Genomic DNA, 57,671 nt, shown 5'->3' on the forward strand with positions numbered 1-57,671 from the left:
TGTGGCGGTTTTCGCTTTTGGGATTGTGTGCGTTTGGGCTTTTGGCTTTTTTTGCTTTTGGGCTTTTGGGCTTTTGGGCTTTTGGGCTTTTGGGCTTTTGGGCTTTTGGGCTTTTGGGCTTTTGGGCTTTCGGGCTTTCGGGGCTTTCGGGGCTTTCAGGCCCGGAGCTGCCCTCACCCCAACCCCTCTCCCGCAAGCGGGAGAGGGGCTAAAAAAGCAAAAGGCGCCTTTCGGCGCCTTTTGCTTGTCTCTACCCTGCCCTGTTACTGCTGCGGCAGGTCGCCGTTCTTGGCCAGCTGCTTGCGGTTGAACAAGCGCTGCACCACTACGAAGAACAGCGGGATGAAGAACAGGCCGAGCAAGGTGCCCACCACCATGCCGCCCAACACGCCGGTACCGATGGCACGCTGTGCACCCGAACCCGCACCGGAGGCGACCGCCAGCGGCAACACGCCCAGGCCGAAGGCCAGCGAGGTCATGATGATCGGACGCAGACGGTCACGGACTGCATGCATCGTCGCCTCGATCACACCTGCACCCTTCTCAAGGTGTTCCTTGGCGAATTCGACGATCAGGATCGCGTTCTTCGAGGTCAAACCCACGGTAGTCAACATCGCCACCTGGAAGTACACGTCGCGCTCCATGCCGTTGATGGTGTTGGCCAGCACTGCACCGAGAATACCCAGCGGGGCAACCATCAACACCGCGGTCGGCACGCTCCAGCTTTCATACAGTGCAGCCAGACACAGGAACACGATCAGCAGCGACAGCGTGTACAGCAGCGGCGTCTGCGAACCGGCCTCGCGTTCCTGGTAGGAGACGGCAGTCCACTCGATGCTGAAACCGGCCGGCAACTGCTTGGCCAGCTTCTCCACTTCCAGCATCGCGTCACCCGAGGCCACGCCCGGTGCGGCTTCGCCCTGGATTTCCAGTGCGGAGACGCCGTTGTAGCGCTCCAGACGCGGCGAGCCGTAATCCCAACGCTGGCTGGCGAAGGCCGAGAACGGCACCATCTCGCCCGAGGAATTCTTCACCGTCCACAGGTTGAAGTCTTCCGGGTTCATGCGGAAGCCATCATCGGCCTGCACGTAGACGCGCTTGACGCGGCCACGGTCGATGAAGTCATCGATGTAGCTCGAACCCCAGGCGGTGGCCAGCGTGCTGTTGATGGTGTCCAGCGACAGACCATGCGCACCGGCCTTGGCCACGTCGATGTCCAGACGCAGCTGCGGGGTGTCGTCCAGGCCATTCGGGCGGACGTTGGCCAGCAGCTTGCTCTCACCTGCCATGCCCAACAGCTGGTTGCGTGCATTGACCAGCGCATCATGGCCGAGCCCGGAGTTGTCCTTCAGGAAGAAGGTGTAACCCGAGGCGATACCCAGCTCCGGCATGGCCGGCGGCGGGAAGGCGAAGATGAAGGCGTCCTTGATCTGGCCAAGGGCGGCCATCGCGCGGCCGGTTATCGGGCCTACGCCTTGATCGGGGGTACGCTCACTCCAGTCCTTGAGCTTGACGAAGGCCATGCCCGAGTTCTGGCCCATGCCCGAGAAGCTGAAGCCCTGCACCGAGAACACCGATTCAACCGCGTCCTTCTCGTTCTTCAGGAAGTGGTCTTCCAGCTTGTAGATCGACTCCAGGGTACGTTCCTGGGTAGCGCCAACCGGTGCGTTGACCAGCGCCATCAGGATGCCCTGATCTTCGTTGGGCAGGAACGAGCTGGGCAGGCGTACGAACAACAGGCCCATCACCACGGTCAGCGCCAGGAACACCGCCATGAAGCGACCCGGGCGGGCAAGAATGCCGCGCACGCCGCGCTGGTAGGTGCCACTGGTGCGGTCAAAGCCGTTGTTGAACCAGTTGAAGAAACGGCCCGAGATACCCTTGTGGGCAACGTGGTGCTCGCCCTTCTTCAGCGGCTTGAGCATGGTGGCGCACAGTGCCGGGGTCAGCACGATGGCGACCAGCACCGACAAGGCCATCGCCGACACAATCGTCGCCGAGAACTGTCGATAGATGACGCCGGTGGAGCCGCTCATGAAGGCCATCGGCACGAACACCGCCGACAACACCAGGCCGATACCGACCAGTGCGCCGGTGATCTGGCTCATCGACTTGCGGGTGGCTTCCAGCGGCGACAGTCCTTCCTCGGACATGATGCGCTCGACGTTCTCCACCACCACGATGGCGTCATCGACCAATAGACCGATCGCCAGCACCATCGCGAACATGGTCAGCATGTTGATCGAGAAACCCAGCACCGAGAGGATGCCGAAGGTACCCAGCAACACCACCGGCACGGCGATGGTCGGAATCAAGGTGGCGCGGAAGTTCTGCAGGAACAGATACATCACCACGAACACCAGCAAGATGGCTTCCAGCAGGGTCTTGACCACGCCCTTGATCGACACCTTCACGAACGGCGTGGTGTCGTACGGGATCACCGCCTTCATGCCGGCCGGGAAGTTGGCCTGCAGTTCTTCCAGGGTCTTGCTTACTCCCTCGGCGGTTTCCAGCGCATTGGCGCCGGTAGCCAGGGTGATGGCCAGACCGGAGGCAGGCTTGCCGTTGTAACGGGTAACGAAGTCGTAGGTTTCCGCGCCCAGTTCAACGCGGGCAACGTCGCCCAGCTTCAAGGTGGAACCGTCGGATTCGGTACGGACCACGATGTTGCGGAACTGTTCCGGCGTCTGCAGGCGATCCTGTGCATTGATGGTGGCGTTGAGCTGCTGGCCCTTGACCGCCGGCGCACCACCCAACTGGCCGACCGCGACCTGCGCGTTCTGCGCCTTCACCGCGGCGGTGACCTCATCAACCGACACCTTGTAGGTCTGCAGCTTGGTCGGGTCCAGCCAGATGCGCATGGCGTACTTGCCACCGAACACCTGGATCGAACCCACGCCCGGCACGCGGCTCAGCGGGTCGACGACATTGGAACCGACGTAGTCGGAGATGTCGTTCTCATCCATGCTGCCGTCTTCGGAGACGAAGCCCAGCACGTTGAGGAAGCCCGAGCTGGACTTGGCAACGTTGATGCCCTGACGCTGCACTTCCTGCGGCAACAGCGGCATCGCCAGCTGCAGCTTGTTCTGCACCTGCACCTGGGCGATGTCGGAGTTGGTGCCGCTCTCGAAGGTCAGGGTGATGCTGGCCTGGCCGTTGGAGGAGCTGTTGGAGGAGAAGTACATCAGGCCGTCCAGGCCCTTCATGTTCTGCTCGATGATCTGCGTCACCGAGTCCTCGACCACCTTGGCCGAAGCACCCGGGTAGCTGGCGGAAATGGACACCGCAGGCGGCGCGACCTCGGGATACATCGAGATCGGCAGCTTGAGCATTGCCAGCGCGCCAGCAAGCATGATGATGATGGCGATGACCCACGCGAAGATGGGCCTGTCGATAAAGAAGCGTGCCATGTAGTTCTCCGCTTACTGCTTGTCAGCCGGCGCCGTTGCAGGCGCGGCGGCTGGCTTGGCGGCTTCGGCACCCTTCTCGGTGGCCTGCACCGGCATCCCCGGGCCGATCTTCTGCAGGCCTTCGACAATGACCTTGTCGCCCGCCTTCAGACCGTCCTCGACCAGCCACTTGTCACCAATGGTGCGGCTGACCTTGACCGGGCGAACGGCGACCTTGCCTTCGGCATCGACCACCATCGCGGAGGTATCGCCCTTGGGATCACGCGCAATGCCCTGCATCGGCACCAGCAGCGCGTTCGGGCGCACACCACTGCCCAGCACCGCACGCACGAACATGCCCGGCATCAACACCTGGTCCGGGTTGTCCACGCGCACGCGCATCAGGTAGCTGCCGGTGGCCGGGTCGACGCTGACTTCGGAGAACTCCAGCTTGCCCTTGTGACCAAAGGTGCTGCCGTCTTCCAGCACGATATCGACCGGCAGTTCCGAGGCGCCTTCAAGGCGACCGGCGGCCAGTTCGCGGCGCAGCTGCAGCAGCTCGGCCGAGGACTGGGTGACGTCGATATAGATTGGATCGAGCTGGTTGATGGTGGCCAGCGGCTCTGCCTGACCAGCGCTGACCAGCGCGCCCTGGGTGACCGAGGACTTGCCGATCTGGCCGCTGATCGGCGCGGTGATGCGGGCATAGCCCAGCGTCACATTGGCCGCATCCAAGGATGCGCGGGCGGCGAGCACGTCGGCCTCGGCCTGCTTCCAGGCGGCCTGTGCATTCTCGTCGTCCTGCACGCTGATCACCCGCGACTTGACCAGCTCGCTGCTGCGGCGCGCGGCCAGACGGGCGGCATTGGCGCTGGCTTCGGCCCGCGCCAGCTGTGCGCGGGCGCTGTTGGCCTGGGCACGGTAGGCGGCGTCATCCAGCTGATACAGCGGGTCGCCGGCCTTGACCACGCTGCCTTCGGTGAACAGGCGCTTGGCAACGATGCCGCTGACCTGCGGGCGCACTTCGGCGACCTGGTAACCGTTTGCACGGCCGGCCAGTTCGCGGGTCAAGGTGACCGTTTCCGGCTTCAGCGTGACCACGGTGACCTGGCCCGGCCCACCCTGCTGCGGCTGCTCCCCGCCGCCCTTGCAGGCAACGAGCGCGACGGATAGTGCGAGGGAAAGCGCGACGAGACGGTAGCGACTGATAGCAGGCATGGGAGAGGAGCTCAATGAGGAAAAGTGGCGCTCGAGGATCGGGCGGAACATGAGGTATGCCGAGGCATATCCTTCCGTACCGCATACGTTACGGGTACATCGGTGGCAACCGCCACCGCCGCACACATCACGGCCATCCTGCAGAGCAAGCCGTGGAAATATACATACATACACGCATGTTTGTAAACGCGTACAATTCAGGTCGGTTTCATCCAGCATTTGCACAGAGCAATGGCCAGAAAGACCAAAGAAGAGGCAGCAGTCACCCGCGAGAGCATCCTGGATGCCGCGCTGGCCTGTTTCCATGAACACGGCGTCGCCGGCAGCTCGCTGGCGGCGATAGGCGAGCGCGCGGGCGTATCCCGTGGCGCGGTGTACTGGCACTTCAAGAACAAGACCGAAGTGCTGGAGGCGATGATCAACCGCGAGCGCGTGCCTTTCATCAAGCGCCTGCGCCAGACCTACTCGCCGCTGCGCAACACACCGATCCTGGACCTGCGCTCGGCCATGCTGGTGTCCCTGAGCGAACTGGCCAACGATCCACAACTGCGCGACATGATGGAGATCATGCTGCGCAACGACCTGTCCACTGAAAGCCTGGCGATGCAGCAACTGCAGCACGACAGCGTCGAAGAGGAGATGGCGATTTTCCGCCGCGCCCTGGAGCGCGCGCGTGACCTGGGCCAGCTGCGCGATGGCGTCAACACCGCCACCAGCGCGCGCATCCTGCACGCAGGCCTGACCGGCGTGCTGTACAGCGCCATGCTGGAGCCAACCCAGTTCGACCTGGAGCGTGACAGCCGCGAGATGCTCGACGCATCGATGGCGCACTACGTAAAACCCGGCGTATTCGAGCCCGGCGCAGATCCATCACCGCTGCCACCGCCAGACGAAGACTAAGCAAACCCGGTAGTGCCGAGCCATGCTCGGCAGAGGCCTTACTCGCAATGCGCACAGCTAGAGCTAAAGCAAGAGCGATTCCCGCCTGCGCGGGAATGACGGCTTAGGGCAACAGCAACAGCAACAGCAACAGCAACGGCAACGGCAACGGCAACGGCAATGCTCCGGCTTCTGCTTTTTATGTCGTCATTCTCGCGCAGGCGGGAATCGCCCTGGCCTTGGCTCCGGCTCTGACTTTTAAAAAAAAACGGCGACACCAAAGTGCCGCCGCTTCTCATCCACCCAAACCAACAATCACAAGATATAGCGACTCAGATCCGGGTCCTTAACCAACTCACCCAGGTGCTTGTCCACATACGCCGGGTCAATCGCAATACTGTCGCCATCACGGTCCGGCGCTTCATAGCTCAGGGTATCCAGCAAGCGTTCCAATACCGTGTGTAGACGGCGCGCACCAATATTCTCCTGACGTTCGTTGACCTGGAACGCAATCTCCGCCAAACGGTCCACCGCCTCGGCAGTGAAGTTGACCTTGACGCCTTCAGTCGCCAACAACGCCTCGTACTGCTTGGTCAGCGCCGCCTTTGGCTCGGTGAGAATGCGCACGAAATCATTCTTGCTCAGCGCCCCCAGCTCAACACGAATCGGGAAACGACCCTGCAGCTCGGGAATCAGATCACTCGGCTTGGCCAGATGGAACGCACCGGAAGCAATGAACAGGATGTGGTCGGTCTTCACCGTGCCGTACTTGGTCGACACATTGGAACCTTCCACCAGCGGCAGCAGATCGCGCTGCACGCCTTCGCGTGAGACATCGCCGCCGGACGAACCAGCGTCGCTGCGCTTGGCAACCTTGTCGATCTCATCGATGAACACGATGCCATGCTGCTCACAGGCTTCAATCGCAGCGGTGCGGATATCGTCCTCGTTGACCAGCTTGCCAGCCTCTTCCTCGATCAACAGCGGACGCGCAGCCTTGATGCTCAGCGTGCGCTTGTTCGACTTGGCACTGCCCAGATTGGCGAACATCGATTTCAGCTGCTGGCCCATTTCTTCCATGCCCGGCGGGGTCATGATGTCCATGCTGACGTTGGCAGCAACGTCCAGTTCGATCTCGCGCTCATCCAGCTCGCCAGCGCGCAGCATGCGGCGGAACTTGATGCGGGTTTCGTTATCGGCAGCCGAAGGCTCGTTGCGCGCCGCTTCCGGATCAAAACCAATACCAACGCTGCGACGCGGCAGCAGTGCATCCAGGATGCGGTCTTCGGCCTTCTCTTCAGCCTGGGTACGCACACGCACCTTGGCCTGCTCGCGGTATAGCTTGACCGCGGTATCAGCCAAGTCACGGATGATCTGCTCCACGTCCTTACCGACATAGCCGACCTCAGTGAAGCGGGTGGCTTCAACCTTGACGAACGGTGCATTGGCCAGCGTGGCCAGACGGCGCGCGATTTCGGTCTTGCCGACGCCGGTCGGACCGATCATCAGGATGTTCTTGGGCATCACCTCGTTGCGCAGCTCGGTTGGCAGCTGCATGCGGCGCCAGCGGTTGCGCAGCGCGATGGCGACCGCGCGCTTGGCGTCGTGCTGACCAACGATATGACGGTCCAGCTCCTGCACGATTTCGCGCGGCGTCATGGTGGCGGAGGAAACTTCGATCTTGTGGCTCATGGGGTACTCGCGGTTGATGGCCGAAGAGCTCAGAGCTCTTCCACCACGACGTTGGTGTTGGTGTAGATGCAGATGCCGCCGGCGATATTGATCGCCTCGGTGGCCACGCCACGCGCATCCAGATCGGTGTGCTTGAGCAGCGCACGTGCCGCGCTGAGTGCATAGGAGCCGCCCGAGCCAATCGCGATGATGCCGTCTTCCGGCTCGATCACATCGCCGGTGCCGCTGATGATCAGCGAGGTTTCGCGGTCGGCCACAGCCAACAGCGCTTCAAGCTTGCCGTAGCGGCGATCGGTGCGCCAATCCTTGGCCAACTCCACTGCAGCGCGGGTCAGCTGGCCGTGCTTCTCAAGCTTGGCTTCAAACAATTCAAACAGGGTGAAGGCATCAGCGGCAGCACCGGCAAAACCCGCCAGCACCTGGCCATCGCGGCCAAGCCGACGCACCTTGCGCGCGTTGCCCTTCATCACCGTATGGCCCAGGGTGACCTGACCATCGCCAGCAATCGCCACATGTTCGCCGCGACGCACGCAGCAGATGGTGGTGGCATGAAAAACATTCGGGTTCTGACTGGGGTCCATACGGCCTCCGGAATACTGTTCACCGGTAATGGGGCCGGTCAGCGCCGCGATCAAGCCTCCCCCCGCCAGCGACAGCCACCATTCAGAAAAAAACCAACATGTAGTGCCGAGCCATGCTCGGCAGAGGCCTTCCCAGCAATCCCACCGATCACCTTGTAGGAGCGGCGTAAGCCGCGAAGCCGACACCACTGAAGTGACAAACAAGCCCGCAACCTGATTGATTCCCAGCTTCGCGGCTCACGCCGCTCCTACAAAGACTCCAGCGCCGCACGCCCTGGCTTTCCCGGCTCCGGCGCTATCCCCCACGCCAGATACCAATCCTCACCCTGCAACTCCGCCGGGTGCTGCGTGCGCCCGGAACCATTGCCGCAGGCCAACGCATCGGTAGCGCAGTACTTGTCACAACCCCAGCAGATCCGCTCAGGATGTTTTGGATTCAACGGAAAAGGTTTGGCCACCGCAACGCCCTCCACGCCTGGATAGTCACCATGCGCCGCACAAACAACCGCCGCACTGACCAAAATCAAGCAACCCCATGTAGTGCCGAGCCATGCTCGGCAGAGGCCTTCCCGGCAAACCCACCCGTAGTGCCGAGCCATGCTCCGCAGAGGCTTCACCGGTAAGGCTGCAGCAGCACCTGGCGCCGCCCTACCGCACAACGTCACCCCAACGCCCCTCCGGCCCAACCACTCCACCCGCACCATCTGACAGCTGCTAGGCTGCACAGAATCAGCCCAAGGACACAGTCATGAGCAGATCACCCCTCCTGTTGATAGCAGCAATCCCTCTTGCTTGGCTGTCACTCGCAACCCCCGCCAACGCATCCATCCCGTTATTCAACGGCAGCTGCCCGGGTGGCCTGGAAATCCACGCTGACGATGGTGGCCCGGTCTACGTCAACGGCAAGGAAACCACGCTCAAGCGCTTCAACGACAACTATTACGAAGCCCGCGATTCCAGCAGCGGAGTGACCTTGTCCATCTCCCGCTCGGCTGATGGCGGCACGCAGGTTTCCTATACCGGCGCTGGCGGCCGCAATGGCATCTGCAGCCTCAATCCAGCGCCAGCCGAAATCGCACCGATCCGCGACAAAGCGATGCCGCACGAAGTCACCTGCGAGTCGACAGGCAAGGCGCAGACCGAGTGCGATATGGATACCCATGGCGACGTGCGCCTGGTCCGGCAGCTGAGCCATACCGAATGTGTGCAGAACCAGAACTGGGGGCTTTACCACCACTCGGTCTGGGTCAAGGATGGTTGCCGCGCAGTTTTCAGCAACGCGGGCAACGGACGTCCAGCGCAACATGCATCAGCATCCACCGGCAGCGGTATCGGAAGCGAATTGCTGGGTGCATGCAATATACGGGCGAACGCGCAGGGCGCGGTGGTGGTTCGAGTTCCAGTCAACGACGACGTTACCGAGCTGATCATCGACTACCCCGATGGACGCTTCCTGTGCATGGTGCGCAACGACGGTCTGGTTGAATCGTTGACGCGCATGCGGGCGAAGCGCTGATTGGTACGGGTTGTTTGGCGACGGTATCTGTCGACAAAGCTCTCACCCCTCCCCAGCCCTCCCCTTCGCTACGCGAAAGGGAGGGTGCGAAGCAGGTAGTGCCGAGCCATGCTCGGCATCGCATTCATGCCCGATCCGCCCGGCAAGAAAAACAGCCATAACGGGCGAAATGCAGATGCACATAGGCCACAGCACCGTCGTTAAATGCCTGCTGCAACCACTCCGCAACGTTGACCCCATCGCAGACCTCGGCAAATATGATCCGATCTTCACTGCCGTAGGCGCGCAATGACATCAAGCGACGCTGTACCTGCGGCGGCACCTCATCGACCAACAACTCTGCACGCGCCACACCACGCCGAACGAAGATGGGCCCACTGGCCCGATACGGCGAATCGGCCGGTTGATGTTGATACGGCAGCAGCAACAGTTCGTCGCCTATCTGGGCATCTGCAAGACTCACCCGGCATGGAAAACCCGACACAGCCGTCGCGATGACACGCGCGATCTGCCGTGCGGCGAGCTCCGTATCACCAAGTGGAAACAGTTCAGCGAAAGGCTCGGGACTCAACCCGCGCAGTAGAAAGGACGCCATGCTGCATCTCGATAACCGAAGAGCTGCAACATCGCACCGCCAGCAACCCGATGCTCGCCACGTTCGGACGCATCATCTCAGCAGCCCAGCAATCCATCCCGGCAACTACTCCGCTCGCACCAACGCGAACCAGCGATAGACCAGGTAAGTAATAGCAGCGGCCACGGGTAGCAAGCTGATCCATAGCGGCAGCTCGGCCGCGAAGAACATCGCAGCGAAACAGGCGAAGGCCAGCAGCGACAGGAGCATGGCCCATACGTTGAACAATGCTACATCTGCAGCATCTTTCCCAAGGGATTTTCCCGGCAGATTCCTGCCTGAGCGCTGCCTGCGTAATACCCATATATCCGTGACGAAATCCACGACTGCCTCAATCAACCCGCCGAGCAAGCCAGACATCGCGGAACCCTGTTGGTCATGATGAATACGCGGATAGTCGCCGCGGACCCACCACCAGTCAAGCCAGACGCACGGCTTTCCCGATCCAGACCACTGACGGCAGACTTCCGGCAAGGCATGGTTGCGGTTGGTCCTGACTCAAACCGCCCTACCCCACCCGGTCAACCTCGAAATACGGCTTGCCAGCACATCGACGCTTACTGCGGAATCTGTTGCCCAAGTTCCTGTGCCAACCCGATGAGGATCCCTTCCACGCCACGGATGTAGCACAACCGATAGGTGCTCTCGTAGTTGACTACTTCATCAACCACCGACGCACCGAGCTTCCTGAGCCGACCAAGCGTGCCGTCGATATCGTCAACGGCGAACATGACGCGCAGGTAGCCAAGGGAGTTCACGGGCGCTGCGCGATGGTCGGAGGCAATACCAGGAGCGTCGAAGCGCGACAGCTCAATTCGGCTGTGGCCGTCTGGAGTTCGCATCATTGCGATCTCGACGCGCTGATCGCGCAGGCCGGTGACGCGCCCTGCCCACTCGCCTTCGATCGGCATGCGCCCTTCGAGTTCGAGTCCGAGTTCGCTGAAGAAGTCGATGGCTGCGTCCAGGTCTTCAACAGCGATACCTACGTTGTCCATGCGCTTGATCGTCATGAATGCCCTTCGATGCTTGGTGGCTGAGTCAGGCCGCGATATGCAGCGCTTAGCCGGCGGTGTGGCGCGAGCCTACACCGTAGGACGCTACGACCTTGAGAACGGAGTTTGAATACGCGCAGGTGTCTTCAGCTACCTATGCTGAAGCCAACGCTATCAAGGCTACACAGCCGCAGCCAGAACACCACTGAAAAGGACGCAGATCGAGATTTCCTGCTTGATGCCGGATGCGAGACCTCGACTCTGACCCCGGCTTTCTCCCCAAAACCCGAAGATGCTGACAACACCCTGCTCAAGCGCTACGTTGCACTCTGGAACAGGGGGAACGCATGGGACGCAGAGCGAAACAATCCGCAATCGGCGCACTGGCAACAATGCCGTGGCCAGTAGGCTTCCTCGCAGGGATCATCGGCTTCATCCTGGTGCGCTACGGCATCCAGTGGTTCCTATCCCATCAAGGCGGCATGCTGGCGCAAGGCTTTGCCCAACAATCCAGCCCTGTATTCGCGCCGCTGGCATGGATGCTCCTCGTCATCTGCTGGATCGCCGCTCTGGCCTCCTACCTCAATGCCCGCAAACGCCGCCGCTTCCTGGACACGCGCACCACGCTCGAAAGCCTCGCTGCCGGCGGCTGGCGCCAGTTCGAGCAACTGGTAGGCGAAGCATTCCGCCGCCGGGGCTATGCAGTTGAAGAAACCGGGCTGGGTGGCCCCGATGGCGGCATCGACCTCATCCTGCGAAAGGACGGGCAGCGCACGCTGGTGCAATGCAAGCAATGGAAGCGCCAACAAGTGGGCGTCAGCGTGGTGCGGGAGATGGCCGGGCTCCTCGCCCACCACCAAGCGCAGGCAGTGAAGATCGTCTGCATCGGCAGCTATACCTCGGACGCGGAAGCATTCGCCAGAGGAAAGCCCATTGAACTGATCAGTGGAGAGCAGCTGCTGGAGATGATCCAGGCCGCGCAGCAGACGGATGCACCACGGCGTCAGCCAGATCAACGTAGCGAACCGACATGGACGCAGCCGCCAGCCGACACCTCCCCGCAACGCCAAGCCTGCCAACGTTGTGGAAGTGCGCTCGTGCAACGGACCAATAGACGCACCGGCGAGGGCTTCCTTGGATGCAGCAAGTTTCCAAAGTGCAGAGGCAGTAGCTAAGGGCTGCAGCTTCCAGCGTTGCCACGAAGCCACGAGTGGCCATCAACCGATCCGTGGAGCGGCCTGGTCACTGGCCCACAGCCAGAAGGTGCTGCCCCAATCGCTGCCCGCGATTTCAGGGAACACTTCTCCCTGTTTGAAATAGCGGCGCGAGCCTTGCGCAGGCGTATACCACCACCCGCTGACGGGTACCGCCTTTCCGGCAGGCACCCGCTCCGGGCGAAGATCAACGCTCGAGGCGCCGGAGTACGTGCCATCGATCTCCTCAAACTCGCCTTCGATCATCTCTACGAAATACCATTCGCTTGGGCGATCTTCAAAGCATTCCGAGGCCACGAAGGAATTGGCGATATGGGCCTTTTCTGCAGTTATGCATGACCAGTCGTAGGGGGTCATCCCGCGATTCCTATCCAGTATCTCGTACAGCCCCGCACTGTCTCCCCAAAGGCCGGCCCTGCCAATTTTCTGGACAACGCTTCGACCGAACTCGTTGAGGCTACTGGCTCCTATCAACTCGCCGCGGCCTCCCGTCCACGCAAACTGCAAAGCGCCATACGGATCTTCCTTCGGCACGTAAACGCCCGTACGCGGCGGAGGCTGATCCGTGAAAGCGACGATATCCTTGCGTACGCGGAACCGTGGAATCCTGTGAGCGTCCACAAGTCCTTCATTCCAAACTATCCAGAACCAAAAATCATCCAGTCCGCCGAGCCGATCCGTAATCGAACTAATGAGCCCTGCGTAGCTGAAAACCGAGGCGGCCTCTTCCTTGAATGCACTCTCTTGATCTGGAGTAGCCCAGGTCATGTGATGACCGTACTCCTCAAGCATGCGACCACACTGGTTCTCACCCGCAGTCCTATACACCTCACTGGCCCTGAGTGCGATGGCACCCACAACACCCTCTCGGAACTCGATCAATGCAGGAAATGCATGGGTCGAAAAGTGAGCGGCGGTGTCTAGTTGTTGCCAGTTCGCCACTGCCAACCCTAGCGAATCGAAAGGTGTTCGCTCGTCGAGGAAACCGTTAGCCATGGCAATGAGCCTGTCGATCCTTCGCAGCAAGCCCAGTAGGTACTCATTCGAGGTGAAGTGATATAGCAGGGCAGCTTGACGTTTGTGCCACGGATTGAGATCGCTATTGATTGCCATGTTCTACTGTTTTGTTATTTGACCGGGGATATTCGGGAGTCCGAGCTTCGCAATCGATGATTGAGACGAGAAATCTAATGTGCCCCAGCCAGTATCGTAAGGCCCAGTAATACGCGGATTATTCATCGCTTCACGGATGCTGATGTGCTTCAACTGATCACTGGCTGGGAGAGCCTTCCAGGCCGCGTAGGTCATCGTGCTATTCGGTGTCATCACGCCCGTTGAGTGGTTCACATCGTAGAACCGCATGGTATCTGCGTGCGTATTCAACGGCTTTCCGCTTGCGTCAACAGGAAAACTTCCGTCTGCGCGATAAGGAACACTCGCATCGAACTTAATCTGTTCGTATCCACCTTCCAGAAAATGATCTGGAAGCGATCCGTTTTCTTTGACTTGTGCAGACGCGGGGCCTTTCCATACCTTGAGCTTTTCACCCGCTTTTATTTCATAAACAACGAACTGACCATTCGGATTCCAATCAGGCCAAACCGCCAATTTCTTTCGCCAATCAGTTCGTGGTGTAGGTGAACACGCTATGGCTCTGAAGACGTCCTCGGTCATCCAGTCAGATCCCGCACCAGTATTGGATGGGGAGACTACACGATAGAGCTTAAGCGGCCCCACCAGAACTACAGACTTCATCCCTCTGGCAAAGCTTTTTATCTGGGGATCTGAAAGCGTTGGATAACCGTCGTTTACACCATTTTGAACAGTCTGCCTTACCTTAGCGGGCCTCAAAGGAACGTACTGGCTCGGCTTCCCCTTGCTTAACCAAGCCGGCGGCGGACTCGTCCGCTGCATGAGCGTGACAGCATGGGCTTCCGGCAATGTCCCCGTAAAATGCACATTGCGCGCATCGAGTATGCCGCCACGCTGCAGGATGTCTTCGATCTCCAAACGTCGGATGATCGTTTCCATGATCTCGTGAACAGGCCGCAACGCAGCGCCAATGTAGCTATTGATCTCCTCACGCACACGCCCAACGAGCGCAATCGTTGTCTTGGCGCTGGCTCCTATGATCGGAATGTCCTCAACCTTTCCAAGCAGGTTGCGCATCAACAAGATGCCGCGGTCAAAGGCCTTCAGCAAGTTGGCCGAGGTCACCAAGCCGCGAACGATTCGAACCTGACGCGCCAGCTCATGAAATACGCGGTCCCAGCGGAGATGCTTCCAATATTGGGCGACCTCCCTTCTGCGCAACAATGTGATAACCCAGCTCATTGCCTCGTCAACAGCACGGGTGACGTGATTCAGGCCAAATCGACGTACGAACAAGAAAAATATCTTAAGCACGCCCTTGACCAGCGAACCCAGCGTTGGAAACAAGCCAATCAAGGTAAGCACGAGGCCAACCCAGGCCCATGTATTGCTTTTATCTTCGTCGATCTGCTTACAGTTGGCGATTATGTCGCGCACATCGCAAACCTGGTCGACACCAGGAATCATCGATACAACCGTATCAAATACGACTTGGCCGGTACTGCGCTGCTGATTGAAGTCGCCCTGCAGCGCTTCCCAGAGCCAAACAAAGACATTTTTCCCGCCGTCTACAACGTTGTTGTACTGCTCGGTAATGAACCCGAGCGCTTCGCGCAGTTGCTGCACACTTACAGGCGCGGCTTCATTGGGGCGATCTTGCTGCGGATCACCCATGATCCGCTCCTTGCCCGATGTTCCCGATCAGCTCCAGCGCAGGCCAAGTATCTTCTGCACTGGGCTCTCGCGGTTCGTAGACAATCTTCTCAACATCCCGTGCAGGGATCGGCTCATGGTGAGCTTGCCCCTCTTCGTTGAGCTTACCCTTGATCACGGAGCCACCCTTGAAGTGGATCTCATATGGAGTACCTTCCATGGCTTGCAGGGTCTCGGCATCTTGAAGATGAAGACCAATCCAGCGCGCTACCTTCGCCGCACCGTTTGGTAGTGATGGAATGAACGGCTCTGCGCTCTCTCCCCCCATAAAGGGATGATCCCCAGCCTTGACCTTGAACTCCCCCGGGCAATTGAAGGTGATATCGCCACCTTCCAAAGTGATCGCACTGCTCCCTGCCTGCAGCACCACCTTGCTCTGCGCGAGCACATCGATGCGGGCATCGGTGGCAGTGATGGAGATTGCCTGATCGGATAACAGCTCCAACTGCCCGTCGTGCGCCTGCAGGCTTACCGGGCCGTTGGCGGCAATCACGCGCACCGGGCCGCTTTGCGCGAACAGCGAAACCTGTCCGCCGGATACGGTGGCGATGGTCTCGCCGCTAGTGGTGTGCAGGTCTCGTTGCACGGTGAATTGCAGGTTCTGGCCGGCGTATGCGATTGCGCTCGCTGGCGTTGTCCATGCGATGTGATTAGGGGCTTCGGCCAGCAGCATTGGCTTGGCGAAACGCTCAACAGGTTCATCGCCGGAGTTGCGGCCGTCGCTGGGCTTGAACGGCGATGGCCCGTTGACCTCGCCTGCAAATCTTCCGTCGGCGCGCGGGTCGGCCAGTTCGCGCAGCATGCCGGTGCTCTGCCATGCCGATAGTCCGGGCACTTGCTGTTGCTGCAACGTCTGCTGCATCTGCTCCAGGCTGCGCTCGGCGCCTTTGAGTTGGGCGACGACTTCGGCGTTGTCCATCACGGTTGATGCGGCGTGCTGTTGGGTGCTGGCTGACAGCAGCAGACCTTCGCCGGCATGCACATTGCTCCAGCCCTGCGTTGCCAGCTCGAAGCCTTCACCGCGCAGTGCGCCGCGCGTCTTGTTCTGGTGCTGGATCAGATAGCCAAGCTCCAGTCGGCTATCGGCCAGCGAGCTGTGTAGGCGCGTACGCAGCTGGCCAGGAGTGTCATCAATCACCCATTGCTGGGTGCCGCTGCCGTCATGTGCTTCGGTGTGCAGGCCACTGAGAACGCCGGGGTGCTGGGCCTGCGCATCGATACCACCGCCGAACGGCGGTTCTACTTCGCCGTTGTAGAGCTGGCCGCTGATACGTGGCTGGTCGATATCGCCGTGCAGGAATTCCACCAGCACTTCGCTACCGATGCGCGGCAGAAACGCGGTTCCCCAGTTTGGCCCGGCTACCCATTCGACAACCGGCACCCAGCTGCCGCTGGTCTGGTCGCCGGGCGCGTGCCCGGGCTGGCTGCTGCCGGTGTCGTTCAGGCCACCCGGATTGGGCGCACTGCCTCGCTGCCAGTTGAACTGGATGCGCACCTGATGATCGCGATTGGGGCTGAGCGCGGCGCTGGCAACGCCAACCACCCGCGCGGTCTGTGGGCCGTGCAGGCTGGGCTTGTCTTGCGGCAGCGCTCGAATTGCAACCGAAGCATCGGTGGCGAGAAACTGGTTGCGGTAGCTTCCGCTTTCCAGTTCGCTGTGGCCAAGCAGCTCGGCGATGCCGCTTTCCAGATTGTTGACCGCAGTGTGCTGCACCACCAGTAACTGGAACGCCTGCGCCTCATGCTGCGGATGCTGGACAAGGTTAAAGCAACTACCAGCTGCCAGCCGGCGCTCACTGCCGCTACCGCTGTACAGCACCTGCGACACTCGCAATGCATCAAGCCGTGCCTGCGCTTCACTCTGCGCCCAGCTCGTTTCGGCGAAGCGGCCAGCGCGTGGTTGCACATAGGCCTCAAGCGCAGGCAGATCGCTGGTTGCCGCAGTTGTCTGCGCTGAGACGGCTTTGATCTGCTCGCTGTGCCAGCTACCAACCGTGCTGCTGTTGGCCACCAACTGCTGACGCTCGGAGAACGCGCTGATGCCATCAGCAGATTCGGTTGCAGCGATGCGATGAAAGCGCACCGAACCTGTATCAGGAAGCTCCGCCTGCGGCCCAAACACCACCAACGTGTGAGCACCCTCGCCGCCCTGTGCCTGCTCGATGCGCCAAGCCAAGCCTGCCTCGGCAAGCAGGCGTGTGACGAATTCCCAGTCAGTCTCGCGGTACTGCGTGGTGATGGGCCGGCACGGCAGCGTCGCTTCCACATCGAAGCGATAAGCGGCTTGCGGGTAGTCGGCAAATATCCGCTCGCAGACACTGCGCACATCCATGTCCTGGAAGATCACCGCGTTGCGGCGCAGCCGAAGCAAGGCGGTCCAAGGCTCAAGCACCAACTGGTAGCGAGCCAAACCACCATCACTGCCGAGCTGGGCAACTTCCGTGCACAGCCCATGCCACTGCCGCAGCGAGCCGTCGGCCACGCGCAATTGCAGGGTCAACGGCTGCTCCAGCCAGGGATCGATATCCAGGAAGGCGTCGGTAGAAAGGCAGTCGATCTGCAGGCGATGATCGCCGCAGACGCTCTCCTGTCCTTCGAACCGCTCCACCACCAAGCCGTCATGCGGCCCCTGCAGTTGGATCATACGATTACGGTGCGACAAGGCCGCCAATGAGGCGAGCATTGCCGAGTGTCGGATATCCATATCGACTGACTCATGGCTAGGGCGAGATGCACGCGATGTCTCCAGTCATCGCGATGCGCGGCCCGATTAAGCCATAGCGCAGAACTGATATGACCTTGGCACCGCATTTTTGAGACGTTTCTCGTGAAACCTGTCAGTACCGCTGTCAGCCGCTTACCTCGGTCACAGCGAGGAAACAGTGCACGCCTTTGGCACTGACAGCCGCCACTGATGCAGAAAATATTCAAACCTGTTTCCGAGGCCGATAACACCGCGTTTCTTGTTCTCGGCCAAGGTCGCCCGTTGGCTGCTGGCGTGTACAGTGACGATCTGGTCGCAGGTACTCCTCCGCAAAAGGTATCGACATGAAGTCACTCCTCTCGCTGCTGCTATTTCCCTTTGCTGCGAGCACCTGTGGCATTGCCCTGGCGAACGAGCAAGCCACGTGCAGCTGGCCTCTCAACATGCCTTCTGCAAGCCTGCTGCTGGTCGGTGAAGTTCATGGCACCAATGAAGCACCAGCACTGATTGGTGACTTGGCATGCGCCGGCACAAAGTCAGGGAAACCGGTGGCATTGGCACTGGAGGTGCCAATAGAAGAGCAGGCAAGGCTCGATCAGTTCCTCATGAGCGAGGGCTCAGATGCAGATCAGACGGCACTTCTGGCCAGCCGATTCTGGACACGCCAGCCCCAGGATGGGCGATCCAGCGCGGCCATGCTGAAACTGCTGCACCGGCTACGAACACTTCGTGCGGAAGGTGCACGAATCAGCGTGTTGGCCGTAGACGATGGCACGCCAGGATCGAGGGACGCGGACATGGCGATGCGCATCAGGGCAGTACACGATGAGGTACCTGCGGTGATTGTCCTGCTGGGCAACGTCCATGCAAGCCGTGAGAAGGGCCGACCGTCAGTACCCGACTATGAGCCTGCCGGTTACTTGCTGTCTGACCTGAATCCACACAGCGTCTACGTGCGCGGACCTGCTGGGACAGCCTGGGTGTGTGCGCCGGAATGCGGCGTCACCTCGATCCCGGACAATCGGCACGTTGGCGACAAGAGAGGTTACTTGCCGGCAGTTGGAGTGATACCCGGCTATGACGGCCTCTATGCGCCAACTAGCAGCACGGCGTCACCTCCAGCTATCAACTGAAGGCTCGGTTTCGGGCTACTCACGACGTCAGGCTATGGCCCTGCGAGGGAAGCATCGGAATCCGTCTTCAAACAATTCGACTCTGACCCCGGTTTCGTGCTCCAGCCGGCAGCACACCATCAAGGCTGCGAGCGCAACCACGCTGCCGCTGCTGCAACTGCATCCTGATCGCTGGGCACAAGCTTTTCCGGCTGTATACCTTGCAGATACGCAACTCCCGTACGGTCGAGAAATACCGCTGTAGTCAATGCAAGAGCGCCGCCGTCAGGAAGCGCAAACGATTGGTTGGCAGTCGAAAGCCCGGCCGTCGGTTGCCCGAAGAAGCTGGTGTCAGGGCGGCCTTGGAAGGCAACGGCCACCGCCTCGCCGGAGCTTGCCGTCCTGGGACCCACAAGCACGGCGACGCGACTATTGGAAAGATCGACGTCGCAGGCCTTGGAAGGCTGGACGCGCCAAGCCGTCACCACACCATTCCGGTCCCGGAATGCACCAAGATCGGCGGCACCCAATAGTGGCCTCAGCCCCTTGATCATCGGCCACATATTGCCCCCCGTATTATCACGAAGGTCGATGATCCAGCCCTTGCTTGCAGTCTTCGCCAAGCCTGCGATGTGCTCACAGAGTTGCGTACTGAAGGCTTCGCCAGCGCTTGGATCAGAGCCGCGCAGGCCCGGCACCAACAGATAGCCGATGTCCTGCATTGGCCTGGCTTCTACGGCCTGCGTCGCGACTGCACCTGCGCGATAGGTCGAAACCGCACTGGGCGCCTGCACGGAGCTATGCTGGTCTGCAAGCGCAGTCAAAACCGTCTGGATCCTGCTGTACGCCTCCTGTGCAGGAAGCTTCTTCAAATCTGGGGTCAGGAGTGACTTCTGCTGGGACGCCCAATCCACACGGTTTGCGTTCAACGCGTTCGCGCGAATGACGGAAATGGCGTGATCGAGCATGTCATAGGCGGATACGCTGCTCTGGGCCGCACTCTCGGCTTTGAGCGTGAGGTGCTCCACATCTACACGCCCTGCACTGCCAAGTGTCACCCCAAGCTTGAGACTGGTCGCACCGGACGGGATGTAGAGCCGAGCCTCTCTCGGCTGGGAACCCTCATTGAGACGCACAGGCTGGTCACCCGTACTTGTGAAGGCCAAAGGCTCATCGGGGCCGTCCGCACGGACCCAGAGCGCAGCGTTGCCGGTGCCGCCTTTAACCAGAAGCGTGCCGGTGAGAACTACCTCCCGTCCTTGAAAGGCCGCCGCGTCAATCGTGGTGATGGCACCGACGAACTGATTTGCACCCGTCGACTCGGCGGACAAGGTAACTGCCGCGCCGCCTGCTTTCAAAATATCGCCTGAGCCGCTGGCAAACGACTGGGTGCTGGTGCCCCGCCAAGCCGTATCCGCTTGGGCACAGCCGCTGAAGAACGCAACAGAAAGCAAAAAGGCCAAGCGATGCATAGTCAACTGCCTTGTTCGACTTGAAGCGCAATCCTAGTTCAGCCGCACTACTTCCACCACAAGGCCTACAAGCAGGTCATGAATACCGGATGTCCAGCAAGCGGTGGGCTGCAAGCCCCTTCATCCGGAATGGTCATCGATCCTGCCCGCGCCTCTCCAGCAGCGGGCAGTTCGGCTTGGCTGCAGTTACTCAACCACCCGCTTGGGCTTCGTTCTGTAGTGCAGCACTATCAGCTTCCAACCGCTGAATAATCGCAGCCACCACGCCACGGGTGGATTCCCAGTTCATGCCGGTAATGAGCCTACCATCAACCTCCACATGCGATGCACCGCGCGCGCCATGGCTGAACTGGGCTTTTCTGCCGCGCAGGCGTTGCTCGATCGAGAACGGAAAGGTCTTGTAGTACGCCGCGCTCATGTCCTCGTAGGCATCTGGATAGCCGGTGACACGCTTTCCGCTGACCAGCGCGGTGCCATTGGACAGGGTCAGGTTCACCAGCCCGGCGCTGCCGTGGCAGACCGCCGAGACGATGCCGCCGCGTTGCTCGTAGATGCGCACCGCCAACCATTGCATGCCAGGGTGCTCGGCAACGCCATACATCGCGGCACTGCCGCCGATATACATCAGCGCGGCGTAGTCACTAGCCGTCACCTCGTCGGGCCGGCGCGTGTTGGCCAGCGCCCACATCATGTCCGCGTCATAGATGCCGGCCTTGTGCTCTGGGTTGCGGGTGTCGATGTAGGCCAGCGGCACGGCGCCGCCTTCGGGGCTGACGAACTGCACGCCGTAGCCAGCCTCACGGAAGCCAGCATAAGCGTGGATCAGTTCCGAAAAGCTGTTGCCCGCGCTCAGGCGAGTACCGGGCATGGTGTCCACGTTGGACACCGCCAGCAACACCTGGCGGCCATGCGCGGGTGCGGTTTCGCGGGTGGCGGTCTTGCTGATGATCAGCCAGCGCCCTTCCAGCTTCTTCAGCAGGAACAGGTCAACGTAGCGTGCCTGATCCTTGCTGATCAGAATCTCCGCCTTGGCGGTGGCGATAGTGCCTTCGACCTCGATGCCGAGCAGGCGACCGACACGGCCATTGAACAGCCCCGGCTCCTTGCCGAACCAACTGGTGTACTCGGCGATGCCCACCTCGCGAATGCCGTCCGTGCCCTGGCTCAGGTAGAGCCGCGCATCGGGATGGAAGGCGCGGCTGAGGCGATCGCGCTGGTTGTAGGAACTGCCGCGCAGATAGTCCTGGATGACCGCGGATATCTCACGCTGATCCGCGACCGGATCGGCATGCGCAAGCCCGCCGAACCACAGCGCCAAGCTGGCCACGGCGAACCATCGGATGAGGCGTGCTGGCAGCGAAATCACGCCGGCGGTGGCCGGCTTGGAACGCGTTACTGACATGAAGGAGGCTCCGCAGGATGGGTGCCCCGAAGTCTGCAGAATTCCTTTACGAATCAATCTACTGAAGCGTGTTTACGGACTCACCAAACACGTTTCAAGAGCCAGCCACCAAGCGCGACTGGGCCTGCCGCCACGCCACAGGAGTCGTCCCTTCCACCTTCTTGAAGCTGCTGTAGAAGGTGGAGGTGGACAGGAAGCCGGATGCCTCCGCCACATCGTCCATCGACGCCGACGCCTGCGCGCGCAGCAACTGCTTGGCCGCTTCGATCCTGACCTGCGCCAGGTAGGGCTTGAAGGCGGTCTTGAGGTTATCGTTGAGCAGCTGCGACAGCCGAGCCGTGGGTATGTTGAGCCGCTTGGCCAGCTTGGCCAGGGTCAGGCCAGCATCCTTGTACAGACCTTCATCGGCCATCAACGCATGCAGGGAGCGCAACGTAGCCTCGGCATCGCTGGGCGCGATCTTGCGGTCGCGGTAGGGCTCAGCGACCGCAGCTGGCTTACGCCGGGCAAGGGCAACGCTGATGCTCAGGTACAACACCAGCGAGAACGACAGCGCGCCGACGATGTACGAGGTCAAGCCGGAGGTGGCATAGGCCAACCAGATCACGCCCACACCCACGATCACCGAGACCACATGGCTGCGGCTCAACGCGCCAGGCACCGCATCGACGCGACCTTGCTTGCCTCCGCGCAGGAACAGCCCCGCTGCCACCAGCAGACATACCAGCCAGATCACCTGGATGGAGGCCCACACCGGCCCAGCCCACAGCCAGACGTTCTCGGTATAGGGCCAAGCGATACCAAAGGCAGTCGCCAGCACCAGCAAGCCCAACGCGATTGCCGCATCGTTCTGGGTCTGGCGGCCATCGGGATCAAGCCAGGCCCGCACGAAACCGATCAGGCAGATGCCGATGAAGAGACAGGCGGTCAAACCGACCTGCAGAACCAGCTTGGAGATGTCGTGCCAGAAGTAGACCAACACGGACTTGCCGGTGCGCAGACTCAGCATCAGCACCAAGGCCGCCAGCCAACGCTGAGTAGGTCTGACGGGATTTCGGCACAACAAGTAGACCGACAACGCCGCACCGTTGAATACGCCCAAGCCGGCGAAGAAGAAGAGCAGGTAAGAGGTCAGCATGACGGCGTGGCTGCCAGATGAGGAACGGTCGGGTCTGGTTGGATTGAGCGCATAAAATTATGTCTGCTTCGGGCTTTGGCGTCATTGGGAAAAGCAGATACTCAAACCGGCCCGCAAACCCGAAGGCTAAGCAGAGCCTTGCTGGAATGGCGGTGTGCGGACACGTCGCAAACGAAAGTGGCACGGGAAGCCTCAAACTCTGGTTTCGCGCTCGTTCTTAATCAGACTAAATCTGAGACCAATCCAAGTCCGATACCGACACCGATCCCACAAGGCACACACGGTGCGCCGCGCTGGGCGGCCCATCCGCTGCTGGTAGCTCCAACGGCGAAAGCGCGGCGAGTTTCGAATCAACGATGAGACACTCAATTAGCAGATTGCTACGACCCAAGGGCTAAATAAACGAAAATGCAGAATTCCTGCAAACCAAAGTATCCACTCCAGGTTGATTTGGAATCCTCCACTCAATCCTTACGAACCAAACGGCGACTGTACTCGTCACGCTGACTAACGCTACTAAAATATAGCTGTGCGTGCGCATTGTCGCGCATCGATAGATTGTAATTTTCGAAGGCATCGCGACCAACCCTCTCAGTCATCAAAGTACGATACCCACTACCAACATCACCAATTTCCATTGCGATTCGGGGAGTCAGAGGCATCCATCCGCGAAACTCCTCCAGCCTAGCTATTTTTGAGGACCGTACCACCGCTGGTGCATCAGAATTAATCAAATCTCCTGGCTTCGCTGCATATCGAAGGCGCACACTAAAACCCCGCTCATGCACATCACAGGCTGTGCACAGAGAATTGATCAGCATGTGCCCCATGATGAATTCACGCCTCTGGCGATGATCCAGCGTCATGGAACCTTCAGGTGTCTCCAATACGAAATCTCCTGGGAACGCATTGCGCGCCTTCGGAACTCGAAAGAGCTGAAGGAAGTAGAAAAACAGCAAATTCAGCGCCCAATCTTCTGATCCTTCCGGCCTCTCCAAGTCGGCGCGGGCTATCTGAGCAATCGTGGCGCCAACATTACTCTCATAGACCCCATAGAAGTCTTCAAAAAAATTGTGCTGCTTATGCGGATAGTTTGCATCCTTAGCCAATTTCACGAGAAGAAGTACAATCCCCGAAGCGTCGCCAGCAAGATTCTTACCCACCAACCGCCGAGAAAAAGCGTAATTCAAAAGATTGACCACTATTGGATCAAATGAAAAATCGTTGTACCCACTTACAGCAGCAAGTGTCCTTCCGGTCGATGAGAAAGCATTTCCCGTCCTGACATCAAGCACGTGAATTGCATTTGAAGAATCACGCCAACGATGAAGATACGAGTAGTTCACATAGTGATGGATTTTCTTTCGACCTTTTTGATGAGACATGAAATTATAATATTTGATAATTTCCCGGAGATGAGTCGAAACCATATTTAATCAGGGCAGACAAGTCAATAGCCCATTCCTCAGAGCCGAACCCAAGACGCGCCGTTCGTAAAATATTATCCAAAACTGAACCACCCCATGAATCGGGGATAGCTCGCCCACTGGCGCCCTCGCAGCAAATCGCTGGATACAACCTGGTCAAGCTACGAATATTTTGCTCTCTTCCTTGTAGACGGAGATGCCACCGTCCTCGGAAATCTTGATTCCGAGCCCGAGACTACTGCCTTTTTTTGCGGCAGCGGTTCGGCCACCACCTTCACTACCGGCCGGCACACTTATGATTGCGCCAGCTGCAACTATGTTGCCTAGGTGATCCAGAACCATTGCGCCATCCAGAGCAAGCAGTTCTTGGCGCAATCGTCGGTCTAGGTTCTGGAACTTCCCATTTACCATGGCGCGAATCGTTCTTGACTTGATGGAAGGATTGTTTCCTGAAAGCAAGTCTGGCTCTGAAACAACTTCACCTACTTCACCTAATGATCCAGACCGAATCACAATGATGCATCCGCCGCTTCTAGCAAAGGAAATATCGAGACAACTCTGATAGATCGCCTCTCTTAAAAATCTATTTTGAGGAGGCTGCATCTGCCGGAGATACATTTCATGAGCGTAGTACTGCCATTCACCACGCCGCTTAGCAAAAATCAACTTCTTGTTTTTGAATATTAACTGTTCTCCGAGGCGATTCAATACCAGCGCAATGCGGCTAGCATCGGTCCAGTCTGCAATCGCACTCAGTCGATACGGGGCATAGGCAAGGCCGAGCTGATGCGCCGAAAGCTGTCCAGACCCAAATATTTCGCAATCCGGAGTCACAACCAGGAGAGTATCGAAACCATTACTTACGACTGCCGAGAAATCTTCCTTAAATACATCAGCGAGACCGACCCCCTCCCCGCTGGTGTTTGGGTCTATCCCTATGGACGAAGCAATCGCCCCTCCCTCATACGTGCGGGCAGACCAAACTACAAACTGACGCAATATGACACTTACCGCAGAAAGACCACCAAGGTGACGGGAAATTGCCCGCACCGGAAGAAAAGTGAATAACTCAGCACGGTATTCTTGACCAACTGCACCATGTATAGCGACGAGCTCTTCAACAAAATTCTTTGTGAGTGCCAGCTCTTCCGGCGTAAATCCAGGTCGGCGATAAAGGACAAGTCTCTCTACACCCGCATCGTCGGCCTTGATGGCTGTCCTTGATGGCTCAAGCGCCGCAACTCGCGGACTGTTGGCCTTACACTTTACAGCCCCCGGCAAAACTTGGGCAGACAGAAGAGGCGCCAAGTACACCTCCAAGGCATCCCGAAGCTCGTCAATGGTCAAATCACTTCCTCCGAAAGAATTAAAATCAGGATTTTTACAAAGCCCCCAACGCAATTTTGTCGTGTATTTACTCTAGCCAGGCTGTCAGCATGACCGTAATTCAGCGGAGCCCTCCGTGAGATCACGCATGTAGCGCCCGAATGGTTGGTCGAGGTATCCCCGAACTGCTAAGCACGAGCATCGGGAGCGGCGTTCTCAACCCACCAAATTTAGCGGAGAACCGAAACCACAGCAGTAGATATCGACGAGGGCATGGCCCGCTTGGATCTGCAGGTGAATGGGCATGTTAAAGTGAGCCTTCGTCCAGTACCCCGTGAGAATTACTCAGATCGTCCGACGGCCGCATGAATTGAAGCAACGCGAATCTTGGCCAAAAGCAGGAGTGGGCACGAAAATCCGCTACCCGAAGCCAGCTTCGATGATGGGAGACTCATCGCGGGGGTGGACCCGCGCCTTGCCCGCGACTTCGCACGTGCAAATATCGCCATTTTGATGGACATTTAATGGGAACCACCGATGAAAGCGGTTTGCCGGCAACCATTTGCATCCTACTGGCAATAGTCTGTGCCGCGGCCGTACAAGACATTTACTGAATTAATCCGCACCGGGAGGCGCTGCCGGATTGTGCGAATTACAGGCCTCCGCCACCGGAACCCATGAGACTTTATCAATAAGGAAAGCTCGATACACGGCTGGAGCCATCAAGCTATAGAAATCCCCGGCCCGCCGCTTGAACACAGCGGCAGCTGCTAGCCCGCATAACAACCCGATAGTTCCGCCGCACCATGTAGAAGCAAAAATCAGCAAAGCAATACCGGACGCAACGGAGATAAAGGCGCAATTGCGATAGAAGCCATACCTGGACAAGTAGACCATGAACGTGGTGCTTAGCTGCTTGGTCTCCACATACTCCTTGCAGATGCCGAATGGGTTGTCGATCTTTCCATTGAAAGACCCCATGTATTTAGATCGAATTTCTTCTCTAAGAACGACCTCCTCTTTGCTGTGTTTTTCCTTTGGCTTTGATATCCAGCCCAAATTGAAATTCAAAATTTTACTGTCAAAGTAATTTGCAAAAGGCTCTATGACTATTCCGAAAAGCGTGAAGACAAGCGGCACAGCAACAAGGGTAATTGATGCCGGGAAAGTAGAGAGCACGCCAAATAGCTCTTTGAACGTAAGATCGCCATACGCCAAAAAAAACGCGGCCAGCACGATTGTGACCAGAAGACCTGTGAGGAAGAATGAGAATATATCCCAAAGAGAGACTCTTATTTTTTCGACCATCTTGGATATCGCCTTAGGTGGCTAATTTTAGGTTTAGGTCCGTCCGCGAAGCGGAGCAGGTCGCGTTGAGCTACTAGACAGCACCGTAACGAACTTTATGCCGACAGTAAATGTCAATTGACACAACTGAGAACGCCGCACAGCCAACCAAGGGAGCCCAGGCAAGTTCGACAGAGCTTCGTTCCGCCGCTAGGCCCAGTGAAAACTCCGACCCTAGCCTGATCGTCCCAAGATTGCCAGTACGCGGAACTAAAATTGCCAATGAAAGGTAAGAGCTAGTTCACGCAGTTCGGAGAGCAGCCAGCGAACGGTTACCTATACGTCGGAAGCAGCCATCCAAAGAAACAAACTCAATCCTTCCGCTTCGCCCTAGGATGCGCAGCATCATAAACCTTCGCCAGATGCTGGAAATCCAGATGCGTATAGATCTGCGTGGTCGCAATATCCGCATGCCCCAGCAGTTCCTGCACGCCGCGCAGGTCGCCTGAGGACTCCAGAATATGGCTGGCGAAACTGTGCCGCAGCATATGCGGGTGCACGTTCTTGAACAGCCCCTGGCGTTGCGCCAGTTGCTTGATGCGGATCTGCACGGCGCGCTGACTTATCGGGCCGCCGCTGCGGCCCGGGAATACCGGTTTCTCGCCGGTGCCGCCGCTTTCCCTGCGCCATTCCTGCAGTGCGTTCATTGCATGCGAGCCGACCGGCACGGTGCGTTCGCGGTTGCCTTTGCCGTGTACCAGCACGATGCCGCTTGCGGTATCGAGGTCGCGCCAGCGCATGGCGCAGAGTTCACTCAGGCGCAGGCCTGAGGAATAGAACAGTTCGAGCAGCGCGCGGTCGCGCAGGCCCAGCGGTGCGTCGGTGGGCAGTTCGACCAGTTGCACGGCTTCGTCGGCGTCCAGCACCTGCGGCAGTTTGCGTGGCGCCTTGGGCGCGCGCAGGCCGGCGGCGGGGCTGTTGTCGATGACGTTGTTCTTCAGCAGCCAGGCGTAGAAGCTGCGGCAGGCCGACAGGCGGCGTTGCAGGCTTTTGGCCGACAGGCCGCGGCGGTGCTCGCTGGCGACGAACTCACGTAGCTGGTCGCCTTGCAGGGTTTGCGGATCCGCGACGTCATGCGCTTCGCACCATTGCGTGAGCGCGGCGAGGTCGCGCTGGTAGGCGTCCAGCGTGTGCGCCGACATGCGGCGCTCGACCTGCAGATAGGACAGGAATGCCTGGACGGCACTCATCGCCGTGTCACTCCACTCAGGCGCTGCGGAAGCGCTGCAAACCCGTCACCAGCGATTCACCCATCATGCGCAGGAACAGCGTGCCCATGCCGGGATAGAAGCGGTTGGGGTCGTAGCTGCCTACCGCGATCAGGCCAACGCCCGGCAGCGGCAACAGTGCGGTGGACGACACTTCGTTGACCCGCTCGCCGTACAGCACGTCGTTCTTTTCCTGCTGCAGGCGGCCGCAGATGGGCTCGCCGTCCTGCAGGCAGTCGTGGAACGGCGCCAGCCTGGCGTCGTCCTTGGCGATGACCTGCAGCCACGGTGCTTCGGCCAGTTCCGGCACGTCGTCGAAGGAAACGATGCGCACCAGGTCGCCGGCGAAATCTTCTTCCAGCGAGGCGGCCATCGCGCGCAGTGTGTCGGCGGCGTTGGTCTGGCGCATCAGCGCCAAGGTCAGCTGATGGGTACGCACGGCCAGGCGCTCGTTGATCTGCGCGTTCGCGCCGAGATCAACCAAGCGCCGCGACAGCTCGCGGTTCTTGTCGCGCAGCACTTCCAACTGGTAGCTGGCGAGCGAGGCGGTGGGGCCATCGTCGCGCGGCACCACCATGGTCAGCGCCAGATCGGGGAACTGCTTGAGGAAGGTCGGATGACGCCGCAGCCAGGCTGCGACTTCATGGGCACCGATTTTCTCGACTGTGTCGTTCATCCCATCCACTCTCCGTCGAATACGAATGCTGCCGGGCCGGACATCACGATCTCGGCATCGTCTGCCGGCCATTGGATACGCAGGTCGCCACCGGGCAAGGAGATCAGTGCATCGCGCTGCAGGCGGCCGCGCTGCATCAGCACTACCGCCGCCGCGCAGGCGCCGCTACCACAGGCCAGGGTTTCGCCAACGCCGCGCTCGTAGACGCGCAGGCGGGCGTGGCCGGCATCCATCACCTGGGCGAAGCCGACATTCACCGATTCCGGGAACGAGGGGTTCTGCTGCAGCAAGGGCCCTACCCGCTCGACCGGTGCGGCGTCGACCGAGCCGACTTCCAGCACAGCGTGCGGATTGCCCATCGATACGGCGCCGAAGCGCACGTTCTCGCCCTGCAGCGAGGTCATGTATTCCTCACGCGCACGCGGGAAGCCGAGCAGCGGAATCTGCGCCGGCTCGAACTCGGGCTTGCCCATGGCAATGGCGTACTCGCCATTGGCCAGGCGCTGCACGGCGTGGGTGCGGGTGGGGCTGTCGATGATGAAATCGTCGCCCTGCACTGCGCCGTCGCGTACCAGCCAGGCCGCCACGCAGCGCGCGCCGTTGCCGCATTGCTGCGAGGTGGAGCCGTCGGAGTTCCAGATGCGGTAGGACGCCACCGCGCCTTCGCTGCGCGGGGCCTCGATCGTCAGGATCTGGTCGCAGCCCACGCCGCGATGGCGGTCGGCCAGCAGCGCTGCCTGCGCCGCATCCGGCGGCGCGCTGCCGTCACGCAGGTCCAACACCACGAAATCATTGCCGGCGCCATGCATCTTGCTGAAGCGCATGCGCCCTGTTGCTGACTTACCCATTTACGCCAGCACCACCGGTTCCGTCTTCAATGGCTTCGTCGGCCTTCTTGTCGGCGGCCGGGTCAGGCTTTTCAGTGGCGGGCTGGTCAGCCGGGGTGACTTCCTGTTCCTCGATCGGCACCGGCTTCTGCGGCATTACCAAGGGGCCCTTGTTGCCGCAGGCACTGAGACCCAGCAGCAGGAAGGCTGCCGGGATGAGAATCAGGAAACGGGACGTCTTGTTCATCCCCGGAGTATAGCCACTGGACCATGAAGTCCGAACCGCGATCTCGCCCTGTTCAGCGTTCGCCGGGGGGCAAGGGGCGCAGCCACAGCCACAGGCAGACGCAGGCCATGATGCTGATCGAGGTAACTTTCACCCAGACCAGCGGCACGCACCACAGGGTGATCAGGGCGCAGGCCAGCATGGTCAGGCTGGCCATCCACTTGCCCTTGCGGCTGACCGCGCCGTGCGCCTGCCAGTCACGGATGGCCGGTCCGAAGCGCGGGTGGTCCAGCAGCCAACGGTGCAGCCGCTCGGAGCCATGCGAGGCGGCCCAGGCCGAAATCAGCACGAACACGGTGGTGGGCAGCCCCGGCACGAAGATGCCGACGATGCCCACGCCCAGGCTCACATAGGCCAGCAGCCACCACGCCCAGCGCAGGCGCGCTGGGCGTGGTTCACGAGGATCACGTGGCGGCGGTGTATCAGGCATCACTACAACCCGGCTGCATCAATCGGCCAGGCCCAACTGCCACAGCACGAAGGCAAAGGACTCCGCCTGTTCCTTGTAACGCTGGAAACGGCCGGACTTGCCGCCGTGGCCGGCCTCCATGTTGGTGCGGAAGACGATGGGTTGGCTGCCGGTGTTGACGTCACGCAGCTTGGCCACCCACTTGGCCGGCTCCCAATACTGCACCTGCGAATCCCACAGGCCTGTACCTACAAACAGCGACGGGTAAGCCTGAGCCTGCACATTGTCGTACGGCGAATACTTGAGCATGTAGTCGTAGTACTGCTTCTGCTCCGGGTTGCCCCACTCGTCGTACTCGTTGGTGGTCAGCGGGATGCTGGCGTCGAGCATGGTGGTGACCACGTCGACGAACGGCACCTGCGCAACCATCACCCGGTAATCGCCTGGGGCCTGGTTGGCCACCGCCCCCATCAGCAGGCCACCGGCGCTGCCGCCCGAGGCCGCTACGCGGTCCTTGGCTGCGTAGCCCTGTGCAACCAGCGCGCGGGTCACGTCGACGAAGTCGTTGAAGGTGTTCTGCTTGTGCAGCAGCTTGCCGTCGTCATACCAGCTGCGTCCCATTTCCTGGCCGCCGCGGATGTGCGCGATGGCGTAGACCACGCCACGATCAAGCAGGCTGACCACGCTCTGGTTGAAGCCCGGGTCCATCGACATACCGTAGCTGCCGTAGGCGTACTGATAGAGGGCGGCAGTGCCGTCCTTCTTGAAGCCCTTCTTGTAGACCAGCGACACCGGAATGCGCGCGCCGTCGCGGGCGGTCACCCAGACGCGCTCGGTTTCATACTTGCTGGCGTCATAGCCGATCACCGGCTGCTGCTTGAGCAGGCGGCGCTCACCAGTCTTGACGTTGAGTTCGTAGGTGGTGGCCGGCGTGGTGAGCGAGGTGTAGGTGTAGCGCAGCCACTCGGTATCGGGCTCTGCGTTGACCGACAGACCCATCGAGTAGGCCGGTTCGTCGGCCTTGACGAACTCGCTGCGGCCATCGGCGAACAGCAGACGCACGCGTTCCAGCGCTTCAGCGCGCTCGGCGATGGCGGTATAGCCATCGAACAGCTCGAAGCCTTCGATCAGCACCTGCGGGTCGTGCTTGACCCAATCCTTCCACTGCTTGCGGTCAGTGGTACCTTCCGGCGCGGTAACCAGCTTGAAGTTGGTGGCGCCATCGGCATTGGTGCGGATCACCCACTGGCCGTTGTAATGGTCAGCGTCGTATTCGACATCACGCTCACGCTTGGCCAGCACGGTGAACTCGCCGGGGTTGGCGGCCGAGGTGTAACGCAGCTCGGAGGACACGGTGCTGTCCACGCCGATGGTGATGAAGCGGTCGTCGCGGGTGCGGCCGATGCCCATGTAGAAGCTGTCGTCCTTCTCCTCGTAGACCAGCACGTCGGCGCTGACCGGGGTACCGAGCACGTGCTTCTTGACGCGCACGGTGAGCAGGGTTTCCGGGTCGTTCTCAACGTAGAACAGGGTGCGGTTGTCATCGACCCAGATCACATTGGCCGAAACGCCTTCGATCACATCGTCCAGCATCTTGCCGGTGGCCAGATCCTTGATGCGGATGGTGTACTGGCGGCGGCCGACGGCGTCTTCGGCGAAGGCCAGCAGCTGGTTGTCGCGGCTGATGTCCATGTCGTCGATGCCGAAGTAACCCTTGCCTTCGGCCAGCACGTTGAGATCCAGCAGCACTTCTTCCGGCGCCTGCATGTCGCCCTTGCGACGCGCGTGAATGGGGTAGTCCTTGCCGGTTTCGTAGCGGGTGTAATACCAGTAGCCGCGCTCGCGGTACGGCACGCTGGCATCGTCCTGCTTGATGCGGCCGACGATCTCGGCGTAGAGCTTGTCCTGCAGCGGCTTGAGCGGCGCCATCAGGGCATCGGTATAGGCGTTCTCGGCGTTGAGGTAGGCCAGCATCGCCGGCTCCTTGCGCTCGTCGTCACGTAGCCAGTAATAGTCGTCTTCGCGCTGCGCACCGAACGGTGCGGTCACCATATGCGGACGCTTTTCAACATCTGGCGGGGTGGGCTGTGACGCGGCGGCGGTATTGATCATCAGGCTTGCAACCAACAGGCAAAGAAGGGGTTTCATCAGGTTCGCTCCGGAACAACGGTGGTGCATCCAGTGCAGCAGGCCACAGTGTGCCATGCCCGGCGCTTGCCCCGCTGCCATCAACGGCGCCTATCATGCAGCGATGAACACGCCCCACACCCCACACGCCCCATACAGCCGCCGCAGTCAGGAGATCGCGCCCTTCCATGTCATGTCGCTGCTGGCCCGCGCCAACGCGCTGGAGCAACAAGGCCACGACGTGATCCACCTGGAGATCGGCGAGCCCGATTTCACCACTGCCGAGCCGGTGGTACGCGCCGGCCAAGCCGCATTGGCCGCTGGCCATACCCGCTATACCGCAGCACGCGGCCTGCCGGCCCTGCGCCAAGCCATTGCTGGCTTCTACGGTCAGCGCTACGGGCTGGATATCGACCCGGAGCGGATTCTGGTTACCCCGGGTGGCTCAGGCGCACTGCTGCTGACCTCCAGCCTGCTGGTGGACCCGGGCATGCACTGGCTGCTGGCCGACCCTGGCTACCCCTGCAACCGGCATTTCCTGCGGCTGGTGGAAGGCGCGGCGCAGCTGGTGCCGGTGGGACCGGAGAGTGGGTATCAACTGACCCCTGAGTCGATTGCAGCCAATTGGAATGCTGGCAGTGTTGGGGCGTTGGTGGCCTCACCTGCCAATCCAACCGGCACCACCTTGGATGCTGGGCAGTTGGCTGGCTTGTCTTCTGCACTGAAGGAACGCGGTGGGCACCTGGTGGTGGATGAGATCTACCACGGGCTGACTTATGGCTTCGATGCGCCGAGCGTATTGGAAGTGGATGACGAGGCGTTCGTGTTGAACAGCTTCTCCAAGTACTTCGGCATGACTGGCTGGCGCCTTGGCTGGCTGGTGGCTCCGCCGCGCGCGGTGCCCGAACTGGAGAAGCTTGCGCAGAACCTGTACATCAGCGCGCCGTCGATGGCGCAGCATGCGGCGTTGGCCTGTTTCGAGCCGGAGACGATTGCGATTTTCGAGCAGCGTCGTGAGCAGTTCCGGCAGCGGCGGGATTATCTGTTGCCTGCGTTGCGGGCGCTGGGGTTCCGGATTGATGTGGAGCCGCAGGGTGCGTTCTACCTGTACTGCGATGTGAGTGGGTTTACCGACGATGCGCAGGCGTTCTGTGCACATTTCCTGGAGACCGAGCATGTGGCGTTTACGCCTGGCCTGGATTTTGGAAACTATCGGGCGAACCAGCATGTGCGAATTGCGTATACGCAGGATGTTGGGCGTTTGCAGGAGGCGGTGGAGCGGATTGGGCGAGGACTGAAGAGTTGGAAGCGCAGAACCGAGGGGTGAGAGGGGCTTCGGCTTCGGCTTCGGCTTCGGCTTTGGCTTTGGCTTTGGCTTTGGCTTCGGCTTTGGCTGTGGCTTCGGCTTCGGCTTCGGCTTCGGCTTGAGCTTGAGCTTGAGCTTTCGCTATTCCCTTCTCCCGCTTGCGGGGGAAGGTGCCCAGAGGGCGGATGGGGGGAGCTTTTGAGCTTCGGAAGCAGCTACCTCAGCTCACCATCGGAACTTCGCTCTGCCCTCACCCCAACCCCTCTCCCGCTTGCGGGAGAGGGGCTTAAGCACAAACGCCACCTTTCGGTGGCGTTTGTTTTGCATCACTTCAAACCAAGCATCACTTCTTGCTCAGCTGTTCCCACAGGAAGCTGTAAGCCAGTGCCTTCATATGCGCGTCCTGCGCATTGTTCGCAGCGCCACCATGACCACCCTCGATGTTCTCGTAGTAGGTCACGTCCTTGCCTGCATCGATCATCTTGGCCGCCATCTTGCGGGCGTGGCCCGGGTGGACGCGGTCATCGCGGGTGGAGGTGGTGAACAGCACCGGCGGGTAGCTCTTGGCCGGGTCGAACAGGTGGTACGGCGAGAAGGTCTTGATGTAATCCCAATCGGCTGTATCCGGGTTGCCGTACTCAGCCATCCACGAAGCACCCGCCAGCAGGTGGCTGTAGCGCTTCATGTCCAGCAGCGGAACCTGGATGACCACCGCACCGAACAGCTCCGGGTACTGGGTCAGCATATTGCCGGTCAGCAGACCGCCGTTGCTGCCGCCCTGCACGCCCAGGTGCTTGGCCGAGGTGATCTTGCGGGTGACCAGATCCTGCGCAACCGCCGCCATGTCCTCATAGGCCTTGTGACGGTTCTGCTTCAGCGCTGCCTGGTGCCAACGCGGGCCGTACTCGCCACCGCCACGGATGTTGGCCACAACGTAGACGCCACCCTTGTCCAACCAGGCACGGCCCATGCCGCCGGAATAACCGGGGGTCAGCGAGATTTCAAAACCACCGTAGCCGTACAGCAGGGTCGGGTTGGAGCCATCCAGCTTCATCGCCTTGTCGTGCACCACGAAGTACGGCACGCGGGTGCCATCCTTGCTGGTGGCGAAGTGCTGCTCGATCACCTTGTCGCTGGCGTCGAAGAACGCCGGCATGGTCTTGAGCACTTCCGGCTGCTGGCCGATCTCAGCCATGGCCAGGGTGGTCGGGGTCAGGTAGTCGGTGACGGTCATCCACACCGCGTCGCTTTCGTCCGCGTCCACCGCGCCAACACCAATGGTGCCGAAGGCCGGTGCGCCGGTGAAATCGCTGCTCACCCAACCGTCCTTGCCGTGGGTCAGCACCTTCAGGCGGTTCTTGACGTCGTCCAGCACGTTCAACACCACGTGCGACTTGGTCCAGGTGGTGCCGGCCAGCGAGGTGGTGTCGGTCGGCGCGAACAGCACGTCGAACTCGCGCTTGCCGGCCATGAAGTCATCAAACTTGGTCGCCAGCAGCGAACCGGCGGTATAGGTCTTGCCACCCACGGTCCACGGCTCGCGCAGTTCCAGGGTCAGCCATTCGCGGCGGATACCCTTCTCGGCTGAGTTCGGAGCGTCGACCTTGATCAGCTTGCCATCGGCGCCGATCAGGAACAGCTCGTTGTTGTAGAACGCGATCGTGCGGCTGACGAAGTCACGCTCGAAGCCGGGCGTATCGTCGTGCATCGCCGAGATGTACATGTCCTCTGGCGTGCCTTCGTACACCGTGGTTGCGGCGGTGATCGGGGTACCACGCTGCCAGCGCTTGACCACGCGCGGGTAGCCGGAGGTAGTCATCGAGCCCGGGCCGAAATCGGTGTAGACGAAGACGTTGTTCTGGTCGATCCAGCCAAGGCCGCCCTTGGCCTCGGCACGGAAGAAGCCGTCCTTGATCCAATCCTTCTTGGAGATATCGAACTCACGGGTGACATCGGCGTCAGCACCACCGCGCGACAGCGCGATCAGGCAGCGGTTGTACTCCGGGCGCAGGCAGTTGGCGCCATGCCATACCCAGTTCTCGCCCTCGGCCTTGTTCAGCGCGTCCAGGTCGAGCACGGTTTCCCACAGCGGCTCGGCCTTGCGGTATTCGACCAGCGTGGTACGGCGCCAGACGCCGCGCTCGTGCTGCTTGTCCTTCCAGAAGTTGTAGTAGTAATCGCCGATCTTCTCGACACCCGGAATCTTGGCATCCGAATCCAGCACCTCGCGGATGCCGGCTTCCATCGCCTTGAACTGCGGGGTCACAGCCAGACGGCCTTCGGACTTGGCGTTCTGCTCCTTCACCCAGCCCAGCTGTTTGTCGCCGGTGACGTCTTCCAGCCAGGCGTACTTGTCCTGGGAGTCGTCAGCGGCCATGGCGGCCCCGGCCAAGCCGGAAGAAAGCAGACCCGCCACAAGGCAGGCAGAGGTGAGTCGAGACATGTTGGCTCCATGCGGTCATAAGCCGCGAACGCTAACACAGCCCCCTACCCACCCCCACGTGTCGAAGGTCAGGCCGCCTGTGGCAGGCGGCGCCGGGCCGGGCGACGAGCACGGGTGGCCTGCGGGCCGCGCTTACGCGGCTTGGCGTGGCGGTTCCGCCAAGCCGCGGGTAGGCGAAAGCGGTACAACGCCCACCAGGCGCTCAGCGGCATGCCCAGCAGCCACAACGGCAGCCAGCCAATCCAGTCGCTGTGGCCGCGCGCCGCGGGCCATACCAGCACCAGCGCCAAGCCAGCCAGGGCAACCTGTCTGACGCAACGCAGCACCTGCGGATCGGGCGCTTCCTGAGCGTTACGACGGGATGACGATGCAAGCGGCTTGGTCATGACGTTCTCCGGCAACATGGCTGTGTTGGAATGCATCCTCGGCGGCCGCCATCTCACAGACTGCGACCTGCCATTGACGGGCGCATCGCTGCCCGTCGAACATGCAGCCCTGACCTTCATAGGTGCCCTACCCGTAATGCGACCGATTCCTGTCTTTCTGTCCGCCATGTTGTTGAGTCTCGCCCTGCCGCTGACCCCGGCGCACGCACAGGACGCCGCCCCGGCAACGACGACGGTGGAGGGAATCGCCGAGGGCCCGATTGATCTGCAGCGCTTCATGGGCCGCTGGTATGTGATCGGCCGGGTACCCAACTTCATCGAACGCGGCCATGTGGCCAGCGTCAACACCTATACCCTGCGCGACGACGACAAGGTCTCGATCAAGTATCAGTTCCGCGATGGTTTTGCCGAGCCGGAAGATGAAATCGAGATCCGCGCCAAGGTAGACGAGGACAGCGGCAACCGTCGCTGGCGCACCTGGTTCTACCGGATCGTGCCCACGCATACCCGCATTCTGGAAGTGGCGCCGGACTATTCCTGGGCGCTGATTGGTTACCCGGGCCGTGAGATGGCGTGGATCTTCGCCCGCGAACCGGACATGGACAACGCTACCTACCGCCAGCTGGCCACCCGCCTGCGCGACAAGTACGACGTCAACACCGACAAGCTCAAGCGCGTGCCGCAGCATCCGCAGCAGGTGGACAAGCTGGGCTTTGAAGTGCCGAACAAGAAGTAACAGGGTGGGTCTGATTCTGCTGTTGTAGGAGCGGCGTAAGCCGCGAAGCTGATGCTGCTGCAGCCAGCGAAGAGCTTACCCCTCCCCAGCCCTCCCCTCCGCCTTCGGCGCAAGGGAGGGGGCAAAAGCGTAGTGCCGAGCCATGCTCGGCAGAGGCTTTACCGGCAATGCCCCCAGCCGAGCATGGCTCGGCTCTACACTGCATTTTGAGTAATGCCCCAGCCGAGCGTGGCTCGGCTCTACAGGGGCTGCTCAGCCGCCTGGTTTGGCGGTCTCTATTACTACGCCCAGCTGCTTGCCGGCTTCGGTCAGTTTGACCTTCTTGCCGTCGCTGCGGGCAATCAGGTAATCCGCCGCTACCCAGCCGCTCTTGCCGTCTGCACGCACATTGCACCATTGCAGGTCGGCCAGGCAGCGCTGCACTTCCACCGTGGTGCCTATCGGCAATACCGCCAGACGCTCGGCACGCTGATCCGGCGCGCTGCGTAGATTCAAGCCATTGCTGACCTGGGCGGCGGGTTCGTTGATGCGCGGTTGGAACCACAGCACCGCGCCGATGATGGCCGCGCAGGCTGCGATGCGGGTGATTAGCCGGGGCATGTCGTCAAGCTTGGGGAATGCGTATCCCCAAGCTTGCCCCTCATCGCCGTGGCTGACCAGCCCCGGCCGTGGGCGCTGTTCAGGCAGTCATGCCGCTATGCCGCAACAAGGCATCAATCTGCGGTTCACGGCCACGGAAGGCGCGGAAATTCTCAGCCGCGCTACGGCTGCCGCCGCGCGACAGCACTTCATCGCGGAAACGCTTGCCGGTTTCAGCCACGGCGCCCGGTGCTTCCTCGAAGGCGGCATAGGCGTCGGCACTGAGTACTTCGGCCCACTTGTAGCTGTAGTAGCCAGCCGCGTAGCCGCCAGCAAAGATATGGCTGAACTGATTGGCGAAACGGTTCCAGGCCGGCGGGATATTCACTGCCACTTCGCCGCGCACGCGCTCCAGCAGCTGCAGCACGCTTTCCTGTTCAGGCTGGTACTGGCTGTGCAGCAGCATGTCGAACAGACCGAACTCCAACTGACGCACGGTGAACATGCCGCTCTGGAAATTCTTCGCCGCCAGCATCTTGTCGAACAGTTCGCGCGGCAACGGCACGCCAGTATCGACATGCGCGGTCATCGCTTCCACCTGCTCCCACTCCCAGCAGAAGTTCTCCATGAACTGGCTGGGCAGTTCCACGGCATCCCATTCCACGCCGTTGATGCCGGCAACTGCCAGCTCGCCGATGCGGGTCAACAGCTGATGCAGGCCATGGCCCATTTCGTGGAAGACGGTGGTGACTTCGTCGTGGCTGAAGGTCGCCGGCTTGCCGTCATTGCCGCGGCCGAAATTGCAGACCAGATATACCAGCGGCGTCTGCACGCCAGCTGAGGTGACGCGACGGTTGCGGCAGTCATCCATCCACGCACCACCGCGCTTGCCTTCACGTGCGTACAGATCCATGTAGAACTGGCCAACCAGCGCGCCATCGGCATTCACCAGTCGATAGAACCGCACATCTTCGTGCCAGACCGGTGCGCTGTCCTGTTCCACCTTGAGCCCGTACAGGCGCTCGATCACGCCAAACAGGCCAGCCAACACCTTGGGCTCGGTGAAGTACTGCTTCACTTCCTGCTCGGAATAGCTGTAGCGCGCCTGCTTGAGCTTCTCGGCCACATAAGCCAGATCCCAGGCCTGCAATTCATCCATGCCCAGTTCGTCACGGGCGAAGGCTTCCAGTTCGGCGCGGTCGCGCTGCGCATAGGGTTTTGCGCGTGCAGCCAGGTCGCGCAGGAAGCTCAGCACCTGCGGTGCGTCGCTGGCCATCTTGGTGGCGATGGAATACTCGGCGTAGTTGTCGAATCCCAGCAGTGCAGCCAGTTCGTTACGCACGGCGAGAATGCGATCGATATTGCCGGTGTTGTCCAAGGCCGCATCGCCGAACTCCGATGCGCGCATCGCATGCGCGCGATACAGGCGCTCGCGCAGCGCGCGGTTGTCGGCATAGGTCTGCACCGGCAGATAGCACGGCATCTGCAGGGTCAGCTTGTAACCTTCGCGGCCATCCTTCTGCGCGGTGGCGCGGGCGCTGGCAATCACGTCATCGGGCAGGCCCAGCAGGTCATCAGCCACATCCACGTATAGGGCGAATGCATCACCCGCATCCAGCACGTTCTGCGAGAACTTGGCCTGCAGGCCTGACAGCTCTTCCTGCAACTCGGCGAAACGCGCCTTGCCGGCGTCGTCCAGCTCGGCACCGCCGAGACGGAAGTCGCGCAGTGCATTTTCCAATGCCTTGCGCTGTGCTTCGTCGTAGCTTGCAGCTTCCGGCGCGGCGGCCAGCAGCTTGTACTGTGCGTACAGCGCCGGGTTCTGCGCGACCGAGCTGCCGAAGCGGCTGAGCTTGGGCAGATTGGCGTTGTAGACCTCGCGCAGCTCAGGCGTGTTGACCACCGCCTGCAGATGCGAAACCTGGCCCCAGGCGCGATACAAGCGCTCGGTAGCATCGTCCAGCGGCACCACGAAGTTCCCCCAGCTCACCGGTGCCACGGTTTCAGCAGCTTTCACCGCCGCTTCGGCCTCGGCCAGCAACGTATCGATCGCCGGGGTGACGTGTTCAGCACGGATCGCGTCAAAACGCGGCAGGCCGGAGAAATCGAGCAGGGGATTGGTGGTGTTCACGACATTCCTTCAAACAGTTCCGGCTGCGCCGGCATCAGACCTGATATGGCGACGCTTCCAGCCAGGCACAAGGCAGGGCCGGCATGCCCTGCCCGGCCACGGCCGTGGCCACCACCGCGTCGGCGCCGACCACGTCGATGCCCTGCTGGCTATACCAGTCCGGGTTGTAATAGCTGTGCGCGTAACGCTCGCCGGCATCGCAGAGGATGCTGACGATGGAGCCATCACGGCCGGCAGCGCGCATCTGCTGAGCGGCGTACAACACACCGATGAAGTTGGTGCCGGTGGAGCCGCCAACGCGGCGTCCCAGGGTGGCGCTGACATGGCGCATCGCAGCCAGGCTCAGCGCATCACTCACCTTCACCATCGCATCGACGCAGGTCGGGATGAAACTGCGTTCCACGCGCGGACGGCCGATGCCTTCCACGCGCGAGCCGCCTTCGCAGGTCATGTCACGCCAGTCGCGGCCTTCCAACGCGGCGCAATAGCCGTCGTAGAAGATCGACACTTCCGGGTCGGCACAGAGAATGCGGGTGTCGTGCCGGCGATAGCTGACGTAGCGACCGAGAGTAGCGGCGGTGCCGCCGGTGCCGGGGCTGCAGACGATCCATTCCGGCACCGGATGCGGCTCCTCGGCCATCTGCTTGAAGATGGATTCGGCGATGTTGTTGTTGGCGCGCCAGTCGGTGGCGCGCTCGGCGTAGGTGAACTGGTCCATGAAGTGGCCGCCGGTTTCACGCGCCAGCCGTTCGGATTCGCAGTTCAGGTCACAGGCGCGCTGCACCAGATGGCAGCGGCCGCCGTGGAATTCGATGGCGGCGATCTTCTCCGGCGAGGTGCTGGCCGGGATCACCGCAATGAATGGCAGGCCCAGCAGGCGTGCGAAGTAGGCTTCGGACACCGCGGTGGAACCGCTGGACGCCTCGATTACCGGACGACCCTCGCGCAACCAGCCATTGGCCAGCGCGTACAGGAACAGCGAGCGCGCCAAGCGGTGCTTGAGGCTGCCGGTCGGGTGGCTGGATTCATCCTTCAGATAGACATCGATACCGGGGAAGCCCGGCAGGTCGACGGGAATCAGATGGGTATCGGCCGAACGGTTGTAGTCGGCTTCAATCTTGTGGATGGCCGCCGCCACCCAATCACGCTGGGACATGGATCGCCACTTCTTGGTGAATGCTGGGGTGGATTCTACTTGGTTGGGTTGTGGGGGCGGAGGCTGGAGCTTTGCATGGGGTTTTGCCCCTCCGCCGTCATTCCCGCGAAGGCGGGAATCGCTCCGGGCTTGGGCTTGTCTGCACATCCCAGCAAAAGCCAGAGCGATTCCCGCCTTCGCGGGAAAGACGATCTGAAAGGATTACGGGTTGAAAACCATTCAGCCCGCCCCCTACTCAGGAATGCTATGGTTCAGCCCTGCTTCCCAACCTGAATCCCGTGCCTCGCATCCTGCTGCCCCTGCTGCTGTGCCTGACCCTGATCGCTGGTGCGGTCGGTTCGGTGTGGTCTGCGACGGCGATGGCCATGCCGATGCAGGCAATGACGATGGCAATGGAAGCCGGTGACAGCGCGCACGACTGCTGCCACGAGCAGGAAGCCAACCTGCAATGCGATGCCGGCGACGCCGACAAGGCGCCCTCGCCCTGTGCCAGCGGTGACAGCTGCGACTGTAAGCAGCACTGCAACATGCTGCCCAGCGTCACGATGACGCGGCTTGCACCGATGCGTCATGCATTGGCGTCAATGCCAGCACTCCCCTCTCGCGACGACGTGGCCCCGGGCCAGCTCAACCGCCCTCCCATCGCCTGATTCCCGCGCCTTCTGGCGTCCGCAGATATCTGTGCCATGGCAAGCGCCCTGGTGCACCCTTGATCTGTTCAGGACATGCAGCAACGCATCGTGATGCGGCTGTGTGACCGGGAGTTCCACATGTCTTCTGATTTCCTTTCCGATTCGCGCTCGGTGCTGTCGCGACGTCGCTTCGTACAGGGCCTGGCGATTGGCGGCGTGGTTGCCGGCGCCGGCCTGGCACGTATTCCGCAGGCCTTCGCCGCCGGCAGTGCCATGGCGGTGCCGCCGGTTGAGCTGCGCGGTACCGAGCTGAGCCTTGCCATTGGCCGCTCTGCAGTCAATTTCACCGGTCGTACCCGTCCTGCCATCACCGTCAATGGCTCCTTGCCGGCACCGATCCTGCGCTTGCGTGAGGGCGATACGGTCAACCTGCGCGTGGCCAACACGCTCACTGACGAGATCACCTCCATCCATTGGCACGGCATCCTGCTGCCGGCCAACATGGACGGCGTGCCGGGGCTGAGCTTCAACGGCATCGCGCCGGGTGAGGCCTACCAGTACCGGTTCCAGCTCAAGCAGTCCGGCACTTACTGGTATCACAGCCATTCGCTGTTCCAGGAGCAGGCCGGCCTGTATGGCGCTCTGATCGTCGATCCGCTGGCGCCACCGCCGTACCACTTCGACCGCGAACACGTGGTCATGCTCTCGGACTGGACCGACATCGATCCGGATGCGCTGTTCCGGCGCATGAAGAAGATGCCGATGCATGACAACACCTACCAGCGCACGGTCGGTGACTTCATGCGCGACGCACGCAAGGATGGCCTGCGCGAGACGCTCAGTGACCGCGGCATGTGGGGCCGGATGCGGATGACGCCTTCCGACCTGTCCGATATCAATGCCCACACCTACACCTACCTGATGAACGGCACCGCGCCGGCCGGCAACTGGACCGGCCTGTTCCGCAGTGGCGAGAAGGTGCTGCTGCGTTTCATCAACGGCGCCTCGATGACCTACTTCGATGTGCGCATCCCCGGCCTGAAGATGACCGTGGTCGCCGCCGATGGCCAGTACATCCATCCGGTCAGCATCGACGAGTTCCGCATTGCGCCGGCCGAGACCTTCGACGTCATCGTCGAACCGACCGGCCAGGATGCCTTCACCCTGTTTGCGCAGGACATGGGCCGCACTGGCTATGCCTGCGGCACCTTGGCAACGCGCCAAGGCCTGCAGGCACCGATTCCGCAGATCGATCCGCGTCCGCTGCTGACCATGAGCGACATGGGCCACGACATGGGCAGCCATGGCGACCACGGTGCCGGCATGGAAGGTGGTTGCGGCGCCAACATGGGTGCCAAGGGCATGGAAGGCGGCTGCGGTGCGGCGATGGGCCACGGTGCACATGCCGGTCACGGCGCGGCGGCAGGCGACAAGTCGCCCAAGCACAAGCCCAGCGAAGCCGGTAACCCGCTGATCGACATGCAGACCGCAGCCACCGAGCCCAAGCTCGACGACCCCGGCATCGGCCTGCGCGACAACGGCCGCAAGGTGCTGACCTATGGCGCGATGCGTTCGCTGTTCGAAGACCCGGATGGGCGTGAGCCCGGCCGCGAGATCGAACTGCATCTCACCGGCCACATGGAGAAGTTCGCCTGGAACTTCGACGGCATTCCGTTTGCCGGTGCCGAGCCCATCAAATTGAACTACGGCGAGCGCATGCGCATCGTGCTGGTCAACGACACGATGATGCAGCACCCGATCCATCTGCACGGCGTGTGGAGTGACCTGGAGAACGCCGACGGCGAATTCCAGCTACGCAAGCACACCATCGACATGCCGCCGGGCACACGCCGCAGCTACCGCGTTCGCGCGGATGCGCTGGGCCGCTGGGCCTTCCACTGCCATCTGCTGTACCACATGGAAGCGGGCATGATGCGCGAAGTGAGGATCGACGCATGAAGACCTTCTCTCACTCGCTGTTGTTCATCGCCCTGGCCGCCAGCGGCAGCGCCTTCGCGCAAGACCCGCATGCAGGCCACGCCGGGCATGCTGCTGAAGCAAAGCCAGCAGTGGATCCGCATGCCGGGCACAACATGCCCAAGGCCAAGCCTGCCGATCCGCACGCCGCGCACCGTGGTCATGGCGGCAAGGCCAAGGCTGCTGATCCACACGCGGGCCATGCCATGCCCAAGGCGGAAGATCACTCCAGCCACGACGCGGCGGCTGATCCGCACGCGGGGCATGCAATGCCCGCCGATCCGCATGCCGACCATGCCATGCCCAAAGCGGAGGATCATTCCAGCCACGGCGCGGCAGCGGACCCGCACGCGGGCCATGCCATGCCGGCCGATCCGCATGCTGGTTACAACATGCAGACCAGCAGCGCCAGCGACGCACCGCGCGAACCGATCCCGACACCGACCAAGCAGGACTTCGACGATGCCTTCCCGGTGTTGAAGCCGCATGCGATGGAACATGCGCCGTCGTTCAACAGTCTGGTGGTGTTCGATCACCTGGAAGCCTGGGACAACGCCCACGGCAGCGGCCAGGCCTGGGGCATCGACTCCTGGTTCGGCAACGACATCAACCGCCTGTGGATCCGCAGCGAAGGCGAGCGCAGCGAGAACGCGCTCGGCGACTGGTCGGTGGATGCGCTGTACGGGCATTCGATCTCGCCGTGGTGGGACGTGGTTGCCGGTGCGCGGCATGACAATAGCCGTGATTCCTCAGACCTGACCCGTGCCGCGTTCGGCCTGCAGGGCATGTCGCCGTACAAGTTCGAAGTCTCGGCGATGGCCTACATCGGCGGACCGCGCAAGGCCGAGTTGGCCTTCGAGGTCGAGTACGACGTGCTGCTGACCAACCGCCTGATTCTGCAGCCAGTGGTGGAAGCCAGCATCGTCGCCGATGACGATCCGCGCCGTGGCGTCGGCAAGGGCTTGAGCAGCGTGGAAGCAGGCCTGCGCCTGCGCTACGAGTTCACCCGCAAGTTCGCGCCGTATGTGGGCTTCGTGCACGAACGCGCATTCGGCAATACCGCTGATATGCACCGTGATGCCGGCGAAGGCGTGAGTGAATCGCGCTGGGTTGCCGGTGTGCGCTTCTGGTTCTGATTCGTAGTGATGGCGCCGCATACCGGCGCCATCCCCACTCTCCCTACAAGGAATGCTTTCGATGAAGTTCTTTATTCAAGCCGCACTGATCGGCGCGATCACCCTTGCCTCCATTTCCATCGCGCAGGCCCAGCATGCTGGCCACGAGCATCACGCACCGGCCGCGAAACCCGCCGCAAAGGCACCGCAGGCTGATGCTGCGGCGACATTCAAGCGCTTCGACGCCAACAAGGATGGCTTCATCAGCCGCGAGGAACTGCCCAGCGGTCACCCGCTGCTGCCGCACTTCGGCATGAGCGATGGCAACCGTGATGGCAAGCTCGACGCCAAGGAATTCGAGCGCGGCCTGTCGATGCTGTGACGCCCTACTGCCGCAGCGACCAGCGGTTGCTGCGGCGAACTGTCCAAGGAATCAAGATCATGAAAATGCGTTCAAAGCCCATGTTCTCGCTATTGGTGTTGGCTGCTGGCACCCTGTTGATCAGTGCGTGCAATGCCAGTCCGTCGACTGCTGCTTCTGCAGCAGCTACGGCCGCTGTTGCGGCGCCTGCAAAGACTGTTGAAGTAGCACCAGCCACCAAAGCCTTGCCGTTGGTGGTTGTGCACAAGGACCCGAACTGCGGTTGCTGTGGTGGCTGGGCCGAGCATATGCAGGCCGCGGGTTTCCCGGTGCAGCTCAATGACACCGCCGATCTGGCCACGATCAAGCAGAAGCTGGGAATCGGTGACGGCATGATGTCCTGCCACACCTCAGAGATCGACGGCTATGTGGTGGAAGGCCATGTTCCGGTGGAAGACATCAAGAAGCTGCTGGCCGAGCGCCCGCAGGCGCGTGGACTGGTGTTGCCGGGCATGCCGGTTGGTACGCCGGGCATGGAATCTCCGGATGGCTATCGCCAGGCGTTCACGGTGGCGTTGTTGGGCAATGATGGTTCGTTGAGCGAGTTCTCAAAGCACGAGTGATCTGCGCTGAAGCCCCTCTCCCGTTTACGGGAGAGGGGTTGGGGTGAGGGCAAGCTTCTAGCTAAGCAAAGTCAAAAGCTCCCCTCATCCGCCCCCCGCCTTCGCGGGGGCAGGCTCTCCGGGCACCTTCTCCCGCAAGCGGGAGAAGGGCGTGCCAAAAGCCAAAGCCACAGCCACAGCCAAAGCCAAAGCCAAAGCCAAAGCCACAGCCAAAGCAGAATCCAGAGCCAAGAACAGGCCAAAGCAGCGGCAACAGCCAGATCTGGAGCTGCTACCAACGCCAGGCCCAACACCAGCAAGATTGGCAACGGCTGCAGGCGTCCCACACCTGCAGCCGCACCAACCAAACCCGAAGTTACTCAGATCTTGAAGTCATCAAACGCAACCCGCGCATCCGCAACACCCAGCTTGCGCAGCAACTGCCTGGTCGCCGCCAACATCGCCGGCGGCCCACACAGATAGAACTCGCAACCAGCCAGATCCGGATGCTGCTTCAACAGATCCTCATGCATCGCCTCATGCACACGACGTGCATCTGCACCCTGCCCTGACCAAACCGGATGCCAACTGAAGTTGGCATGCTCATGCGCCAGCTCCTGCATCTGCTCGACATAAGGGCAATCACGTTCGCCACGGGCGCCGTACCAATAGTGGATACGCTCGCCACCACCCTCATCCAGACGTTGCTGAATCAGCGCACGTAGCGGCGCCATGCCTGCACCGGCGCCAATGAAGATCTTCTCGCGCTCACTGCCACTGAGTGAAAAGTCACCGAACGGGCCGCTGTAGCGGACGCGGTCACCCTCGCGCAACGTATAGGCAAAGGTCGAGCCCTTGCCTGGCGGATGCTTGCGATTTTCCTGCCAGCCGGGGCTGAAGCGCACCAGCAACACCAAACCGCCGTCAGCATTCGATACCGGCGTTGCCAGCGAGTACGAGCGCCGCACCGCCGCCTTGTTCTGCAAGGTCGCAGGTAAGGACAACGCCTTCCAATCCTCGTCATGCCCGGCCGGGAACCACACCGCAGTGCCCGGCAATTCGTACTCCGGCACATGCAGCTGCAGATAGCAGCCGGGCTGGAACTGTGCGTCCGCGGTCTGTTCCGGGCGCAGATGGATCTCGCGCAGGAACGGCGTTACCGCAACGACCTTCTCGACGATGGCCCAATGCTCGGTCCACAGACTGGCGCCGCCGGCCACCTCGATCTCAACGTCTTCATCCACCTGCAGGTTGCAAGCCAGTCGACAGCCGACCTTGCGCTTTGCTTCGGGTACATGCGCGCGATCAGCCGCCGTTGCCTTGCCGGCACCGGCACGCACCCGCACTTCGCACAGGCCGCAGCTCTGTCCACCACCGCAGTTGGAGGGAAGATTGATGCCTTCGCGCGCCAGTGCCACGTAAACGCTGTCGCCGCTGGCTACTTCGACCGTGCGCAGATGTGCGCCGCCCGGTGCGTAGACCATCAGCTGCCGGCGCGAACGCCAACGTCGCGGAATGAACTCCTGCAGATGGAAGCTTGCGATCAGCAACCACACACCGGTCAGCGCCAACCACAGGCCGCCGATGCCCATGCCAACCACCAGCGGGTTGTTGAAGTCGACCCGGCTGCTGTAATCCATGATGTGCAGCATCCAGAAGATGTCGAACAGCCGCCACGTCGCGTTGCGGTGTTCCATCACCTGGCCGCTGTGTGCGGACACATAGATGCTGGTGTCCTGCGCGTCGCTGAAGTCCACACGCCATACCGGATCGGGGTTGGCCCGCGTTTCCAGCGTCTTTTCCAGATATTGCGGCGCAGCGGCAACACCATCGCCGGCATAGGCGGCTTGTGCGACTTTCGCCGCGACCGCCGCATCGATGCTGATGCGCTTGCCGTCACGGGCATCGATGACCTCGGTGCCTTCCGGTGATTGCAGACGGTACACCGGCTGTTGCAGCAACCAGCCACTGTCCAGTGTTGCCGCCTCACCCTTGGCTGCAGCCAGCGCCACGCTCGGCGACACTGTCGCGGCCGGCCACGCAGGATTGGGGACAGCTGCAGCTTGCTGGGCACTGCCTTCGATCTTCTCAGGGTCGAGCAGGCTCATCATCAGACCGCTGCCCAACCACACCACGAACTGCAGGCCGACGATCAGGCCCACCCACTTGTGCAGGGTCCGCATCCAGGGCGTCATGCGCTCCTCCGCTTGCCGAAGCTGTAGAACAACAACCAGATGCCGCTGAGTGCGAATACCAAACCCACAATCGAGGCCACCCGCAACAAGGTGTTGTTGACGTCGGTGCGGTTCTCGTAATCCATGATGTGCAACATCCACACGAAGTCGAATACGCGCCACAGATCATGCCGGCGTGCCAGCAATTCACCGCTCTCCGGCGACAGGTACAAAGTGGTGTCGCCGCGACCGCTGAAATGCACGGCCCACATCGGTACCGGGCGGGTCTTCACCTCCGACGGTGCGCGGGTGATCCACTCCACCCGCTCCACTTCGCCCTTGCCTTGATACAGCGACTGCGCCAACGCGATGGCCTGCTCGCGATCCATCGGTCCAAGGCGCTCGCCACTGGCGGCATCCACCAGATACTTCTGCTTGCCTTGGCGTATTTCATAGACCTCGCGCTCCAGCACATGCTTGAGCCGGAACGACTCCATCTGCGGATAGCGCGTGGCCAGCACATCGGCGCCAACGCGCGCGGTCTGCGCCGGCAGCGGTGTTCCGTGCACATGTGCAAGGTGGTCGCCATGGATAACGTCCAGCGGCACCACGGTCATGTAGACACCGCTGAGCATCCACAGCAGTGCCTGCACACCGATCACCAGACCGATCCATTTGTGGGCACGGCGTGCCCAGAATGCGGGTTTCATCAACATCGTCCTCGTTCAATGATGCGCCCCGCCGCAGCTGCGACGGGGCGCATCCAATCACCAGCGGTAGCCGATGCGTGCGTACCAGCGGCGACCCAGCAGGTCGTAGGTCATCGTATCGGTGTTGGCATCGGTATAGCTCTGGATGAACGGCGGCTTCTTGTCGAAGACATTGTCCAGGCCCAGCGATACATCCAGCGCCTTGCTCACCGCGTACTTGAGCTGCAGGTTGTGATAGAACACCGACGGCGCGTGGTCACCGATGTCACCGCGGGCCGCATTGATGTCATCGGCACGACCGATGTACTGCGTGCTCCAGGTACCCGACCACTTATCACGCGAGGCATTCATCGAGACCAGGCCTCGCCACTTGGCGTAGCTGCCACGACCACCGGTGATCTTGCCTGCGTACTCGATCAGATCGGCGCCATCGTACGGCCGCACGTCATAGCGCTGCAGATAGGACACATCGGCACTGACGCTGGCGTCGAAGCCGGCGGTCTTGAACTCATACAGCGCGCCGAAATCGTAGCCGGTGACATGCTCGTTGGCAGCATTGAGTGGCCGCGAGGACAGGAAATCCACTTCGCCGGTGCGCGGGTTGCGGGTGAAGTTGCTGGCATCGCAGAACGGATGCGCCAGCCCCGGCGTGTTGTAGCAGATGGCCAGCTTGGTAGAGCCGTCGATGCGCTGGATCGCATGCTTGATGCGGATGTTGTAGTAATCCAGCGTCAAGGTCAGCCCGGACAGGAACTCCGGCGTCCACACCACGCCGGCGGTGAACGAGGTGGCATCTTCCGGCTCAAGCGAGGCATTACCGCCTGAGGTGGTGAGGATGGTGTTGCCTGGCTGCACATAGCCAGCTGGCACACCGTAGGCCTGGCAGTTCTCGCGCACAGTGGAGCCCGCCGGCAAGGCCGACCAGTTGCTGCACGGATCGGTGGTGGTCAGGTTGCCCTCGGCCACGCCGCCAAACAGTTCCGGGATGTTCGGGATGCGGAACGCAGTGGCGTAGGTGCTGCGCACTTTCAGCGAAGGATTGACCTGCCAGTCCAGGCCGGCCTTGTAGTTGTAATCACGACCGAACAGATCGTAGTCCGAGGCGCGGCCGGCCAGATTCAGATACAAGGAATCGGCGATGACGTTGTCCTGCAGCAGCGGGATGGCCAGCTCCACGAACGCTTCCTTGGCAGTGTATTCACCAGCAATCCGCTCCTGCTTATTGGTATTGCCGCTGCCCAGCACGGTCAGCGGGTCGGGATCGCGCCAACCGCGTTCCTTGCGTACTTCCACACCGGTAGCGAAGCCTACCCAACCTGCGGGAAGCTCGAAGATCTGCCCGCTAAGGTTGGCAGCGAAACTCTTCTGGTCGTTGCCGCCGGTATCGCGCGAGCTGTAAAGGATGTAGTCGAGCACCTCACGACTCAGGTCGCCGTAACCCAGGTAATCACCACAGGGGATCGCAGCGCCCGGCACCGGGCTACAGATGCTGCGATCCAGGGTCTGATCGACACGATCAAGATTGGCGATGTTGTCGGAGCCATCGGTGCCGGTATTACGGCCCCAGTTCAAGGTCGCCGACCAGTCCCAGCCGGTGCCAAACTGCCCTTTCACTCCCACCAGACTACGGAAGGTATTCACCTCCTGCGAGAAATGGCGCGGACCGGCTTCTTCCAGACGACGTCGCTGCAGCAGCAGGTCCTGTCCGGTCGGGTTGGTCGGGTGATCGGCAGCGATGTTGATCGGCCGGTACACCCCTAGTCCGCCCGGTGCGGCGAGCTGATCGGATTGACGGTTGGTGTACATCAGCTCGGTGAACACGGTGGTGTTTTCGCTGAGCTGGCTGTCACCGAACACACTCATGCTGATGCGCTTGATCGGATTGACCGCGTTGAGCGTAGGGTTGCCGTTGTAGTTGTGCTTGGCGGCCGAGTACGGCTCGTAGAAATCGCCGTTGCCGCCCAGCACCTGGTTGAAGTTGACACGGGTGCCATCGGCCAGCAGCGCGCGGCCGCCCACCGTGGTGGAACTGCCCGAGCACACCAGCTTGCCGTCTGCTTCGGCCAGGCCGCAGGGCGCGCGTGAGCCCATATTGACCGTGCCACCTTCGGCATAGTTGATGCCGGCCATCAACGAGCCGCGATCGCTGGTGACGCCCCAGGCCAGGTCGACAGCGGTTTCATCACCATCACCGCGCGTGGTCTGGCCGTAACGCACCGCGGCCTCGGCACCATCAAAGCCCTGCTTGGTGATGATGTTGACCACGCCTGCAACCGCATCGGCGCCGTAGATGGCCGAGGCGCCGTCCTTGAGCACTTCAATGCGCTCGATCAGCGATACCGGGATCATGTTCAGATCAACCGAACTATTGGCGCCGGTACCGCCATTGACGATGCGGCGGCCGTTGAGCAGCACCAGGGTGCGGTTGATGCCCAGTCCGCGCAGATTGACCTGGGTGGTGCCGTAGCCGTTCTCGGCCCAGTAGGCATTGCTCTGGCTGCCGGCAAAACCGGCCGAGGCCGGCAGGCGCTGCAACAGCGTGTCCACCGAAGTGGCGCCGGAGCGTTCAATGGCCTGCGCGTCGATCACGCTGACCGGGCCAACCCCGGACAACTGCGCGCGCTTGATGTGACTGCCGGTTACCTGCACGGCGTCCAGCGTGCGGGCAGGCTCTTTCGGGGATTGCGCGTCCTGCGCGTTGGCGGTGTGGACGGCGGTGGCACACAACAGCGTGCCAATGGCCGCAGCCAAGGCTTGGGGCTTCAAATACATGTTCTCTCTCGCTGGGATTCTGTCTCGGGGCGATAGCCGCGGTCGCGGGCGCGAGCACGGTTCACTACTACGTCGTGGTGACGCGAGAACAACCGCTCAGACGATGGGAGGTCGGAAAACCCGGGATAGCCTGCCAGCCGGCAGTACCAGCGCCGGCAATGACGTATCGGCCGATACCGGTGGATGCGCGCCGACGAACAACAGCGTCGTCGCGGGGGGATAGATGGTGAACACGCACAGGCATTCGCAGCCCACACTGTCGGCGCAACTGCAGTCGTCGGCATGGCTGGCAGCCGACTTGCCGGCATGCTCGTTGTGGCCGTTGCCGAGCGCCGAGCTGGTTATCGCTGGCGCACGTGAAGCCGGATCACTTCGAACCGGATCGCAGCCGGCACTGGCCGCGCGGGTAATCCCGGCAACTGTCGGAGCCCCGTCTGCATGCAGCACCATGCGCGTGCTCGCCCATGCCCCGAGCACGCCTTCGACGGCGAGCACCAGCATCAGCAGCAACGGCAGGCACATACGGTAGGACATGAAGTTCCAGACAATTCCGTTATTTGTATATACATACAATGAATAACGCGAGCAGCGAAACCTTGTCAACCGCCGCTGGTCACGTCGTGGCTCCGTCCGTGGCGGCATCCCCTGCCAACAATCCGCGCAGCCCTTGCGCCAGCGTCACTTCCCAGCGCACATCAGGCAATGCATGCGCGCTTCATCAAAACGAGGGGAACAACGACTATCCTGCGACGCAGCATAGCCAGCGCGCGCGCAGCCGCCTAGCCACTGAAGGTATGCCGTTGATGATTTTTTGTATCGACGCATGCAAGCAGGGGTGGCGATTTCAAATGCAACTTTCTGCATGAGCATTGCGCTGCCGCAGCTACAAGCGCGCCCTCCCCCATTCATCGCAACAGGACAGATTTCATGAGCCTTCAAACCCTTGCTCAACAACCCGGCGTCGCCGCCCAGGTACCGGCCGAAACCAACGGCTTCGTGTTCAACCACACCATGCTGCGGGTCAAGGACATCCGCGCCTCGCTGGATTTCTATACGCGCGTGCTCGGCTTCCAGCTGATCGACCAGCGTGATTTCGCCGAGGCGCAGTTCAGCCTGTACTTCCTGGCCTATGTGCCGGCCGGCGTGCAGGTGCCGCAGGACGATGCCGAGCGCCGCCTGTGGATGGCCGGCATCCCCGGTGTGCTGGAACTCACCCACAACCACGGCACCGAGAACCAGGACGGCGCCGTCTACCACGATGGCAACAGCGACCCGCGCGGCTTCGGCCACATCTGCGTGTCGGTGCCGGAGCTGGAAGCGGCCTGTGCGCGTTTCGAGGAACTGGGCGTGCCGTTCCAGAAGCGCCTGACCGATGGCCGCATGAAGAGCCTGGCCTTCATCAAGGATCCGGACGGTTATTGGGTTGAGATCATTTCCAATAGCGTGCGTGCCTGATCAGCGCATGGCGCTGAAACAACAAACGCCGGCGTAAGCCGGCGTTTGTTGGTGTCGAACCACTTGGCAGAGGTAGCGACTTACTTCTTGAAGGTGCCGGCCTTGACCAGCACCATCTTCTGCGGGTCCACGTATTTGCGGATCGCACCGTTGACCTGCTCCAGCGTCACCGACTGGATCGCCTGCGGGTAGTTGTCCAGCCATGCCAGGCCAACACCACGCTCAACCGTGCCGATGATCGCCGCCGACATGCCGTCGGTGTTGCCCAGGCCGACCTGGTAGCTGCCGACCATCGCCTGCTTGCGTGCCTCCAGCTCGTCGGCAGTGATGCCGTCCTTCCACCAGCGCTGCAGTTCGCGGCGGGTGCTGGCGATGCCCTTGTCCATCAGCTCCGGTGCAAAGGTGGTGCTGATGCCCAGGCCGCCGTCCATGTAGTCGCTGCCCAACAGGTTGCCGCCGATGCCGTAGGTCAGGCCTTCCTTCGCGCGCACCGCCGCCATCAAGCGGCCGGTGAAGCCCGAACCGAGCACGTCCACGCCCACCGTCATCGGCAGGTAGTCGGCATCGGTGTAGCGCAGGCCTGTGGCTTGGCCGAGGAACACACTGACGCTGGCCTTGTCCTTCATCGCGATGCTGTGCTCGGCGGCCTTGGCCGGCAGCCGTGCCGGTGCGTCGCGCAGATAGTCCACGCCGCCGCTCCAGCCGTTGAAGCCGTGTGCAACCGCGGTTTCAATCGCCTTGGCATCGACGTCACCGGCAAACACCAGGGTCATGTGCGCCGGGCCGTAGTACTTGGCGTGGAAGGCCTTGATCTGCTCCAGCGTGACCTGCGGCACCGTCTTGAGCATGGCTTCGCGCGGTGCTGGTGCGTTGATGCTGCCAGCCGGGAAGATGCTCAGCATCAGGGTTTCACGCGCCATCGCGCCGGGGTTGTCGCTGGCCTGGCGCAGTGCCGCTTCCAACTGCACCTTGGCCTTGGCCAGTTCCTCGGCGGTAAAGGCCGGCTGGCGCAGCTGTTCGGCGAGCAGGTCGAGCACGGTCGGCAGATCCTGCTTCAGGCTCTTGCCGTAGATGCCGATGCGCGCCGCGCTGGGGCTGAAAGACAACTGCGCACCGATGCCATCCAGCGTGTCGGAGATGGCGAACTTGTCGCGGCGGGTGGTGCCGGCTTCCAGCAGCATCGCGGTCAGCGTCGGCACCGCCGGGTTGTCGGCCTTGGCGGCGAGGAAGGCATCGCCCAGCGGCATCGAGCCGGTGAAGGTGACCACGTCCTTGACCCCCATCGGGTAGACGATCAGGTCGATGCCGGCGGCCTTGGCGTGCACGGCAGTGTCGGCGACGCCGGCCTGGGCGGCGAATGCGGCAAGGCTGGACAGTGCAGCCAGTGCCAGCGGAATCAGTCGAATGCGTTTTGCGTTGTTCACTTGCTGCTCTCCGGCACGAACCAGCCAACCGTGCTCTGCTCTGCGGTGAAATACTTGCCGGCGACGCGCTGCACGTCGGCCGGGGTGACCTTCTCAAGATCCTTCAGGGCGCTGGAATACAGAGTCCAATCGCCCATCGCGATGAACTCGTTGAGCGCATCGGCGGCCTGGTCGGTGCCATCGCGGCGGTAGGCTTCCTCGGCGCGGTAGGGGCCGAGCACACGCTTGATTTCCTCGACGCTGACGCCGTCGCGGGCAACCTTGGCGATCTCGTCACGGACGATCTTTTCGATGTCTTCGTGCTTGCTGTCCGGGGCCAGCGCCACGCTCAGCATGAACAGGCTGGGATCGCGCTGCTGGTACATGCCGCCCGATACCGCCACCGCCTTGCTGGTATCCACCAGCGCACGCTGCAGGCGTGCGCTGCGGCCGCCCTGCAACACCAGCTCCAGCACGTTCAGTGCGGGAATGTCCTTGTCCAGACCAGCCGGGGCCTTGTACGCCATCATCACCGTGCCGGTTTCGCCGCCACGACGCAGCGTCACCCGACGCTCGCCCTGCTGCTCCGGCTCGGTGGTGTAGACCTCGGGAATGGCATGCGGCGAGCGCGGCACCTTGCCGAACTTGTCGCCGATGCTGGCCAGTACCTTGGCGCTGTCGATATCGCCGACCACGGTGACGGTGGCATTGTTCGGCCAGTAGAAGGTGTCGTAGAACTCACGCAGCTTCTCGATGGACACCTTCTCGATATCGCTGCGCCAGCCGATCACCGGATGGTGATACGGATGCGCACTGAAGGCGGTAGCCCACATCAGCTTCATCAAGGCGCCATTGGGATTGTTCTCGTTGCGCTCGTACTCGTTGCGCACCACGGTCATTTCACTCTGGCGGTCCTTCTCGCGCAGCAGCAGGCCGCGCATGCGGTCGGCTTCGATGGCGATGTAACCGTCCAGCGCGGCCGGCGGCAGCGTGGCGTAGTAGTTGGTGCGGTCCAGCGAGGTGGTGGCGTTGAAGCCGGCACCGACGCGGTCCAGGTAGGTGTCGACGTTGTTGGCGCCGTCGAAGTTGGTGCTGCCCATGAACATCAGATGCTCGAGCAGGTGGGTGCCGCCGGTAGTGCCGGTCACCTCGTTGCGCGAACCGACCCGGTAGGTCATCTGGAAGGTCACCACCGGTGCGGCGTGGTTGGGCAGCAGCAGGACGCTCAAACCATTGGCGTCGAGCCGGTACTCATCGATGCCATCGGCGGATTTTACGTAGGTGAAGCCATTGACCTTGACCGGCTCGGCCGAGGCAGCACCAGCTGCCATCAAGCCCAGCGCAAGGCCGGCGCACAACAGGCGTTGCGAAATCATGCGTTGCGTTCTCTCTAGATGCGCCCGGGGGCGCGGGGAAAGTCGGGGCGGGAGTTCAATCCCGTCCTGGTGGGGTAGCGTTGTCCAGCGCGGAGAGCACGATCTCCGGCGTAAGTACCTCGGGCAGTTCGCGCGGTGGGCCGCCACCGGCCGGATAGGCCAGGTTGAACGGCACCGCGCTGCGGTTCCAACGTTCCAGCTCGGCGGTGATCAGTGGGTCGGCATTGGTCCAATCGGCCTTCAGCGCGACCACTTCGTTGTCGCGGAAGTAGTCGTTGACCCGCGCTGCGGCGAACACCACCTTCTTGTTGACCTGGCAGGTGGCACACCAGCGTGCGGTGAAATCGACATAGATCGGGCGGCCTTCAGCCTGCAGCTGCTGCACGCGTTCGCTGCTCCAGGCCTCCCATTGCAGCGCTTCAGGCGCTGGTGCACGCGGCCAGCCAAACAGCACCGCCGCAGCCAGCACCAGCACGCCGGCAACCACACTGAGCTTGGCGCGGCTACCGCGGGCACCCGGACGGGTGCCACGGCCATACAGCCACAGACCGAAGCCCAACAGTGACAGCGCCAGCAAGGCATTGAGCAGGGCCGCTTCGTGCAACTGCCCGGCCAGCACCCACAGCAGATAGCCGACGGTGGCATACAGCGGGAAGGCCATCAGCTGCTTGAAGGTTTCCATCCACGCGCCCGGGCGCGGCAACAGTTTGACCAGCGACGGGAATACCGACAGCAGCAGGTACGGCAGCACAAGCCCCAGCGCGATGGCGGTGAACACCACGAACGATTGTGCGGTTGGCAGGGCCAGAGCAGCGCCCAGGGCCGGTGCCAGGAACGGTGCACTGCATGGCGTTGCCACTACGGTGGCGAGCATGCCGCTGAAGAAGCTGCCGGCCACGCCACTGCGCGACTGCAGGCCGGAGCCGACGCTGGTGGCACGCATGCCAACTTCGAACACGCCACTGAGGTTCATCGCGAACGCCAGCATCACCAGCGCCAGCACGAACACGAACGACGCCGATTGCAGCTGGAAGCCCCAGCCCAGTTGCTCCCCGCCTTCGCGCAATACCGCCAGCACGCCGGCCAATGCCCAGAACGACAGCAGCACGCCCGCGGTGAACGACAGCGCATGCAGGCTGACCTTGCGCCTGTCATTGCCGGCCTGCTCGATGAAACCAACCACCTTCAGGCCAAGCACCGGGAACACGCAGGGCATCAGGTTGAGGATCAGCCCGCCGAGCACTGCGAACAGCAGCACCAACAGCGACAGCTGCGCGCCGTCATTGCCTGCGCCCGAAGCTGGTGCCGCACCCAGGTCAGCCGTGCTGACCAAGGCAGTCGCCTCGGCCTCGGCCACGAATGGCAGCTCGATGCTGACGCCACGGTAGATGCCCTGCGCATCGGTATAGGCCAGCACGCCGCGCAACGTCGCATCGGGCGGCATGGTCTCGGCCGGGTCCAGTGGCAACTTCAGCAAGGCGCGTGCGCCGCGATTGCCAATGGTCTGCGGCACTTTGTAGGAGACGAATTCGTCAGCCGGGAAGAAGTGCAGCTCTGCAATATCCGCCGGTGCAGCCACACGCAGGGTCAGGTCACCCTGCTCGCGGGTCGCCGCCAGCTGCCAACCTTCGCTGGAGCTTGGCATCGGCAATGCCGTCAGTGCCGCCTGCATATCTGCATCGGGCTGTGGCGGATCGGCACTGACCGGCACGCTCAAGCTCACTGCTGCCTTGCCCGGAATGCACACGGTCTCGCACATCAACCAACGCGCCTGTGCCTTCAACTCGACCGTACTGCCGGGCTTCAAGTCAGTCGGGGCAATCAGCCGCACCGGCAGATACGACAAGCCTTCATAACCGTGACCGGTGATGTTGCCTTCGCGGTCGCGCACCAGGATTGGTGTAGGCCACTGGATCGCCTCGGCAGTCCAGCCCGGCGGCAGCTCCCACATCAACTTGGTCGGCAGGCCGGTGCCG

Annotated in this window: 48 protein-coding genes (1 of these 48 running past the window's edge); 13 read left to right on the plus strand and 35 right to left on the minus strand. The window is 61.6% G+C overall.

The window, feature by feature from the left end; genetic code table 11:
* Positions 1-212: hypothetical protein (locus ACVOLZ_RS09725; RefSeq protein ID WP_481515938.1), on the plus strand; the 212-nt coding region annotated here is incomplete at its 5' end.
* A gap of 51 nt (positions 213-263) precedes the next feature.
* Here the strand turns inward: ACVOLZ_RS09725 and smeE are convergent.
* Together smeE and ACVOLZ_RS09735 are read right to left on the minus strand one after the other, a co-directional pair.
* Positions 264-3,410, minus strand: coding sequence for a multidrug efflux RND transporter permease subunit SmeE (gene smeE, locus ACVOLZ_RS09730; RefSeq protein ID WP_481515939.1), 3,147 nt, complete (start codon positions 3,408-3,410; stop codon positions 264-266).
* 12 nt (positions 3,411-3,422) lie between these two features.
* Positions 3,423-4,607 carry an efflux RND transporter periplasmic adaptor subunit gene (locus tag ACVOLZ_RS09735; RefSeq protein ID WP_481515940.1) on the minus strand — a complete coding sequence of 395 codons (1,185 nt, stop codon included), beginning with the start codon at positions 4,605-4,607 and terminating at the stop codon, positions 3,423-3,425.
* Positions 4,608-4,838: 231 nt separating this feature from the next.
* On the opposite strand from ACVOLZ_RS09735, the gene ACVOLZ_RS09740 reads away from it, so the two are divergent.
* The gene (locus ACVOLZ_RS09740; protein ID WP_481515941.1) at positions 4,839-5,507 is read left to right on the plus strand and encodes a TetR family transcriptional regulator; all 669 of its coding nucleotides are present in this window, start codon (positions 4,839-4,841) and stop codon (positions 5,505-5,507) included.
* A 294-nt stretch (positions 5,508-5,801) separates the two neighbouring features.
* Here ACVOLZ_RS09740 and hslU read toward each other — a convergent pair whose 3' ends face one another.
* The 3 genes from hslU to ACVOLZ_RS09755 form a co-directional block, all read right to left on the minus strand.
* A complete protein-coding gene (gene hslU, locus ACVOLZ_RS09745; protein WP_481515942.1) occupies positions 5,802-7,178 on the minus strand; it encodes an ATP-dependent protease ATPase subunit HslU in 1,377 nt (458 codons plus the stop codon).
* A gap of 29 nt (positions 7,179-7,207) precedes the next feature.
* Positions 7,208-7,759 (minus strand): ATP-dependent protease subunit HslV, encoded by a 552-nt coding sequence (hslV, locus tag ACVOLZ_RS09750; protein WP_055772387.1) that lies wholly within the window; start codon positions 7,757-7,759, stop codon positions 7,208-7,210.
* Between the two features lie 248 nt (positions 7,760-8,007).
* Entirely contained in the window at positions 8,008-8,463 is a 456-nt protein-coding gene (locus ACVOLZ_RS09755; protein WP_481515943.1) for a DUF3079 domain-containing protein, read from the minus strand.
* A gap of 44 nt (positions 8,464-8,507) precedes the next feature.
* On the opposite strand from ACVOLZ_RS09755, the gene ACVOLZ_RS09760 reads away from it, so the two are divergent.
* Positions 8,508-9,275 (plus strand): DUF3011 domain-containing protein, encoded by a 768-nt coding sequence (locus ACVOLZ_RS09760; RefSeq protein WP_481515944.1) that lies wholly within the window; start codon positions 8,508-8,510, stop codon positions 9,273-9,275.
* A gap of 124 nt (positions 9,276-9,399) precedes the next feature.
* Here ACVOLZ_RS09760 and ACVOLZ_RS09765 read toward each other — a convergent pair whose 3' ends face one another.
* The 3 genes from ACVOLZ_RS09765 to ACVOLZ_RS09775 all read right to left on the minus strand — a co-directional run bounded on the left by ACVOLZ_RS09765 (position 9,400) and on the right by ACVOLZ_RS09775 (position 10,919).
* On the minus strand, positions 9,400-9,870 hold the full coding sequence (locus ACVOLZ_RS09765) for a DUF1203 domain-containing protein (protein WP_481515945.1): 471 nt from the start codon (positions 9,868-9,870) through the stop codon (positions 9,400-9,402).
* 105 nt (positions 9,871-9,975) lie between these two features.
* The gene (locus ACVOLZ_RS09770; protein WP_481515946.1) at positions 9,976-10,269 is read right to left on the minus strand and encodes a hypothetical protein; all 294 of its coding nucleotides are present in this window, start codon (positions 10,267-10,269) and stop codon (positions 9,976-9,978) included.
* A 197-nt stretch (positions 10,270-10,466) separates the two neighbouring features.
* A complete protein-coding gene (locus ACVOLZ_RS09775; RefSeq protein WP_481515947.1) occupies positions 10,467-10,919 on the minus strand; it encodes a VOC family protein in 453 nt (150 codons plus the stop codon).
* 329 nt (positions 10,920-11,248) lie between these two features.
* Between ACVOLZ_RS09775 and ACVOLZ_RS09780 the strand changes: the two genes are divergently transcribed.
* Positions 11,249-12,076: a restriction endonuclease gene (locus tag ACVOLZ_RS09780; protein ID WP_481515948.1), complete on the plus strand. Its 828-nt coding sequence runs from the start codon at positions 11,249-11,251 to the stop codon at positions 12,074-12,076.
* A gap of 42 nt (positions 12,077-12,118) precedes the next feature.
* On the opposite strand, the gene ACVOLZ_RS09785 is transcribed toward ACVOLZ_RS09780, so the two are convergent.
* From ACVOLZ_RS09785 to ACVOLZ_RS09795, 3 genes are read right to left on the minus strand one after another with little or no spacing between them, the layout of a single operon-like run.
* Positions 12,119-13,228 (minus strand): hypothetical protein, encoded by a 1,110-nt coding sequence (locus ACVOLZ_RS09785; protein ID WP_481515949.1) that lies wholly within the window; start codon positions 13,226-13,228, stop codon positions 12,119-12,121.
* A gap of 3 nt (positions 13,229-13,231) precedes the next feature.
* Positions 13,232-14,881, minus strand: coding sequence for a hypothetical protein (locus tag ACVOLZ_RS09790; protein ID WP_481515950.1), 1,650 nt, complete (start codon positions 14,879-14,881; stop codon positions 13,232-13,234).
* Positions 14,874-17,624 carry a type VI secretion system Vgr family protein gene (locus ACVOLZ_RS09795; protein ID WP_481515951.1) on the minus strand — a complete coding sequence of 917 codons (2,751 nt, stop codon included), beginning with the start codon at positions 17,622-17,624 and terminating at the stop codon, positions 14,874-14,876. Before ACVOLZ_RS09795 ends, ACVOLZ_RS09790 begins: the two co-directional genes overlap by 8 nt.
* A gap of 344 nt (positions 17,625-17,968) precedes the next feature.
* Between ACVOLZ_RS09795 and ACVOLZ_RS09800 the strand changes: the two genes are divergently transcribed.
* On the plus strand, positions 17,969-18,757 hold the full coding sequence (locus ACVOLZ_RS09800) for a hypothetical protein (protein ID WP_481515952.1): 789 nt from the start codon (positions 17,969-17,971) through the stop codon (positions 18,755-18,757).
* A gap of 119 nt (positions 18,758-18,876) precedes the next feature.
* Here ACVOLZ_RS09800 and ACVOLZ_RS09805 read toward each other — a convergent pair whose 3' ends face one another.
* The 12 genes from ACVOLZ_RS09805 to ACVOLZ_RS09860 form a co-directional block, all read right to left on the minus strand.
* Positions 18,877-20,208, minus strand: a complete 1,332-nt coding sequence (locus ACVOLZ_RS09805; protein ID WP_481515953.1) for a S41 family peptidase — start codon at positions 20,206-20,208, stop codon at positions 18,877-18,879.
* 190 nt (positions 20,209-20,398) lie between these two features.
* A complete protein-coding gene (locus ACVOLZ_RS09810; protein ID WP_481515954.1) occupies positions 20,399-21,610 on the minus strand; it encodes a nuclear transport factor 2 family protein in 1,212 nt (403 codons plus the stop codon).
* Positions 21,611-21,704: 94 nt separating this feature from the next.
* A complete protein-coding gene (locus ACVOLZ_RS09815; protein WP_481515955.1) occupies positions 21,705-22,748 on the minus strand; it encodes a helix-turn-helix domain-containing protein in 1,044 nt (347 codons plus the stop codon).
* Positions 22,749-23,212: 464 nt separating this feature from the next.
* Positions 23,213-24,178, minus strand: coding sequence for a DUF4238 domain-containing protein (locus ACVOLZ_RS09820; RefSeq protein WP_481515956.1), 966 nt, complete (start codon positions 24,176-24,178; stop codon positions 23,213-23,215).
* 153 nt (positions 24,179-24,331) lie between these two features.
* Positions 24,332-25,522, minus strand: a complete 1,191-nt coding sequence (locus tag ACVOLZ_RS09825) for a hypothetical protein (protein ID WP_481515957.1) — start codon at positions 25,520-25,522, stop codon at positions 24,332-24,334.
* Positions 25,523-26,116: 594 nt separating this feature from the next.
* Positions 26,117-26,809: a hypothetical protein gene (locus tag ACVOLZ_RS09830; RefSeq protein WP_481515958.1), complete on the minus strand. Its 693-nt coding sequence runs from the start codon at positions 26,807-26,809 to the stop codon at positions 26,117-26,119.
* A gap of 350 nt (positions 26,810-27,159) precedes the next feature.
* A complete protein-coding gene (gene xerC, locus ACVOLZ_RS09835) occupies positions 27,160-28,038 on the minus strand; it encodes a tyrosine recombinase XerC (RefSeq protein ID WP_481515959.1) in 879 nt (292 codons plus the stop codon).
* A 16-nt stretch (positions 28,039-28,054) separates the two neighbouring features.
* The gene (locus tag ACVOLZ_RS09840; protein WP_481515960.1) at positions 28,055-28,732 is read right to left on the minus strand and encodes a DUF484 family protein; all 678 of its coding nucleotides are present in this window, start codon (positions 28,730-28,732) and stop codon (positions 28,055-28,057) included.
* Complete coding sequence (dapF, locus tag ACVOLZ_RS09845; RefSeq protein WP_481515961.1) at positions 28,729-29,580, minus strand: diaminopimelate epimerase; 852 nt, start codon at positions 29,578-29,580, stop codon at positions 28,729-28,731. Before dapF ends, ACVOLZ_RS09840 begins: the two co-directional genes overlap by 4 nt.
* A complete protein-coding gene (gene lptM / locus ACVOLZ_RS09850; protein ID WP_282269555.1) occupies positions 29,573-29,806 on the minus strand; it encodes an LPS translocon maturation chaperone LptM in 234 nt (77 codons plus the stop codon). The genes dapF and lptM overlap by 8 nt, the downstream gene beginning before the upstream one ends.
* 52 nt (positions 29,807-29,858) lie before the next feature.
* Positions 29,859-30,275 (minus strand): YbaN family protein, encoded by a 417-nt coding sequence (locus tag ACVOLZ_RS09855; RefSeq protein WP_481515962.1) that lies wholly within the window; start codon positions 30,273-30,275, stop codon positions 29,859-29,861.
* 18 nt (positions 30,276-30,293) lie between these two features.
* Positions 30,294-32,402 (minus strand): S9 family peptidase, encoded by a 2,109-nt coding sequence (locus ACVOLZ_RS09860; RefSeq protein WP_481515963.1) that lies wholly within the window; start codon positions 32,400-32,402, stop codon positions 30,294-30,296.
* A 103-nt stretch (positions 32,403-32,505) separates the two neighbouring features.
* Between ACVOLZ_RS09860 and ACVOLZ_RS09865 the strand changes: the two genes are divergently transcribed.
* Positions 32,506-33,708 carry a pyridoxal phosphate-dependent aminotransferase gene (locus ACVOLZ_RS09865; protein ID WP_481515964.1) on the plus strand — a complete coding sequence of 401 codons (1,203 nt, stop codon included), beginning with the start codon at positions 32,506-32,508 and terminating at the stop codon, positions 33,706-33,708.
* 322 nt (positions 33,709-34,030) lie between these two features.
* On the opposite strand, the gene ACVOLZ_RS09870 is transcribed toward ACVOLZ_RS09865, so the two are convergent.
* Complete coding sequence (locus ACVOLZ_RS09870; protein WP_481515965.1) at positions 34,031-36,130, minus strand: prolyl oligopeptidase family serine peptidase; 2,100 nt, start codon at positions 36,128-36,130, stop codon at positions 34,031-34,033.
* 68 nt (positions 36,131-36,198) lie between these two features.
* Positions 36,199-36,516 carry a hypothetical protein gene (locus tag ACVOLZ_RS09875; protein WP_481515966.1) on the minus strand — a complete coding sequence of 106 codons (318 nt, stop codon included), beginning with the start codon at positions 36,514-36,516 and terminating at the stop codon, positions 36,199-36,201.
* A 136-nt stretch (positions 36,517-36,652) separates the two neighbouring features.
* Here ACVOLZ_RS09875 and ACVOLZ_RS09880 point away from each other — a divergent pair, with 136 nt between their 5' ends.
* On the plus strand, positions 36,653-37,252 hold the full coding sequence (locus tag ACVOLZ_RS09880) for a lipocalin family protein (protein ID WP_481515967.1): 600 nt from the start codon (positions 36,653-36,655) through the stop codon (positions 37,250-37,252).
* Positions 37,253-37,504: 252 nt separating this feature from the next.
* On the opposite strand, the gene ACVOLZ_RS09885 is transcribed toward ACVOLZ_RS09880, so the two are convergent.
* From ACVOLZ_RS09885 to ACVOLZ_RS09895, 3 genes are all read right to left on the minus strand, one after another.
* On the minus strand, positions 37,505-37,852 hold the full coding sequence (locus ACVOLZ_RS09885) for an SH3 domain-containing protein (RefSeq protein ID WP_481515968.1): 348 nt from the start codon (positions 37,850-37,852) through the stop codon (positions 37,505-37,507).
* 79 nt (positions 37,853-37,931) lie between these two features.
* Positions 37,932-39,962, minus strand: coding sequence for a M3 family metallopeptidase (locus ACVOLZ_RS09890; RefSeq protein ID WP_481515969.1), 2,031 nt, complete (start codon positions 39,960-39,962; stop codon positions 37,932-37,934).
* A gap of 34 nt (positions 39,963-39,996) precedes the next feature.
* Positions 39,997-41,118, minus strand: coding sequence for a PLP-dependent cysteine synthase family protein (locus ACVOLZ_RS09895; protein ID WP_481515970.1), 1,122 nt, complete (start codon positions 41,116-41,118; stop codon positions 39,997-39,999).
* Between the two features lie 278 nt (positions 41,119-41,396).
* On the opposite strand from ACVOLZ_RS09895, the gene ACVOLZ_RS09900 reads away from it, so the two are divergent.
* The 5 genes from ACVOLZ_RS09900 to ACVOLZ_RS09920 all read left to right on the plus strand — a co-directional run bounded on the left by ACVOLZ_RS09900 (position 41,397) and on the right by ACVOLZ_RS09920 (position 45,826).
* Positions 41,397-41,768 (plus strand): CopL family metal-binding regulatory protein, encoded by a 372-nt coding sequence (locus tag ACVOLZ_RS09900; protein ID WP_481515971.1) that lies wholly within the window; start codon positions 41,397-41,399, stop codon positions 41,766-41,768.
* A gap of 120 nt (positions 41,769-41,888) precedes the next feature.
* Positions 41,889-43,709 (plus strand): copper resistance system multicopper oxidase, encoded by a 1,821-nt coding sequence (locus ACVOLZ_RS09905; protein WP_481515972.1) that lies wholly within the window; start codon positions 41,889-41,891, stop codon positions 43,707-43,709.
* Positions 43,706-44,863, plus strand: coding sequence for a copper resistance protein B (locus tag ACVOLZ_RS09910; RefSeq protein ID WP_481515973.1), 1,158 nt, complete (start codon positions 43,706-43,708; stop codon positions 44,861-44,863). The genes ACVOLZ_RS09905 and ACVOLZ_RS09910 overlap by 4 nt, the downstream gene beginning before the upstream one ends.
* Positions 44,864-44,924: 61 nt before the next feature.
* Positions 44,925-45,224: an EF-hand domain-containing protein gene (locus tag ACVOLZ_RS09915; RefSeq protein WP_481515974.1), complete on the plus strand. Its 300-nt coding sequence runs from the start codon at positions 44,925-44,927 to the stop codon at positions 45,222-45,224.
* A gap of 59 nt (positions 45,225-45,283) precedes the next feature.
* The gene (locus tag ACVOLZ_RS09920; protein ID WP_481515975.1) at positions 45,284-45,826 is read left to right on the plus strand and encodes a DUF411 domain-containing protein; all 543 of its coding nucleotides are present in this window, start codon (positions 45,284-45,286) and stop codon (positions 45,824-45,826) included.
* Positions 45,827-46,185: 359 nt separating this feature from the next.
* Here ACVOLZ_RS09920 and ACVOLZ_RS09925 read toward each other — a convergent pair whose 3' ends face one another.
* From ACVOLZ_RS09925 to ACVOLZ_RS09940, 4 genes are all read right to left on the minus strand, one after another.
* The gene (locus ACVOLZ_RS09925) at positions 46,186-48,000 is read right to left on the minus strand and encodes a 2Fe-2S iron-sulfur cluster-binding protein (RefSeq protein ID WP_481515976.1); all 1,815 of its coding nucleotides are present in this window, start codon (positions 47,998-48,000) and stop codon (positions 46,186-46,188) included.
* A complete protein-coding gene (locus tag ACVOLZ_RS09930; protein WP_481515977.1) occupies positions 47,997-48,689 on the minus strand; it encodes a PepSY domain-containing protein in 693 nt (230 codons plus the stop codon). Before ACVOLZ_RS09930 ends, ACVOLZ_RS09925 begins: the two co-directional genes overlap by 4 nt.
* Positions 48,690-48,746: 57 nt before the next feature.
* On the minus strand, positions 48,747-51,461 hold the full coding sequence (locus tag ACVOLZ_RS09935) for a TonB-dependent receptor (protein WP_481515978.1): 2,715 nt from the start codon (positions 51,459-51,461) through the stop codon (positions 48,747-48,749).
* A gap of 96 nt (positions 51,462-51,557) precedes the next feature.
* Positions 51,558-51,995, minus strand: coding sequence for a CopL family metal-binding regulatory protein (locus ACVOLZ_RS09940; RefSeq protein ID WP_481515979.1), 438 nt, complete (start codon positions 51,993-51,995; stop codon positions 51,558-51,560).
* 393 nt (positions 51,996-52,388) lie between these two features.
* On the opposite strand from ACVOLZ_RS09940, the gene gloA reads away from it, so the two are divergent.
* The gene (gene gloA, locus ACVOLZ_RS09945; protein WP_481515980.1) at positions 52,389-52,916 is read left to right on the plus strand and encodes a lactoylglutathione lyase; all 528 of its coding nucleotides are present in this window, start codon (positions 52,389-52,391) and stop codon (positions 52,914-52,916) included.
* An 80-nt stretch (positions 52,917-52,996) separates the two neighbouring features.
* On the opposite strand, the gene ACVOLZ_RS09950 is transcribed toward gloA, so the two are convergent.
* The 3 genes in view from ACVOLZ_RS09950 to ACVOLZ_RS09960 are tightly spaced (at most 55 nt apart) and all read right to left on the minus strand, a layout consistent with a single transcriptional unit that may run on beyond the window.
* The gene (locus tag ACVOLZ_RS09950; RefSeq protein ID WP_481515981.1) at positions 52,997-54,340 is read right to left on the minus strand and encodes a M16 family metallopeptidase; all 1,344 of its coding nucleotides are present in this window, start codon (positions 54,338-54,340) and stop codon (positions 52,997-52,999) included.
* Positions 54,337-55,695, minus strand: coding sequence for a M16 family metallopeptidase (locus ACVOLZ_RS09955; RefSeq protein ID WP_481515982.1), 1,359 nt, complete (start codon positions 55,693-55,695; stop codon positions 54,337-54,339). The genes ACVOLZ_RS09950 and ACVOLZ_RS09955 overlap by 4 nt, the downstream gene beginning before the upstream one ends.
* Before the next feature lie 55 nt (positions 55,696-55,750).
* Positions 55,751-57,671 carry the 3' portion of a protein-disulfide reductase DsbD family protein gene (locus ACVOLZ_RS09960; protein WP_481515983.1) on the minus strand. It continues 200 nt past the right edge of the window, so only the last 1,921 of its 2,121 coding nucleotides appear in the window; its start codon lies beyond the right edge, outside the window; its stop codon occupies positions 55,751-55,753.

It is taken from the genome of Stenotrophomonas sp. STEN020, from assembly GCF_056760195.1.

What these genes read in the sequence shown, in the direction of transcription:
- ACVOLZ_RS09820 (WP_481515956.1), bottom strand. Translation starts at nt 24,178, where the DNA reads ATGGTTTCGACTCATCTCCGGGAAATTATCAAATATTATAATTTCATG.
- ACVOLZ_RS09810 (WP_481515954.1), bottom strand. Translation starts at nt 21,610, where the DNA reads ATGTCAGTAACGCGTTCCAAGCCGGCCACCGCCGGCGTGATTTCGCTG.
- hslU (WP_481515942.1), bottom strand. Translation starts at nt 7,178, where the DNA reads ATGAGCCACAAGATCGAAGTTTCCTCCGCCACCATGACGCCGCGCGAA.
- ACVOLZ_RS09780 (WP_481515948.1), top strand. Translation starts at nt 11,249, where the DNA reads ATGGGACGCAGAGCGAAACAATCCGCAATCGGCGCACTGGCAACAATG.
- ACVOLZ_RS09855 (WP_481515962.1), bottom strand. Translation starts at nt 30,275, where the DNA reads ATGCCTGATACACCGCCGCCACGTGATCCTCGTGAACCACGCCCAGCG.
- ACVOLZ_RS09740 (WP_481515941.1), top strand. Translation starts at nt 4,839, where the DNA reads ATGGCCAGAAAGACCAAAGAAGAGGCAGCAGTCACCCGCGAGAGCATC.
- ACVOLZ_RS09925 (WP_481515976.1), bottom strand. Translation starts at nt 48,000, where the DNA reads ATGACGCCCTGGATGCGGACCCTGCACAAGTGGGTGGGCCTGATCGTC.
- ACVOLZ_RS09940 (WP_481515979.1), bottom strand. Translation starts at nt 51,995, where the DNA reads ATGTCCTACCGTATGTGCCTGCCGTTGCTGCTGATGCTGGTGCTCGCC.
- ACVOLZ_RS09840 (WP_481515960.1), bottom strand. Translation starts at nt 28,732, where the DNA reads ATGAACGACACAGTCGAGAAAATCGGTGCCCATGAAGTCGCAGCCTGG.
- ACVOLZ_RS09755 (WP_481515943.1), bottom strand. Translation starts at nt 8,463, where the DNA reads ATGGTGCGGGTGGAGTGGTTGGGCCGGAGGGGCGTTGGGGTGACGTTG.
- gloA (WP_481515980.1), top strand. Translation starts at nt 52,389, where the DNA reads ATGAGCCTTCAAACCCTTGCTCAACAACCCGGCGTCGCCGCCCAGGTA.
- ACVOLZ_RS09955 (WP_481515982.1), bottom strand. Translation starts at nt 55,695, where the DNA reads ATGATTTCGCAACGCCTGTTGTGCGCCGGCCTTGCGCTGGGCTTGATG.
- ACVOLZ_RS09805 (WP_481515953.1), bottom strand. Translation starts at nt 20,208, where the DNA reads ATGCATCGCTTGGCCTTTTTGCTTTCTGTTGCGTTCTTCAGCGGCTGT.
- dapF (WP_481515961.1), bottom strand. Translation starts at nt 29,580, where the DNA reads ATGGGTAAGTCAGCAACAGGGCGCATGCGCTTCAGCAAGATGCATGGC.
- ACVOLZ_RS09915 (WP_481515974.1), top strand. Translation starts at nt 44,925, where the DNA reads ATGAAGTTCTTTATTCAAGCCGCACTGATCGGCGCGATCACCCTTGCC.
- ACVOLZ_RS09920 (WP_481515975.1), top strand. Translation starts at nt 45,284, where the DNA reads ATGAAAATGCGTTCAAAGCCCATGTTCTCGCTATTGGTGTTGGCTGCT.
- ACVOLZ_RS09860 (WP_481515963.1), bottom strand. Translation starts at nt 32,402, where the DNA reads ATGAAACCCCTTCTTTGCCTGTTGGTTGCAAGCCTGATGATCAATACC.
- lptM (WP_282269555.1), bottom strand. Translation starts at nt 29,806, where the DNA reads ATGAACAAGACGTCCCGTTTCCTGATTCTCATCCCGGCAGCCTTCCTG.
- smeE (WP_481515939.1), bottom strand. Translation starts at nt 3,410, where the DNA reads ATGGCACGCTTCTTTATCGACAGGCCCATCTTCGCGTGGGTCATCGCC.
- ACVOLZ_RS09770 (WP_481515946.1), bottom strand. Translation starts at nt 10,269, where the DNA reads ATGTCTGGCTTGCTCGGCGGGTTGATTGAGGCAGTCGTGGATTTCGTC.
- xerC (WP_481515959.1), bottom strand. Translation starts at nt 28,038, where the DNA reads ATGAGTGCCGTCCAGGCATTCCTGTCCTATCTGCAGGTCGAGCGCCGC.
- ACVOLZ_RS09800 (WP_481515952.1), top strand. Translation starts at nt 17,969, where the DNA reads ATGAAGTCACTCCTCTCGCTGCTGCTATTTCCCTTTGCTGCGAGCACC.
- ACVOLZ_RS09875 (WP_481515966.1), bottom strand. Translation starts at nt 36,516, where the DNA reads ATGACCAAGCCGCTTGCATCGTCATCCCGTCGTAACGCTCAGGAAGCG.
- ACVOLZ_RS09790 (WP_481515950.1), bottom strand. Translation starts at nt 14,881, where the DNA reads ATGGGTGATCCGCAGCAAGATCGCCCCAATGAAGCCGCGCCTGTAAGT.
- ACVOLZ_RS09905 (WP_481515972.1), top strand. Translation starts at nt 41,889, where the DNA reads ATGTCTTCTGATTTCCTTTCCGATTCGCGCTCGGTGCTGTCGCGACGT.
- ACVOLZ_RS09880 (WP_481515967.1), top strand. Translation starts at nt 36,653, where the DNA reads ATGCGACCGATTCCTGTCTTTCTGTCCGCCATGTTGTTGAGTCTCGCC.
- ACVOLZ_RS09830 (WP_481515958.1), bottom strand. Translation starts at nt 26,809, where the DNA reads ATGGTCGAAAAAATAAGAGTCTCTCTTTGGGATATATTCTCATTCTTC.
- hslV (WP_055772387.1), bottom strand. Translation starts at nt 7,759, where the DNA reads ATGGACCCCAGTCAGAACCCGAATGTTTTTCATGCCACCACCATCTGC.
- ACVOLZ_RS09885 (WP_481515968.1), bottom strand. Translation starts at nt 37,852, where the DNA reads ATGCCCCGGCTAATCACCCGCATCGCAGCCTGCGCGGCCATCATCGGC.
- ACVOLZ_RS09930 (WP_481515977.1), bottom strand. Translation starts at nt 48,689, where the DNA reads ATGAAACCCGCATTCTGGGCACGCCGTGCCCACAAATGGATCGGTCTG.
- ACVOLZ_RS09795 (WP_481515951.1), bottom strand. Translation starts at nt 17,624, where the DNA reads ATGGATATCCGACACTCGGCAATGCTCGCCTCATTGGCGGCCTTGTCG.
- ACVOLZ_RS09775 (WP_481515947.1), bottom strand. Translation starts at nt 10,919, where the DNA reads ATGACGATCAAGCGCATGGACAACGTAGGTATCGCTGTTGAAGACCTG.
- ACVOLZ_RS09910 (WP_481515973.1), top strand. Translation starts at nt 43,706, where the DNA reads ATGAAGACCTTCTCTCACTCGCTGTTGTTCATCGCCCTGGCCGCCAGC.
- ACVOLZ_RS09785 (WP_481515949.1), bottom strand. Translation starts at nt 13,228, where the DNA reads ATGGCAATCAATAGCGATCTCAATCCGTGGCACAAACGTCAAGCTGCC.
- ACVOLZ_RS09935 (WP_481515978.1), bottom strand. Translation starts at nt 51,461, where the DNA reads ATGTATTTGAAGCCCCAAGCCTTGGCTGCGGCCATTGGCACGCTGTTG.
- ACVOLZ_RS09765 (WP_481515945.1), bottom strand. Translation starts at nt 9,870, where the DNA reads ATGGCGTCCTTTCTACTGCGCGGGTTGAGTCCCGAGCCTTTCGCTGAA.
- ACVOLZ_RS09735 (WP_481515940.1), bottom strand. Translation starts at nt 4,607, where the DNA reads ATGCCTGCTATCAGTCGCTACCGTCTCGTCGCGCTTTCCCTCGCACTA.
- ACVOLZ_RS09895 (WP_481515970.1), bottom strand. Translation starts at nt 41,118, where the DNA reads ATGTCCCAGCGTGATTGGGTGGCGGCGGCCATCCACAAGATTGAAGCC.
- ACVOLZ_RS09815 (WP_481515955.1), bottom strand. Translation starts at nt 22,748, where the DNA reads ATGCTGACCTCTTACCTGCTCTTCTTCTTCGCCGGCTTGGGCGTATTC.
- ACVOLZ_RS09865 (WP_481515964.1), top strand. Translation starts at nt 32,506, where the DNA reads ATGAACACGCCCCACACCCCACACGCCCCATACAGCCGCCGCAGTCAG.
- ACVOLZ_RS09760 (WP_481515944.1), top strand. Translation starts at nt 8,508, where the DNA reads ATGAGCAGATCACCCCTCCTGTTGATAGCAGCAATCCCTCTTGCTTGG.
- ACVOLZ_RS09870 (WP_481515965.1), bottom strand. Translation starts at nt 36,130, where the DNA reads ATGTCTCGACTCACCTCTGCCTGCCTTGTGGCGGGTCTGCTTTCTTCC.